General features: G+C 41.7%; 37 protein-coding genes and 3 pseudogenes (1 of these 40 cut by a window edge). 19 read left to right on the forward strand and 21 right to left on the reverse strand.

Going from position 1 to position 57,671, the window contains the following annotated elements; translation table 11 throughout:
• Both V7K35_RS10805 and V7K35_RS10810 read left to right on the forward strand, forming a co-directional pair.
• Positions 1-3,533 (forward strand): annotated as a pseudogene (locus tag V7K35_RS10805) (amino acid adenylation domain-containing protein); its annotated part reaches 2,377 nt to the left of the window's first position; the annotation flags it as partial.
• Between the two features lie 494 nt (positions 3,534-4,027).
• Complete coding sequence (locus V7K35_RS10810) at positions 4,028-5,209, forward strand: aldo/keto reductase (protein WP_335078774.1); 1,182 nt, start codon at positions 4,028-4,030, stop codon at positions 5,207-5,209.
• A gap of 77 nt (positions 5,210-5,286) precedes the next feature.
• On the opposite strand, the gene V7K35_RS10815 is transcribed toward V7K35_RS10810, so the two are convergent.
• Entirely contained in the window at positions 5,287-6,615 is a 1,329-nt protein-coding gene (locus tag V7K35_RS10815) for a hemolysin family protein (protein ID WP_335078776.1), read from the reverse strand.
• Positions 6,616-6,855: 240 nt separating this feature from the next.
• Here V7K35_RS10815 and mfd point away from each other — a divergent pair, with 240 nt between their 5' ends.
• The 7 genes and pseudogenes from mfd (at position 6,856) to V7K35_RS10850 (ending at position 16,002) form a co-directional block, all read left to right on the forward strand.
• On the forward strand, positions 6,856-10,374 hold the full coding sequence (gene mfd, locus V7K35_RS10820; RefSeq protein WP_335078779.1) for a transcription-repair coupling factor: 3,519 nt from the start codon (positions 6,856-6,858) through the stop codon (positions 10,372-10,374).
• A gap of 120 nt (positions 10,375-10,494) precedes the next feature.
• The gene (locus tag V7K35_RS10825) at positions 10,495-11,880 is read left to right on the forward strand and encodes an AAA family ATPase (RefSeq protein WP_335078781.1); all 1,386 of its coding nucleotides are present in this window, start codon (positions 10,495-10,497) and stop codon (positions 11,878-11,880) included.
• Entirely contained in the window at positions 11,880-12,449 is a 570-nt protein-coding gene (locus tag V7K35_RS10830; protein ID WP_335078783.1) for a hypothetical protein, read from the forward strand. Before V7K35_RS10825 ends, V7K35_RS10830 begins: the two co-directional genes overlap by 1 nt.
• 414 nt (positions 12,450-12,863) lie before the next feature.
• Positions 12,864-13,187, forward strand: a pseudogene (locus V7K35_RS10835) (TRCF domain-containing protein); the annotation flags it as partial.
• Positions 13,188-13,334: 147 nt separating this feature from the next.
• A complete protein-coding gene (locus tag V7K35_RS10840; RefSeq protein ID WP_335078785.1) occupies positions 13,335-13,784 on the forward strand; it encodes a hypothetical protein in 450 nt (149 codons plus the stop codon).
• Positions 13,785-13,926: 142 nt separating this feature from the next.
• Positions 13,927-14,604 carry a hypothetical protein gene (locus V7K35_RS10845; RefSeq protein ID WP_335078787.1) on the forward strand — a complete coding sequence of 226 codons (678 nt, stop codon included), beginning with the start codon at positions 13,927-13,929 and terminating at the stop codon, positions 14,602-14,604.
• 408 nt (positions 14,605-15,012) lie between these two features.
• The gene (locus tag V7K35_RS10850; RefSeq protein ID WP_335078789.1) at positions 15,013-16,002 is read left to right on the forward strand and encodes an extracellular catalytic domain type 1 short-chain-length polyhydroxyalkanoate depolymerase; all 990 of its coding nucleotides are present in this window, start codon (positions 15,013-15,015) and stop codon (positions 16,000-16,002) included.
• A gap of 164 nt (positions 16,003-16,166) precedes the next feature.
• On the opposite strand, the pseudogene V7K35_RS10855 reads toward V7K35_RS10850, so the two are convergent.
• Positions 16,167-16,617 (reverse strand): annotated as a pseudogene (locus tag V7K35_RS10855) (Hsp20/alpha crystallin family protein).
• A 732-nt stretch (positions 16,618-17,349) separates the two neighbouring features.
• On the opposite strand from V7K35_RS10855, the gene V7K35_RS10860 reads away from it, so the two are divergent.
• Positions 17,350-18,441, forward strand: a complete 1,092-nt coding sequence (locus V7K35_RS10860) for a hypothetical protein (RefSeq protein WP_335078791.1) — start codon at positions 17,350-17,352, stop codon at positions 18,439-18,441.
• A gap of 67 nt (positions 18,442-18,508) precedes the next feature.
• Here the strand turns inward: V7K35_RS10860 and V7K35_RS10865 are convergent, their stop codons facing one another.
• A complete protein-coding gene (locus V7K35_RS10865) occupies positions 18,509-19,225 on the reverse strand; it encodes a gamma-glutamylcyclotransferase (protein WP_335078793.1) in 717 nt (238 codons plus the stop codon).
• A gap of 143 nt (positions 19,226-19,368) precedes the next feature.
• Here V7K35_RS10865 and V7K35_RS10870 point away from each other — a divergent pair, with 143 nt between their 5' ends.
• On the forward strand, positions 19,369-20,151 hold the full coding sequence (locus tag V7K35_RS10870; protein ID WP_335078796.1) for a hypothetical protein: 783 nt from the start codon (positions 19,369-19,371) through the stop codon (positions 20,149-20,151).
• Between the two features lie 639 nt (positions 20,152-20,790).
• Here V7K35_RS10870 and V7K35_RS10875 read toward each other — a convergent pair.
• The gene (locus tag V7K35_RS10875) at positions 20,791-21,258 is read right to left on the reverse strand and encodes a phospholipid carrier-dependent glycosyltransferase (protein WP_335078799.1); all 468 of its coding nucleotides are present in this window, start codon (positions 21,256-21,258) and stop codon (positions 20,791-20,793) included.
• Between the two features lie 180 nt (positions 21,259-21,438).
• Entirely contained in the window at positions 21,439-21,633 is a 195-nt protein-coding gene (locus V7K35_RS10880; RefSeq protein ID WP_335078801.1) for a hypothetical protein, read from the reverse strand.
• Between V7K35_RS10880 and V7K35_RS10885 the strand changes: the two genes are divergently transcribed.
• A complete protein-coding gene (locus V7K35_RS10885) occupies positions 21,622-21,927 on the forward strand; it encodes a hypothetical protein (RefSeq protein WP_335078803.1) in 306 nt (101 codons plus the stop codon). The genes V7K35_RS10880 and V7K35_RS10885 overlap by 12 nt on opposite strands.
• Before the next feature lie 10 nt (positions 21,928-21,937).
• Here the strand turns inward: V7K35_RS10885 and V7K35_RS10890 are convergent, their stop codons facing one another.
• The 3 genes from V7K35_RS10890 to V7K35_RS10900 all read right to left on the reverse strand — a co-directional run bounded on the left by V7K35_RS10890 (position 21,938) and on the right by V7K35_RS10900 (position 24,655).
• Positions 21,938-22,687 (reverse strand): SDR family NAD(P)-dependent oxidoreductase, encoded by a 750-nt coding sequence (locus V7K35_RS10890; protein ID WP_335078805.1) that lies wholly within the window; start codon positions 22,685-22,687, stop codon positions 21,938-21,940.
• A 99-nt stretch (positions 22,688-22,786) separates the two neighbouring features.
• Positions 22,787-24,247 carry a DHA2 family efflux MFS transporter permease subunit gene (locus V7K35_RS10895; RefSeq protein ID WP_335078807.1) on the reverse strand — a complete coding sequence of 487 codons (1,461 nt, stop codon included), beginning with the start codon at positions 24,245-24,247 and terminating at the stop codon, positions 22,787-22,789.
• Positions 24,248-24,499: 252 nt separating this feature from the next.
• Positions 24,500-24,655 carry a hypothetical protein gene (locus V7K35_RS10900; protein WP_335078810.1) on the reverse strand — a complete coding sequence of 52 codons (156 nt, stop codon included), beginning with the start codon at positions 24,653-24,655 and terminating at the stop codon, positions 24,500-24,502.
• Positions 24,656-25,988: 1,333 nt separating this feature from the next.
• Here V7K35_RS10900 and V7K35_RS10905 point away from each other — a divergent pair.
• Positions 25,989-26,936 carry a glycosyltransferase family 2 protein gene (locus V7K35_RS10905; protein ID WP_335078812.1) on the forward strand — a complete coding sequence of 316 codons (948 nt, stop codon included), beginning with the start codon at positions 25,989-25,991 and terminating at the stop codon, positions 26,934-26,936.
• A gap of 131 nt (positions 26,937-27,067) precedes the next feature.
• Here the strand turns inward: V7K35_RS10905 and V7K35_RS10910 are convergent, their stop codons facing one another.
• Complete coding sequence (locus tag V7K35_RS10910) at positions 27,068-27,784, reverse strand: ParB N-terminal domain-containing protein (RefSeq protein ID WP_335078814.1); 717 nt, start codon at positions 27,782-27,784, stop codon at positions 27,068-27,070.
• Positions 27,784-29,163 carry an AAA family ATPase gene (locus V7K35_RS10915; protein ID WP_335078817.1) on the reverse strand — a complete coding sequence of 460 codons (1,380 nt, stop codon included), beginning with the start codon at positions 29,161-29,163 and terminating at the stop codon, positions 27,784-27,786. The genes V7K35_RS10910 and V7K35_RS10915 overlap by 1 nt, the downstream gene beginning before the upstream one ends.
• A 259-nt stretch (positions 29,164-29,422) precedes the next feature.
• Between V7K35_RS10915 and V7K35_RS10920 the strand changes: the two genes are divergently transcribed.
• On the forward strand, positions 29,423-29,794 hold the full coding sequence (locus V7K35_RS10920) for a zinc ribbon domain-containing protein (RefSeq protein WP_335078819.1): 372 nt from the start codon (positions 29,423-29,425) through the stop codon (positions 29,792-29,794).
• Positions 29,795-30,712: 918 nt separating this feature from the next.
• On the opposite strand, the gene nblS is transcribed toward V7K35_RS10920, so the two are convergent.
• Both nblS and purD read right to left on the reverse strand, forming a co-directional pair.
• Positions 30,713-32,659, reverse strand: coding sequence for a two-component system sensor histidine kinase NblS (nblS, locus tag V7K35_RS10925; RefSeq protein ID WP_335078821.1), 1,947 nt, complete (start codon positions 32,657-32,659; stop codon positions 30,713-30,715).
• Between the two features lie 179 nt (positions 32,660-32,838).
• Entirely contained in the window at positions 32,839-34,116 is a 1,278-nt protein-coding gene (gene purD, locus V7K35_RS10930) for a phosphoribosylamine--glycine ligase (RefSeq protein ID WP_335078823.1), read from the reverse strand.
• Positions 34,117-34,530: 414 nt separating this feature from the next.
• Between purD and V7K35_RS10935 the strand changes: the two genes are divergently transcribed.
• Together V7K35_RS10935 and V7K35_RS10940 are read left to right on the forward strand one after the other, a co-directional pair.
• A complete protein-coding gene (locus tag V7K35_RS10935; RefSeq protein WP_335078825.1) occupies positions 34,531-35,484 on the forward strand; it encodes an NAD-dependent epimerase/dehydratase family protein in 954 nt (317 codons plus the stop codon).
• A gap of 809 nt (positions 35,485-36,293) precedes the next feature.
• Positions 36,294-37,385 (forward strand): glycosyltransferase family 4 protein, encoded by a 1,092-nt coding sequence (locus V7K35_RS10940; RefSeq protein WP_335078827.1) that lies wholly within the window; start codon positions 36,294-36,296, stop codon positions 37,383-37,385.
• Positions 37,386-37,597: 212 nt separating this feature from the next.
• Here V7K35_RS10940 and V7K35_RS10945 read toward each other — a convergent pair whose 3' ends face one another.
• Together V7K35_RS10945 and V7K35_RS10950 are read right to left on the reverse strand one after the other, a co-directional pair.
• A complete protein-coding gene (locus tag V7K35_RS10945) occupies positions 37,598-41,563 on the reverse strand; it encodes a DUF2157 domain-containing protein (RefSeq protein ID WP_335078829.1) in 3,966 nt (1,321 codons plus the stop codon).
• A 201-nt stretch (positions 41,564-41,764) separates the two neighbouring features.
• Positions 41,765-43,345: a glycosyltransferase family 39 protein gene (locus V7K35_RS10950; RefSeq protein ID WP_335078831.1), complete on the reverse strand. Its 1,581-nt coding sequence runs from the start codon at positions 43,343-43,345 to the stop codon at positions 41,765-41,767.
• Between the two features lie 1,541 nt (positions 43,346-44,886).
• On the opposite strand from V7K35_RS10950, the gene argZ reads away from it, so the two are divergent.
• The 3 genes from argZ to V7K35_RS10965 are packed head-to-tail and all read left to right on the forward strand — an operon-like array spanning position 44,887 to position 47,812.
• Positions 44,887-46,998: a bifunctional arginine dihydrolase/ornithine cyclodeaminase gene (gene argZ / locus V7K35_RS10955; protein ID WP_335078833.1), complete on the forward strand. Its 2,112-nt coding sequence runs from the start codon at positions 44,887-44,889 to the stop codon at positions 46,996-46,998.
• Positions 46,999-47,040: 42 nt separating this feature from the next.
• Positions 47,041-47,565, forward strand: coding sequence for a DUF2085 domain-containing protein (locus V7K35_RS10960; protein ID WP_335078835.1), 525 nt, complete (start codon positions 47,041-47,043; stop codon positions 47,563-47,565).
• A gap of 49 nt (positions 47,566-47,614) precedes the next feature.
• Positions 47,615-47,812: a hypothetical protein gene (locus V7K35_RS10965; RefSeq protein WP_335078837.1), complete on the forward strand. Its 198-nt coding sequence runs from the start codon at positions 47,615-47,617 to the stop codon at positions 47,810-47,812.
• 237 nt (positions 47,813-48,049) lie between these two features.
• On the opposite strand, the gene V7K35_RS10970 is transcribed toward V7K35_RS10965, so the two are convergent.
• From V7K35_RS10970 to V7K35_RS11000, 7 genes are all read right to left on the reverse strand, one after another.
• The gene (locus tag V7K35_RS10970) at positions 48,050-49,327 is read right to left on the reverse strand and encodes a glycosyltransferase family 4 protein (RefSeq protein ID WP_335078839.1); all 1,278 of its coding nucleotides are present in this window, start codon (positions 49,325-49,327) and stop codon (positions 48,050-48,052) included.
• 509 nt (positions 49,328-49,836) lie between these two features.
• Entirely contained in the window at positions 49,837-51,096 is a 1,260-nt protein-coding gene (locus tag V7K35_RS10975; protein WP_335078841.1) for a glycosyltransferase, read from the reverse strand.
• A gap of 102 nt (positions 51,097-51,198) precedes the next feature.
• Complete coding sequence (locus V7K35_RS10980) at positions 51,199-51,666, reverse strand: DUF2141 domain-containing protein (RefSeq protein ID WP_335078843.1); 468 nt, start codon at positions 51,664-51,666, stop codon at positions 51,199-51,201.
• 79 nt (positions 51,667-51,745) lie between these two features.
• Entirely contained in the window at positions 51,746-52,729 is a 984-nt protein-coding gene (locus tag V7K35_RS10985) for a glycosyltransferase family 2 protein (RefSeq protein WP_335078845.1), read from the reverse strand.
• Positions 52,730-53,109: 380 nt separating this feature from the next.
• Positions 53,110-54,114, reverse strand: coding sequence for an NAD-dependent epimerase/dehydratase family protein (locus V7K35_RS10990; RefSeq protein ID WP_335078847.1), 1,005 nt, complete (start codon positions 54,112-54,114; stop codon positions 53,110-53,112).
• Between the two features lie 208 nt (positions 54,115-54,322).
• The gene (gene devC / locus V7K35_RS10995; protein WP_335078849.1) at positions 54,323-55,501 is read right to left on the reverse strand and encodes an ABC transporter permease DevC; all 1,179 of its coding nucleotides are present in this window, start codon (positions 55,499-55,501) and stop codon (positions 54,323-54,325) included.
• 53 nt (positions 55,502-55,554) lie between these two features.
• Positions 55,555-56,763, reverse strand: coding sequence for an ABC exporter membrane fusion protein (locus tag V7K35_RS11000; RefSeq protein ID WP_335078851.1), 1,209 nt, complete (start codon positions 56,761-56,763; stop codon positions 55,555-55,557).
• Between the last annotated feature and the right edge of the window lie 908 nt (positions 56,764-57,671).

The raw sequence follows: 57,671 nt of genomic DNA on the forward strand, positions 1-57,671 counted from the left end.
AAGTTTATCAAGCCTTTTTGAGCGGTAAGCCTTCCCCTTTGGCAAAATTGCCCATTCAGTATGCAGATTTTGCTGTGTGGCAGCACCAATGGCTATCAGGTGAAATACTCTCTAGCCAAATTAATTATTGGAAAACTCAGTTAGCAGGTGCTAATACTGTATTAGAATTACCAACCGACCGACCGCGCCCACCAGTCCAAACTTACCAGGGATCAGTGCAATCCCTGATGCTACCCCCGAAGCTGAGTGCATCCCTAAAAGAACTCTCGCATCAGCATGGTGTCACCCTATTCATGACATTGCTCGCGGCTTTTGCGATAGTATTGCACCGCTACACTGGGCAAGAAGACATTCTCATCGGTTCTCCCATTGCTGGTCGCAACCAAGTTGAAACTGAAGGGTTGATTGGATTCTTTGTCAATACCCTAGCTATACGCACTAACCTGTCAGGCAACCCAAGTTTCCGGCAGTTACTTAGTCAAGTTCGAGAAGTAACACTAGGAGCTTATGCCCACCAAGATCTACCCTTTGAAAAGTTAGTAGAAGAACTACAGCCAGAACGAAATCTGAGCCACTCGCCCTTGTTTCAGGTAATGTTTGCCTTCCACAATACCCCAAGCGAACTTTGCGAACTTCCGGGATTGACCATTACCCCTCTAGAAGTCCATAATGATACCGCAAAGTTCGAGCTTACCCTCGATATTAAAGAAACTTCAGAAGGGATCAAAGGTGGAATTGAATACAACACAGACTTATTTGATGCGACAACGATCGCTCGAATGCTGATGCATTTCCAAACTTTACTTGAAGGTATCGTCGCCAATCCAGAACAGCATATTTCAAATTTACCTCTGTTAACAGCAGCCGAACAGCATCAGCTACTAATAGAGTGGAATAATACTCAAACTGACTACCCCAAAAATACCTGCATCCATCAGTTATTTGAAGCTCAAACCGAAAGAACTCCCAACGCCATTGCTGTAATCTTTGAGAACCAGCAACTAACTTACCAGCAACTCAATCACCGTGCTAATCAGCTAGCGCATTACCTGATATCACTGGGGGTAAAACCAGAGATGTCGGTGGGGATTTGTGTGGAGCGATCGCTAAATCTAATAGTTGGAATTTTAGGTATCCTGAAAGCAGGTGCAGCCTACGTACCCCTAGACCCAGCCTATCCCCAAGAGCGCTTGGCGTTCATGTTGCAAGACTCGCAAATTTCCATTTTATTAACCCAGCAGCATTTATTAAAAATTCTTCCATCCCACCAAGCCCAAGTTATCTGTTTAGATTGCGACAGGGATTGCATCGCCGCACATCAGCAAAATTCGCCACAAAGCTACATTGATCCCGATAATTTAATTTACACAATTTATACTTCTGGCTCCACAGGAAAACCCAAAGGTGTACAAATTACCCATCGCAGCGTCCTCAACTTCCTCACGGGGATGCAACAGCAGCTACAATTAACCAACCTTGATAGTCTGTTGTCAGTTACTTCCCTATCTTTTGATATTGCGGTTTTAGAAATTTTTCTTCCCCTAACACTAGGAGCCAAGGTAATTTTAGTCAGTCGGGAAGTTACAACCGACGGTTTACAGTTATTACAACAACTCAATAACTCTGCTGCAACTGTTATGCAAGCCACTCCTGTGACTTGGCAAATGTTACTAGAAGCGGGATGGAAAGGAAATGCCCAACTGAAAATTCTCTGTGGTGGTGAAGCCTTACCTGAAAATTTAGCTAATCACTTACGTCAAAGAGGTGCTGAAGTTTGGAACTTATACGGACCGACAGAAACAACTGTTTGGTCTACAATTCATCGAATTGACCAAGAAGAAGTTTTAGTGAATATTGGCCGTCCTATAGCCAACACCCAGATTTACATTTTAGATAAATATTTGCAACCCGTCCCTGTGGGTGTTGCAGGACAACTATATATTGGTGGTGCAGGGTTATCACGGGGTTATTTCCATCAGCCTAAATTAACAACAGAAAAATTTATTCCTAATCCATTCAGTTGCGACTTTGAAAGCCGCCTTTATAAAACAGGTGATTTAGCCCGTTACCTAAGTGATGGTAATATCGAATATCTCGGTCGCCTCGATAATCAAGTAAAAATTCGTGGTTTCCGCATCGAACTTGGAGAAATTGAAGCTTTATTAGCACAACACCCCAATATACAGCAAACTGTCGTCACATCTAGAGTTGATAATCCAGAAAACCAGCGACTAGTCGCCTATATCGTTCCTCACCCAGAGCAGATACCAACCACAGACGAGCTGCGCCATTTCCTCAAACAGAAACTGCCAGAATATATGGTGCCTAGTGCCTTCGTTTTTCTAGACACCTTACCCCTAACCCCCAACGGCAAAATCGACCGCCGCGCTTTACCAGCACCAGACTTAACAAGGTTTGATTCAGCAAACACCTATCTGGCTCCCCGTGATGAATTAGAATTCCAACTGACCAAAATTTGGGAACAAGTTCTGGGCATTCAGCCTATCGGTGTCAGGGACAACTTCTTTGAGCTAGGAGGACACTCCATATTAGCAGTAAAACTGTTTTGGCAAATTGAAAAGACATTTAATAAAAATCTGCCTCTTGCCATTCTATTCCAGTCAGGTACTGTAGAGGCTCTAGCCAAAATAATTTGCCAAGAAGATATAGCAAGAAACTTGGCTTTAGTAAAGACCTTAGACCAATCAAAATCTAGTTGGTCATCTTTGTTAGAAATTCAACCCAATGGTTCAAAACCACCTTTTTTCTGTATTCACGGACTAGGTGGAGAAGTCTTGTGTTTCCGTGAATTGGCGCTGCATCTGGGATCAGATCAACCATTCTACGCACTACAGCCACAAGGGCTAGATGGAAAACAGCCTTTGCATACGCGGATTGAAGACATGGCAACTCATTACATTCAAGAAATCCAGACGCTTCAGCCCAATGGCCCTTATTTTCTGGGAGGTTATTCTTTTGGGGGTATAGTTGCTTTCGAGATGGCTCAACAACTCCAAGAGCAAGGCGAACAAGTTGGTATTTTAGTTATGGTTGATAGTTGTCGTCCAGGTTATAGCTGGCGGGCGTCATTTCTCAAACGAGTTTTTTTGCATTTAAATAAAATTGTTCAACAAGGCCCTACCTACCTTTGGCAAATGGCTATGAGATGGAGTTATTGGCGTAAGCACCGTCTCAAAAATAGATATAATTATTACTTGCAAGAGGTAGTTCATTTACCTGAAACTGACAAGCACTTAAAAATTATAGATGCTAACACTCAAGCCATCAGTGAATATATCTTTTCACCTTACCTTGGTGAAGCTATCCTCTTGCGAACAGAGGATCAAAGTCGGGACGAAGCTATAGGCATAGAATACGATCCTCAATTCGGGTGGGGCGACGTAGTTGCTGGAGAATTAGATGTCCATTACGTTCCCGGATCTCACCATGACTTACTTAATGAGCCGCAGGTACAGGTGTTAGCCGAAGCATTGAAAAATTGCTTAATCCAAGCGCAGTCTCTAAAGAATTAATTTGATAACCTGCTACCTTCGCAAAAGAAGTCAACCGTCCGATAAACAATTCATAATTATTTGTTGATTCCTGGAAGAGTTGCTCAGTCTATAGGAGTAATTTTAGCGGTGATTAGAACACCCGCTCAAATCCTGTGGAAAATCTCCTGCTAAGTCCTGATACCATTTCTTTGTGAGGCTGCGCCAAATTTTTTTGGCTTGTTCTTTTTTGCTTTGTGTCCAATTCTTAAACAGGTTGCGCCCTAAGCGTAGCTATGCCGCAGGCTTTACGGCAAGCTCAGGGCATTGCGCTGCGCGTAGCTTGCTTCTCCGTAGGAGTATGCGGTTCGTTCCTCATATATGGCGCATCTTCATACAAAATTGGTATGACCGATTTAATAATCTCATAAATCTTGCTAATGTCACAGATTGAACAGAGGTAATTATTATCGCACAGTAGGCTTGAATGACTATCGTTTTTAGATTTTAAGTTGTAAGCAATCCACAATTTCCTGATGCTATATAGACGATTTGGACGCACAGAATTACAGATGCCAGTGTTTTCCTGCGGTGGCATGAGATATCAGTTTAAATGGGAGGATGTTCCCAATAATGAAATTCCTGCTGATAACCAGGCGAATCTGGAAGCGACTATTAGAAGGGCAGTTGAGGTTGGGATTAATCATATTGAAACTGCTCGTGGTTATGGCTCTTCCGAAATGCAATTGGGGAGAATATTGCCCCAGTTTCCCCGCGAAAAGTTGATTGTTCAGACCAAAGTAAACCCAACAGCAGATGCGAAAGAATTCCGTAATAAATTTGAACAATCATTGAAAAATCTCCAACTAGATTATGTTGACCTTTTAGGGTTGCATGGCATCAATCATCCTGAGTCATTCGACTACAGTATCCGTCCTGGTGGCTGTTTGGAAGTAGCGCAGCAATTGCAAGCTGAGGGAAAAGTCAGATTTATTGGCTTTTCTACACATGGCTCAACAGATATGATTGTGCAGACAATTAATACTAATAAATTTGATTACGTGAACCTGCACTGGTACTACATTAATCAATGGAATTGGGAGGCAATTGAAGCAGCTAAACGCCACGATATGGGGGTGTTTATTATTAGCCCATCTGATAAAGGAGGTTTGTTATATAAACCTCCAGAAAAGTTAGTAAATCTTTGCGCCCCTTTGAGTCCAATGGTGTTTAATGATTTGTTTTGTTTGAGTCATCAACAAGTGCATACCCTGAGTTTAGGAGCAGCAAAACCACAAGATTTTGATGAACACCTGAAAACTTTAGAATTAGTAGACCGGGCATGGTCAATTTTGCCACCAATTTTAGCAAGGTTGGAATCAGAAGCGATCGCTACTTTGGGAGAAGATTGGGTAAAATCCTGGGAAACAAATCTACCAACCTTTGACAAAACCCCTGGTGAGGTAAACATTCGGGTGATTTTGTGGCTACAGAATCTAGCGATCGCCTACGATCTGCTAGACTACGCTAAAATGCGTTACAACCTGCTTGGCAATGCCAGCCACTGGTTTCCTGGTAACAAAGCTGATCGGCTAGAAGAATTAGACTTGCGGCAATGTCTTGCCCGCAATCCCCACGCCGATAAAATCCCCCAAGTTTTGGAACAAGCCCATCAGTTGTTAGCGGGTGAAGCAGTTAAACGTCTATCTAAGACTTGACAAATTGCATAAATAGGGCATTGGGCATGGGAAATAGTAAACAATAATTAGCAATGCCCAATGCCCAAGACCCAACACTAATCAGATTTTGTCGTATCCGATGATTTATTTCCTTTTGGTACGACTAGCACCTTATCGACGCGGTTACCATCCATATCCATCACTTCAATTCGCATACTTTGCCATTCAAAATAATCTGCTGCGGCAGGAATACGACCTAAATTGGTGATCACAAAACCGCCTAAAGTTTGATAACTGCCGCGTTCCTCAGATTGCCACTCTTCCATACCGAAAAGTTCCAAAAAATCTTCTACAGGCAACATCCCATCCAAAAGCCAGGAACCATCTTCGCGTTGCACAGCTTGTGGTTGATCCTGCCCATCTGTTGAAGGAACATCACCCACGATTTCGCTCATGATGTCGTTGAGAGTGACTAATCCTTGAATCACACCATATTCATCGACTACTAGCGCCATGTGAGTGATAGTTTGCTTGAACAATTCCAAAACTTTCAAACCACGGGTGCTTTCTGGCACAAATACTGGCTGTCGCAATCCCACCGTCAAGTCTAGCGGTTCTCCTCGGAAACTCCTGGCTAATAAGTCGGTAACTGGGATAACACCCAACACATTGTCAAGTCCCCCCTGACAAACTGGATACCGGGAATAGGCACTATCAACCATTTTTTGACGATTTTCTTCAGCAGAGTCCTCTAAGTCCAGCCAGACAATATCGGGACGGGGTGTCATTAAGTAGCTGACAGGGCGATCGCCTAAACGAAAGACTCGCTCCACCATATCCTGTTCGGCTTCCTCAAAGGTTCCCGCCTCGGTGCCTTGCTCAATTAAGATTTTAATTTCTTCTTCGGTAACTTGCGGCTCGGTAGAAGCTGTAATTCCCAGCACTCGCAGGATCAAATCTGTAGAAGCACTTAAAAGAAATACTACTGGAGAAGCGATCGCCGCCAAAGCTTGCATCGGAATAGCTACAATCGATGCAATCCTTTCTGGGTTATTTAACGCCAGACGCTTCGGTACCAATTCGCCAACAATAAGTGAGAAATAGGTAATGATCAAAACCACTATTCCAAAGGAAAGCGGGTCACTATAAGGTGCTAATAAAGGGACACGTTTTATATAGACTGCCACTCGGTTGGCAATTGTTGCTCCTCCAAAAGCACCAGTCAAGATACCGATTAGGGAAATACCCACTTGAACAGTTGACAGGAAATGATTTGGAGACTCAGCTAGTTTTAATGCAGCCTTTGCCTTGGGATCTCCTTGATTGGCAAGCTGCTGTAGCCTAACTTTCCGGGCTGAGACAATTGCCATCTCAGACATAGAAAATACACCGTTGGCAATAATTAGCACCAAAATGATTAAAATTTCAAAAGTGATGGAGGACATGTTTAAAATTGCTGCTTATCAGAGCGAACGTAGCTCAATTTTTAGTATCTAGTATTAAAGGTGCATCTATAAATGCTTTGACTGTACGCAAAGTAGTAGTTAGAGTTCTTAAGTTTATTAACCGCTGTGCATTATTCTTCCACCGAAGGAATAAGAAGACTGTTAACACTTTTAAAATAGTTGACATAAACTGCTTCAAGATTTTCTGACCCACAAAGACTCCCACCGCAAGTAGTACTTATGTCATTTTCTTCTATTGTGCGTGCCTTAGCGCGATCGCCGCTCACCACTGAATTTATTTCTAAGCTAAACCGACAACAAGAATTGCGGTTAAATGGTATTCCCCGGCTGCCCAAGGCTCTGGTGGCTTCGGCATTAGCGCGGGCTACGGGCAAGGATTTGTTTGTGGTTTGTGCCACTCTGGAAGAAGCTGGACGCGTTTACGCGCAACTTGAGGCAATGGGATGGCAAACAGTACATTTTTACCCCACCTCCGAGGCTTCTCCCTACGAACCTTTTGACCCGGAAACTGAAATGAGTTGGGGACAAATGCAGGTACTGGCAGATTTGAGCATGGGGCATGGGGAAGAAAACCAGATTCCCAATCCCTCACAATTACCCAAGATGGCGATTGTGGCTACCCAAGGAGCTTTGCAACCCCACTTACCACCACCAGCAGTTTTTCAAGAATTCTGTCTTACCCTGAAGCGGGGGATGGAATTAGACTTAAATGCTTTCAGTGAGAAAATAACTATTTTGGGGTACGAAAGAGTGCCTTTGGTGGAAACTGAAGGACAGTGGAGCCGGCGGGGCGATATTGTTGATGTGTTTCCAGTTTCATCTGAGTTTCCAGTCCGGCTGGAATGGTTTGGTGATGAAATCGAGCAAATGCGGGAATTTGACCCCGCAACTCAACGTTCCGCCCTAGACAAAGTTAATCGGTTAATTCTTACCCCCACTAGCTTTACTCCCGTAGTGATGGCGGCACTCAAGAATAGTTCTGAGTTAGGAGTTAGGAGTTATGAGTTAAATTCTGAATCAGAACTTAGCACTCAAAATTCATCACTCTTAGAAGGTAGTCGTCGCTTTTTGGGATTAGCTTTCGAGCAACCAGCTTCCCTGCTAAACTACTTAACAGAAAATACCCTGATTGCCATTGATGAGCCAGAACAATGTCATGCTCATAGCGATCGCTGGGTGGAAAATGCTGAGGAACAGTGGATAATGGCGCATGGGGAAGAATCTACTCCCCTAACATTGCCGAAAATTCATCGGTCTTTTGATCAGTGTTTGGTTGACGTTGCCAAATTTAAAACATTATATTTATCGGAACTGTCAGAGGAAAATGATGGAATTAATCTTGCCTGCCGACCTGTTCCAGTCACGCCGCACCAGTTTGCTAAACTAGCTGAAACAATCCGTCAAGAACGCGATCGCAATTTCTCTATCTGGCTGCTTTCTGCTCAACCTTCGCGTTCTGTCTCGCTGTTGCAAGAACATGACTGTCCGGCTCAGTTTATCCCGAATCCGCGCGACTACCAAGCTATAGATAAGCTCCAAATTAACCATACTCCCATAGCCTTAAAATATTCTGGTCTTGCCGAACTAGAAGGTTTTATCCTGCCTACATACCGATTGGTAATTGTTACAGATCGGGAATTTTTTGGGCAGCATTCTTTGGCAACTCCCGGCTATATTCGCAAGCGCCACAAAGCTACTTCTAAACAAGTTGATCCCAATAAACTGCGTCCAGGCGATTATGTGGTTCACAGAAATCATGGTGTTGGCAAATTTGTCAAGCTGGAAAGTTTGACGATTAATAATGAAACTCGTGATTATTTAGTGGTGCAATATGCTGACGGGTTACTCAGAGTCGCAGCCGATCAAGTAGGTGCTTTATCCCGGTTCCGCGCCGCAGGTGATAAAGCACCGGAACTCAATAGGATGACCGGTAAAGCTTGGGAAAATACCAAGAATAAAGTCCGCAAAGCGATCAAAAAATTGGCAGTGGACTTGTTGAAACTTTATGCAGCGCGATCGCAACAACAAGGTTTTAGCTTCCCAGGCGATATGCCTTGGCAGGAAGAATTAGAAGATTCCTTCCCCTACCAACCCACAACGGATCAACTCAAAGCTGTCCAAGATGTGAAACGAGATATGGAGAGCGATCGCCCAATGGATCGCTTAGTTTGTGGCGATGTCGGTTTCGGAAAAACGGAAGTGGCGATTCGTGCTATTTTCAAAGCAGTCATCGCCGGTAAACAAGTGGCACTCCTTGCGCCAACGACTATTTTAACACAGCAGCATTACCATACACTAAAAGAACGTTTTGCTCCCTATCCGGTAAATGTCGGTTTGCTCAACCGTTTTCGGTCTGCTGAAGAACGCCGCGATATTCAAAAACGATTGGCAACGGGTGAATTAGATGTAGTAATTGGTACGCACCAGCTTTTAGGTAAAGGTGTGGCATTCCGCGATTTAGGACTGTTGGTAGTAGATGAAGAACAGCGGTTTGGGGTGAACCAGAAAGAGAAAATTAAAAGCCTGAAAACTCAGGTGGACGTGCTTACCCTCTCAGCCACTCCCATTCCCCGGACTTTGTATATGTCCTTGTCGGGAATTCGGGAAATGAGTTTGATTACCACGCCACCCCCAACCAGACGCCCGATTAAAACCCATCTGTCACCGATTAATTCCGAAAGTATCCGTACAGCAATTCGTCAAGAATTAGACAGAGGTGGACAGGTATTTTATGTAGTTCCACGTGTAGATGGAATTGAAGAGACAACAGCCAATTTACGAGAAGTGATACCGGGGGGTAGGTTTGCGATCGCTCACGGTCAAATGGATGAAAGCGAGTTAGAATCAACCATGCTCACCTTCAGTAATGGCGATGCAGACATCCTCGTTTGTACGACAATTATTGAATCTGGTTTAGATATTCCGCGAGTAAACACCATTTTGATTGAAGATGCTCATCGCTTTGGATTGGCACAGCTGTATCAATTACGCGGTCGTGTGGGACGGGCTGGTATCCAAGCTCATGCTTGGTTATTTTATCCGAAGCAGCGGACATTATCTGATGCGGCGCGGCAACGATTACGAGCAATTCAGGAATTTACTCAGCTAGGTTCTGGGTATCAACTGGCGATGCGCGATATGGAAATCAGGGGTGTAGGTAACTTGCTAGGTGCAGAACAATCCGGCCAAATGGATGCTATCGGTTTTGATTTGTACATGGAAATGCTGGAAGAAGCAATTCGAGAAATTCGAGGCCAAGAAATTCCGAAAGTGGAGGATACCCAGATTGATCTCAACCTCACAGCATTTATCCCAGCAGATTATATTACCGATTTGGATCAAAAGATGAGTGCATACCGGGCGGTGGCGACAGCGAAATCTAAATCAGAATTAAAGCAGATTGCTGCCGAGTGGAGCGATCGCTATGGTAATTTACCAGTGTCGGCGAATCAACTTTTGCGAGTCATGGAACTTAAACAGCTAGCGAAAAAACTCGGATTTAGCCGGATTAAACCAGAACAAAAGCAGCATGTCGTTTTAGAAACGCCGATGGAGGAACCAGCTTGGAATTTATTGGCGGCGAATTTACCAGAAAATCTTAAGACGCGCTTTGTCTATTCTCCAGGTAAAGTGACGGTGCGGGGGTTAGGAGTTTTTAAAGCCGATCAACAATTGCAGAATTTGATTGATGCTTTCGGGAGAATGCAGGGTGCGATTCCAGAGGCGGCTATTGTTTGAGTGGTGTTTCCGTCTGAATAAATAGTTAGACCTCTAAATCCCAGTGGGGATATGATTTAAAGGTTAATACTAAAGTGTTATCACTCAAGGATAGGGGATAATAGCTAAAAGAATACGGCAATGAAAATTAAAGTCAAAAATCTTGGTGCTTTAAAGCAAGCCGAATTCACACTTGGCGACCTGACAATCATTTGTGGCTACAATAATACGGGCAAAACCTACGCTACTTATGCGTTGTTTGGCTTTTTGTCTACTTGGCGACGAATGTTTGCGATCCAAATCAACGCCAATAAGATCAAGCAGCTCCTTGCGGACGGCGTAATTCGTCTTGATATACAAGAATATATTAAACAGTCTGAGCAGATTGTTACTAAAGGTTGTCAAGCCTATACCCAGGAATTACCGAAGATTTTTGCAGCACGAGCAGAACGATTTAAAACAACAGACTTTCAGGTAAGTCTGGATATCCAAAATATTAGTTTAGCTTTTGATTTTACTCGGGAAAGTACCTCCGGCGAGGCATCACTTTTCTCTATTACCAAAAGTGAAAAAAGCACAGAATTAGTTGTAACTCTGCTTGTTGAGAAAAAGAAGGTAAAAATCCCCACCGACATCCTTAAGCGCACCATTGCGGACGCACTAAAAGATATCATTTTTGAGCAGTTTCTTCCTAACCCTTTCATCGCTAGTGCAGAACGAACCGGTGCTGCCATTTTTCGCAAAGAGTTGAATTTCGCCCGCAATCGCTTGCTCAAAGAAATGGCTCAGGCTGATAAAAACATCAATCCAAGAGAGCTTCTATCTAACGTATACCGGGCTTATGCGCTCCCAGTAGAAAAAAATGTAGATTTTATGGGGGAACTGGAGACAATTTTCCCAGAAAGCAGTTTCATTGCTGAGAACCATCCCGATGTGTTGGCTGATTTCGCCGACATCATTGGTGGTAAATACACAGTCACCCGTAATGATCAACTTTATTATGAGCCGCATAGTAAACGGATCAAGCTTTCTATGGATGAAAGTTCTAGCGCCGTGCGTTCTCTACTAAATATCGGCTTTTACCTGAGACACAAAGCCCAGGTTGGTGATTTACTGATGGTGGATGAACCTGAGATGAACCTACACCCTGAAAACCAGCGCCGCATCGCACGGCTTTTCGCCCAACTGGTGAATCTTGGTATTAAGGTTTTCATTACCACCCAAAGTGATTACATTATCAAAGAACTGAATACGCTGATCATGCTCAACCACGATAAACCCCATCTCAAGCGAATTGCCCAAGTTGAAGATTATCGGCAAGAGGAACTGATCTCTTCTGAAAAAATCAAAGTCTATATCGCAGAAAAAGCATCGATAATAATAGACGGCGAAACAAAAAAAACTAAATGCCAGACCCTGACACCAGCCAACATCGACCCAGAACTGGGTATTGAAGCCCGCAGCTTTGATACAACCATCGAAACGATGAACCGGATTCAGGCAGCGATCGTCTGGAGTGAGGAGTAATGTCTGATGGATTAACTGATATTGCTATTCTCAAAGAGATGATCAATAAAACCGCTACAGTTTTATTGGAAGATGATGGTTACGGCAAAAATAAGGTCATACTTACAGAGCCTCCACCCGCCAATTATGATGTAACTATTTATGGGATGCCTAATGATGATGAGGTTATCATCATTAATGCAGATAAATTTAAGTCACCAGATACAGTTTTTAAAGGAAACCGTGGTGAATGCAAACGTGCGGATTTTGTCATCGTTGCTGATACTGGCAAGAAAAAGGTTATCCTCTGCATTGAGATGAAAGCAAAGGCTAGCACAAGCACAGAATGGGAAATCATTCAGCAACTTAAGGGCGCTCAGTGTTTTGCCGCCTATTGCCAGAAAATTGGCAAAGAGTTTTGGGGACAAAAGAATTTCCTTGATACTTATGTCTATCGCTTTGTCACCATTAGAAATATCAATATTCATAAGAAACCAACACGGCAGAAAATAACTGATGATCATGACAGTCCAGAGCGGATGCTAAAAATCAGTTCTCCACATTATCTTCAATTCAATGGTTTGATCTGAGGGAAAAATAATGGCACTGCATAAAAACTTCCCCAACTAGCCCCACGTTATCCTCGATCCAACAAATCGCTGGTTTTCGGCAGTGCGATCGCGCTTTGCTCTCACCCCAAGCGATCGCACCCTAATAACCCCAACAAAGTGCAAGCAGGGATAATTTATAGTATGACTTTCGTATAACAGCTATGACTGAGCTACTTGAACAAGCGATCGCCAAACTAAAAAACTTGCCTGCCAATGAACAAGATGCGGCGGGCTTGTTTCTGTGTCCAAGCGTAAAAATCAGTTTCGTAGAGGCTTGGTGAAGGCATTGGTATCTTTGGGTTTGTTTCAGGTACACGTATTAGGTTAGTTCAACCTCAACATCTTTGCCTTTATTGTATAACTGTCTCAAATTCTACTAATTCTACTATTGAGAGCGATCGCTATGGTAATTTACCAATGTCTGCAAATCAACTTTTGCGAGTCATGGAACTCAAACAGCTAGCGAAAAAACTTGGATTTAGCCGGATTAAACCATAAAACAAGCAGCACGTCGTTTTAGAAACGCCGATGGAGGAACCAGCTTGGAATTTATTGGCGGCGAATTTACCAGACAATCTCAAAACGCGCTTTGTGTATTCTCTTAATAAAGTTACAGTGCGTGGGTTAGGAGTTTTTAAGACAGATCAACAATTGCAGAATTTGATTGATGCTTTCGGGAGAATGCAGGGTGCGATTCCAGAGGCAGCTATTGTTTGATCAGTTTTGCTCAAGTTTCTATAATAGTACCCTTGAGGGTACTATTAGATACATTTTTTAGTTGATATCGTAGCTTTTAAGTACAGCGATGGAGGCAATCTTTCCTCTAGCTGGCATTAAAAATTACAGGTTCAACAAAAAATGATTATGAATTCACTCAAAAAGTCCATGCGCTTGACCAAGATTTTAGCATTTGCTCTATCATTTCTGGTTTTCTGTTTCTCTACAGAGGCGATCGCAGCGCCAAGCACCCTTGCTACCTTAATTATCACGGAAAAAGCGCCAATTACTGAAGGAAAGTTCAGTATCGACACAACAACAACTCCTTTGCCAGATAAAACAGTTATTCGCTCTGCTAAACTTTTTTTATCGGCTGGTGAAACTGGAACAATTAATAAGATTAAAATTACTGGACCAAATGGACTTGAATTTGGTTGTCAAGATATTAAAGTTAAGAACGGTGTTGATTTAATTAAAGCCTGTGGTGGGCCTGCTGTTTTAGAAGCTGGAGGAGCGATTACTTATGTAGCTGAAGGAAGTGGTTTTGCACCAAAACTTAACACCAAGTTAAAAGTGGTTTTATCAGATGATTTTTAGACACCAGTTTTAACCGGAATTACAACCACAAGTTTAGTGAATAAGTCGCTCTAACTTTTATTCCAAGCACAAATTAGCCTTATCGGCTTATGCAGTCAGTATTTGTGCTTGGAATATATTCTGCTATGTGAATACATTACTTATGTCAATAATTTATCCAGTAATACATTTCAGTCTTGCCTTGCTCGAATGGGTGTTAATAAGCTGGGCAATTCGTTTGTGGCAGCAATCAACCAGCCTTGCAATGATTGTATTGCCTATAGTGTTAGTGAGCATTAGCTATGACAATCTCATTCTTTCAATAGGAAGTCTAATTGGTGAAGGAGAGCTTTTGAAAACTCTCAGTATGCTACGCTTTCTATTACATTATTTGGTTGTACCGCTATTCATTGTGATTGGTGTTGAACTTGCTCATCGCGCCGGAGCTAGTTGGGCTAATAGAGTAGTGCGGGTTTTATCTTGGCTAATTGCATTGGGACTTACAGCGATAGATGTTGCCACCCACTATATAGGGCTGGAATTAGTTTCAATAGAGTTTGCGGGAATCCTGCGCTATCATGTTGCCAACTTGAGCGGGCCGCCAATTATCACGATTGTAGTTAATCTATTTCTTCTACTAATTGGCATTGGTATTTGGTTCCGACTTAAATGGCCGTGGTTATTTTTGGGAACATTGGTTTCCCTTCTTGGTAATGCTTTGCCCTCCTTAGCAGTAGGTACACTTGCTGGTAGTGCATCTGAATTTGTCATGGCTGTAAGTTTGCTCTTAACTGAGGAGTTTTCCCAAAGAACGAGACAAAGTATAAGCATTTATTCGTGAAATAGATGCGATCGCCCCACCCATTCAAGCGAACGTATTGAGTGTTTAGTAGAGAGGAAACCAAGCGTAGGCGTAGCCCGTCGCAGACATCGCCCCTATTCCCCCCGACACCCCAGATGATAGACTAAAGACAAACCACCGGAATGTACCGTCCTTCATTCAAGCAAACGCGTTGAGCGTCTCGGAGAGAGGAAAATGGGAGAGCGTCGCACCCACCCCAACCACCCATGAATACTAGATTATATCTGTAGTTAGAGTTTTACTATCTGTAGTTAGAGTTTTACTAGTTGTAATTGAGCGATTATTCAACCATTTGTATGAGGTAAACAGTAAGTGAATAGATGTACTCTGTTCTTTATAACAGCATAAAAAACAAAATACTTATACTTTTACCAAATTTTATTTACCGTGAATATTAATCTAAGTTTTCAATTGTTGAAGCGAGTATTTATTTTTTTTACGTTAATTGGTTTAGTAACAGCTTGCGAATCAATTGAAGCACAGCAAATAACTGCTCGGCAATCCAAAGTTATTTTTGGTGCTAGTGATGGTGAATTAACTGAGCAAGGTTCTGTGCGTACTTACTATATTTATACACCCAAGTCTTATTCTTATAGTCGTCCTATGCCATTAGTTTTAGTATTTCATGGGGACGATGGTAGCGGGCGCTCAATTAGTAATGTCTCAGGGTTTAATGAGTTAGCAGAACAAAAAGGGTTTATTGTAGTTTATCCTGATGGAATTGACCATAAATGGAGCCTGAGAAAGAATGGCAAAAGGAACATTGATGATATCTCTTTTGTGAATAATTTACTTAATCACCTACAGCAAGTTAGAAATATTGATAACCGTAGAATCTACGCTACTGGCTTTTCCAAGGGTGGAATATTAACTCAGGCTTTGACTTGTCAACTATCTGATAAAATAGCAGCTTTTGCTTCTGTTGCTGGTTCTTTGCCAATGCGACTTGAACAAACATGCCAACCGCTTCTTCCTGTATCAATGTTAATGATTAACGGTACAAACGACCAATCTGTACATTATCAGGGCGATGAAAAAACTCAAAAAGGAGCGCTCGTTTCGATTCCGAAAGTAGTAAATTTTTGGCGCGATCATAACCAATGTCCCACGTATGCTGCAAACGATGTAGCATTTGCCCTTGACAATGCTCGCAGTAGCGATAAAGTTAAAACCTATTCTTACTCCGGTTGTAGTGGTGGTTCTGAGGTTTTAGAATTGGCTGTAGTTAATGGAGGACATCTTTGGTACGGTGGTACTTCCAATGATAAAAATATTAACAAGTTCAATAAAAACCTGGGTTTGGACTCAACTCAGATAATTTGGAATTTCTTTGAGCGTCATACTCTACCTCCAGTTCCAAGCAAAAGCATCTCGTAGAGAGGAAAACCCTATTATTCCAACTTCCTCTAAGAGTTGGCGGGCAGGTACGCCATCGCTCCCTCACAGACAATTACTACAAAAAAGGAGCTTGGTTATCTCATAACCAAGCTCTTAGCTATCTCAATCAATTATTGTCGGTAGAATAGTCTCATCAGAAGCCATTAGGCAACAGGTTGCTCTAGATTAACCTTGACAACTTTGTTCTTTTCTTGCTCAGATTTTGGCAGTTTCAAATTCAAGATCCCGTCTTTATAATCTGCGGTGACATTGGCATTTTAAATCCGAGCAGATAGAGGAATTACACGTTGGAATTTACCATAGTAGAATTCGCTCTTGGTAGTGCCATTGTTTTCGATTTTAGTTTCAGACTTGCGCTCACCGCTAATGTGAACAGCATCTTCTGTGACTTGAATATCTAAGTCTTTAGCTTCTAGTCCAGGCAGTTCTAACTTGAGATGAATCGCATCAGCAGTTTCGTGCAACTCAGCAGCCGGAACTTTGATAAAGCCTTTTTTAACCCGTGCAAAGGGGACTCTGGTATCTCCAAATAAGCCGTTGATGTGACGTTCTAAAGTGTTCAATTCTTGCCAGGGGGTTGTAACGAATTAGCATATTAATTTATCCCTTGTAACAGTAGTAGTTTTTTGCTCAAAAACTTTGGATTGAATTCCTTGCTTTGATTACCATAATATTCAAAAGTAACAAGCTGATTAATTCGGTTTTTTCACCTAATAAATGATGATTGCCGCACCAAATTAGGCATTAATCAAGATTACGGTTTACTCGAATTTATCGGTTCGGTAAACCCGAATCATAACTATGAATATCAATTTAGGAGTTTAGATTAAGCCATGACAAAATGACTCAGTAGGACTGAATTAGTAAGCTACACAGCTAAAAATATAAAAACTAAAAGTTCAAGCTGGCAGTTGACAGCATTTAATTGACTTCATGCTTAAGGACTCACTACTCTCTCCAGCGACTGACTCCTCTTAAACTTTTAAATTTAGAATTGCTATATCATACAAGAGATAAAAATTAGCCTAAACCCCGAAAGCCATGCTTTGTCGACTCTGCCGTTATGATCACATTTTGTGCCTCATTAAGATGCGTTTGTCTTACCTTTCGTTTTGCGTATTGGGTGCAGGACTTCTGGGCATTCCCAATTCTCAAATAAGCGCTCAAAACCAGATCGCTGTGCCAGCTTTCGACTTCCAAGGTCGATACCTCGTTATCGCTTCGGACACGGACATGCTCCCTTCTGCATATATCGACGGGAAACTCGGTCCCATGGCCGGCCCCGATGAACTCTCGGTAATACGGCTTGATCGGTCCCCTGCTGCTATGAAACCCATTCCGGTGGAGGTCACAAATTCAGTGATCGGTCCCCCTTCTTCGATCGGCCTCACACCGGATGGCAGGTACGCCATCGTGATCGAAACGCAAGGTCCACGTCCCAGCAAACAAAAGGATGCCAAGCTGAGTGACCTTCCTCTTGGCCGCACAATCACGGTCGTCGATCTTTCCGACCCGGATCACCCGAAAGTGGTTCAGAAGATCAAAGGGTTCGATAGTCCCCTCTCTGTGTCAGTCAACGCAGACGGTACACTCGTAGCCGTCGTCTTCAAGAAAACGCCTCAACGGAAGCAGCCGCTTCTGGCCATGTATCGTCTTCAACAAGGGAAACTCTCTAAGCCTTTCCTTCCAAGCATTCCTGGTTCTGAGGCTGGTGATGCCCTTGTGAGTGCGGAGTTCCATCCAAAGAAAAATGTCCTTGGGTTGGTCTACAGCGAGCATCCGAGGCTGTCTTTAGTTCAGGTAAACACGACCTCAAAGACCGTAGCGCTCTCAAGCTGGGGCGATCCCGTCAACCTCGACATCGCTCCTTTCCTTGTGCGTTTTACCCCTGATGGTCGGTTTGCCATCGTAAACGCAATGCTGCTCGGTACTGATATTCGTGGAACCGTTTCCAGTATTCGGCTTGAACAAAGCACAGCTGCGGATGGTACCCCGCATCATCTTCTCGTTTCGAGGGCAGACACTGGCGTGATGCCAGAGGGTTTAGCCATAAGCCCCAATCAGCGCTGGATCGCTACGACGAATCTGGAACGCAGCGCGCAACCATTGGATGACCCCAAGCAAGGCTTCTTCTCCTCCGTCTCTCTGCTCCGGCTGAACCCGCAGACCGGGAGCATTGATCGCGTGGGAGAGTTTCCCTTCGACGGCATGTTACCTGAGTCCGCTGTCTTTGACAACACGAGTCGCTTTCTGGCTGTGGTGTGTTTTGCACATTTTGACCGCTCAAAGCCGAACGGATCAGTCGATTTCTGGAGACTGACAGGTGATTTCGCTGACCCCAAGCGTACAGAACTGGTAAAGACTGACTTCTCGATCACGGTTGCACGAGGCCCACAGTCGATGGTGATAGCGCGGTAATTTAAAGGATTCGTTATAGTTTGCTAACCTTCCTTCTGTTCTATTAGGCTGTAGCAAAGCTGAAATGTCACCCCTTTGCATAGGGCGAACGAGTAGAGCCGTCATTAACTAAAAGCGTTTGTTGTTTTGCCAGCACTTGTTTGCGTAATAAAAGTAATTGTCTATCTTTAATGCCTTCTGCGATTAATCCATCGACAGTTCTGATGAGATAATCAGCGCAGTCACCTAATTTTCCCGATGCGGTGGCAATACTATCAACAGTGGTTATGAATGGTATATGATCAGCGTACCTGGGATGTTGACGATTGGCAACGAAGGCGATCGCTTTGAATTCCTGCGTACCATCAAACATCCTTACCCAACGAGCAACGTAGACACCAGCTAACATCTCGCGTCGCCAAATCAGCAGTAATTCGGATGGTGCATCGGCAGCAGCAATTCGATAAACAATACCCCGACAACTACCGCCCCGATCAAGTCCTAAGAGTAATCCGGGATTCTCTGGAGTCCCGTAACCGAGGATCATCCATGTACAGAAGCGCCGATGCCAACCATAAATGATCCCAGCACGGCGCTCGACATATGTAATTAGGGGATTCCAAATCAGCGAACCGTAGGCAAATATCCAGATATCAGAATTTGGTGGTTGTTGTTGTAGTGTTTCATCGAGCGATCGCTGTAACTCATCTTCACTCAGGGTAGTTAGCTTTATTCCAGAGTGTGATGCTTCTAATAGTCTTGTCTGTCCATTTCCGGCTTCAAGGTCGCTACGACTGAGTGACATAATGTAAATTTTCAGTAATTTCACTATAACTTTAAGATAAATTAATTATCATATAATTGCCTTTTCCGTAGGATTAAGAGTAAGCCTAACTACAGATAGCAATATCTTGATGATACCAATCCACGATATAAGGAGTAAGCTTTGTGGCATTTGCAGCAAATCAATTATTAAAGTTATCAATCAAATATTTACCAGCAATTGCCACCAAACTAGCAATTACAACTCTAATAGCAGTTCTCCCGTTACCAGTTAAAGCAGTTACATTAGTAACTAGTCGTGCTACTTTCGGAAGCAATGACGGAATTGATTGGTCAAGTTTAGGTAAAGTCTTCAATCCCTTTGCTCCCGATCCTTCGGCTTTTTTGCCTAACTCCTTTTCAGCAGTATCCGAAGGGGGTTTAGCTCTAGGTGTAACTGTACCTCAAGTTAATGATTCTGGTATTACGCCACCTTTTGTTTTTCAAACCTCTTTTATACCCAAAGGTATTCCGACTAACTTCGCTGATGGCGATTTTCTTTTATTGACAGGCTTCAACCCAAGAAGTGGTTTTCCTGCCGTTGGCAACCCAGGTCCTTTGACCATTAGCTTTGATCAGCCTGTTTTTGGTGCTGGTACTCAAATAGCTGTGGACGATATTTTAGAATTCAACACATTTGTCTCAGCTTTTGATAGTGCCAACAACCTATTGGGTACTTTCTCAGTACCGGGAACTTCTTCAGTAACATTGGACAATTCGGCATTGTTCCTTGGGATTCGCAGTGAAACTGCTAACATCTCGCGACTCGTTTTCAGCACTTCTGAGTCAAATAGGGCTTTCGCCATCAACAGAGTGAGCATTATTGCAGTTCCTGAACCAAATTATCCCGTGGCTATATTAGCTTTCGGTGTTTCAGGTGCTATTTTGAGAGTCCGCCAACGTAGGTAAGAATTATTGCTTCAAAAAGCAAGGAATCAGAATATAAAACTCTTATTTAATTGCGTGAAAAGCAAAAGTGATTGAAAGCTTTCCACAGAAAAGTTTCTTTCTTAGTATACTTAGCAAAATTCAAGTATGAGCTAACTTTCTGAGTCGAATAATTGCTGTAAGCTGTGGAAATTAACATCTGAGTAAGCATTCACAATTAAATCTGCCCTTGATAAATTCTGCTTACTATGAGATAAATTAAATTCTCTGCTGAGATAGATATGTCCAGAATGTCCGACCATCAGAACCCCTAAATTTGTCTAGGATGTTTTCTGTTAACTCGAAGCCAATTTCATTACAAAACTTTATTAGAAAAATATCACTTAGCAGTTCGTTATCCAGCAAAGTACTATTCATATCAAATAGTACAGCGTCCATAATTTTGAAAATTCATCACTTGTTTGGAATTAGGTTAAAGATTTTACCCTCCAATACAGTTCAGTTAAAGCAGATTGCAAGTTAATGAAGTACAAAAATACCCCTCCCTAACCCAATACGGTTCAGTTAAGGCTAAAACTCTGCTGTTAAAGTCAATTTTTTAACGAACCGCCAAGGCGCAGAGGACGCAGAGACAAGAAAGAGATGCTTAACTGAACCGTATTAGATGTGGATGGTGAGATAGCCGCATAATGTCCAAAGCAATGGCTCAAAGGCATTCATTGTCAGGACGGTCTGGAGAAACAGGTATCCCGGTGCCAGGATAACGGCGATCGCGGCGATGACTTGGGCGAAGCTGCCTCCACCCAGATCACGGGCGATCAGTCCAGTGAGGATAACGGTGCAAGCTCCGGCGATGGCAGGAAAGAGACGAATGGCAAAGAGGGAGTCTCCCAGCATCCACCGACTGAAATTAGCGATCGCAGGGGTGAGGGGAGGGCCTTCGGCAAAGCCCCAGTCGAGGTGTTCGCCAGCAGCCATGTAGTAGAGTTCGTCTCCAAAGTAGCCGTATTGCTGATTGGTGCAGAAATGGAGCAAGAGTTTGAACAGACCAAAGTAGCAAAGGATGGCGATGTCGTTACTAAACCATTGTTGCTTTGCCGATTGGGGTGTTGAGGGGGCTGAAACCATATTCGTAAAACTCTAGATGGGGTAAAGATAGCGAAGCTACAACAAAGTGCGACGCGACAGCTAGAATCTTTGTAGGTAGTGTAATGGTTTTAGATACAACAAACAAGCATTTAACTAACTAATAGAGTGCAAGGACTTAATGCTTGCTGTGCGATAAAAAGTCTGCTTCGACATTTTATCTTAGTTTTCTGTGCCTATACTTTTATTCTTTGGCGATAGTCCATGCTCCAGAACAAAAGCCTGTGCTGCGTCTGCACCATCGACTTCAAATCGCTGTTCCCCATCAAAGCGATCGCTTAGTCCCAAGTCGTGTAGCACCGCACCGAGATACAGCAGTTCGCGATCGCACTTCAGTCCATCCCGTTGACCAAGCAAATTGCCAAAGAGAAATGTGCGAATGAAGCCATCAATCAGGTGAAAGATGAACCAGATCAGCGATCGCACTTAGCACCAAAGTTGAGTGAATATTTTGCCACTAAGCGATCAGGAATCTTCTTCTTCCACCAGCTTTTCGGCGATCGCAAGCTGCAAGCTATCCTGAATGTTGCATTGTCGCTCGAACATAACCCTGTAGCTCGTTACATCACCGATCGTCATACTCCGGTTCACGAAGGATTAGTCACCTCCCCGAAAGCTTGGGCAATCCATTGTCCCCGCCCCGATCATTAGCTGATTAGCTTTAATGTTCTTGTCCCGTTGGTCGGATGAGGATTTCGTTGACATTAACGCGCGATGGCTGGGTGAGGGCGTAAACGATCGCAGCAGCAATGTCTTCGCTTTGCAGAGGTGTAATTGCCTTGCGTCGTTCTTCAATGCCTTGTTTGGCAATGGGATCGGTAATTTGGTTATCAATTTCCGTATCCACCAAACCTGGTTCGATGATGGTGACGCGGATATTGTCCTTGTGGACTTCTTGGCGCAATGCTTCGGAGAGGGCATTCACACCCCATTTAGTAGCATTATAAACACCGACGCCCGCCCGCGCTGTCCGACCAGCCACTGAGGAAATATTGACTATATGCCCCGATTTTTGCGCCTTCAACAGAGGCAAAACAGCATGAGTAGCATATAGCAGTCCTAGTACATTGAGGTCGAACGATCGCCGCCAGTCTGAGCTATTTCCAGCTTCAATGGTGCCGAGTAAGGCAATCCCTGCATTGTTGACGAGAATATCAACCCTTCCCAATTCTGCATTTGCCTTTGCCACCAAATTATTTACCTGGGTTTCATCAGTCACATCGGTGACAATAGGCAATGCCTTGCCACCACTAGCTTCGATGCGTTTTGCTAATGCCTGAATGCGATCGCCACGCCTAGCAGCGAGTACTACTGTTGCTCCAACTGAAGCCAAGGCGATCGCAGTTGCTTCTCCAATTCCCGCTGAAGCTCCAGTGATAATTGCTACTTTTCCTTCTAATTTACCTGTCATTTATTTAACTCCTTAGTAATTGATAATTCAATATTGGACATTGGACATCGGGCGCTTGTACTCAGAGGTTTTGAAGTATTGGGTATTGGGCATTGGGCATTAATTATTCCTCCCCTGCTCTTCTGCCCCCATGCTCCCCTGCCTCTTACTGCTCCTCAAAACGGATGCAACTGCTGCCCCACAAAGTATTAGGGCTGCGAAGCGAAAAGTTCCTTGGAACCCCGCAACGATCGCCTCAGGAGGGGCAACAGAGACATCTGCACCCGCAGACATACTAGCAATTAGCGCTCCAAATACTGCCCCGATTAGAGAAACTCCTACTGTGTTCCCTAAGGTACGTGACAAAGACAGCAGCCCAGAAGCAATCCCTAGCCGCTCCCTCGGTACTGCTCCCATGACAGTGCTGTTGTTGGGCGATAGGAATAAACCCAGTCCAATGCCGTAAATAAAATAACGCGATACATAGTCTAACTCAGTAATTTTAGCATCAAAGGTGCTGATCCCCAGACAGCCGCCAATCATCAACCCCAGCCCAATGGAACTGATCACTCGACCGCCAAAGCGATCTGAAAGTGTTCCAGCTAGCGGGGCAATTAACCCACTAAGTACAGGCGACACGGCTAATAGCAGCCCCACTTTTATCGTCGGATAATGCTTGACACCTTCTAAAAAGAAAGGGACGATCAGCAGTGAACCGCCAATAACAGTGAATGCTAGCCAGCCACTTAGCAAACCCATACTCAACTGAAGATTGCGAAACAGGTTTAGCTCTAGTAGTGGCTGCTCTACGATCGCTTCAACTACCAAAAAAGTCATAAAACTCACGGCGGCGATCGCTAATAATATCAATGCATTGCTACTACTAAAGCCCTGGCTTTGCCCTAACGTCATACCCAGCCCAAAACTACCTAGAGTCAATAAAGCCAATATGGCTCCAAAAAAGTCAAATTTCTGTTTGCCCTGAATGCGTACAGAAGGTGGCACTACCCTAGCTATTAAAAAACTAGCTATGATCCCCAGCGGTACATTGATGAAGAATATACTATGCCAGCCTGACAAGCTTAGAAGCAATCCGCCAGCAGAAGGGCCAAAAGCAATTCCCAGTGACACTACACTACCGATGATGCCAACAGCCCGCCCTCGTTCGGAAGAGGGAAAAACTTCTGTGATGATTGCCAAACCAAGCCCAGAAATGAACACAGCACCTAGTCCTTGAAGGGCCCGAAAGCTGATCAACCACTCAATACCAGGTGCAAAACCACACAATAGCGAACTGAAAGTAAACAGAACAAGTCCCCCCTGATATAAGGACTTCTTGCCCCACATATCTCCCAGGCGCGTTGCCCCCAAAACTAAACTGGAACTAACCAACTGGTAACTCAATACAGCCCATTGGGTTGTTGGGAAACTGGTATCAAAGGCTTGCACCAATGTGGGCAAAGCAACATTGATGATGCCGAGATCTAGGGTAGACATGAATACCCCAAGTCCGACACCGAGTAAGACCCAATTTTTTTGAGAGCCTGACAAAGCCAAAGGTTGTGTTTGCAATTGTGCCAACGTTTAGCCTCCACCTTTGACTTTACGGTTGTGAATAGTTTGCATACGTATATTCATTGTAGGGTGCTATCCTCACTACCAAGTTCATGAAATTAAAGATCAGCTGCCTAAGCTTTATGAAAGTATCAAGTCAATAGCTAGGATGCCTGCTATAGATTTATTTTGAATTTTGAATTGCTTAGGCTGCCTGTGGTTGTTTTGATAACTGCACCTTAGGGGCAACCTCTTGGGCGAATAGCTCCATTGTTTGCCTTACATGCTCATTCGCCTAAAATGATGTTCTCCAAAAGAGCAGGATTCAAAACCCAGTGTTTCAGCCAATTGCACATCGGCGATCGTCTGAGCAAAAAATTCCCGATCTTCAATATTAGGAGTAGCCCACATTTGGTGGAACAGTCCAATCTGCATATGATTACCCTCTGCAAATACTTGGCTTTAGCGTACTTTTGTGCTTAATACCAGACGTGCAATACAGTTTTACAAGAGACAACGCCTGTTGAGCATTTGTAGTGCTAAATTAGCGGCTTCCATCCCAGACTATCTATGTATTTCATCCCTAGCGTTGGCGATTTTGTTTACAGCGATCGCACCAGGCATTTCGTTGATCACAAATACTCTGGATGAATTGAAAAATTTAGGTTTATCCCAGGCATCGACTTCTCAATCGCTGGGAATCTCTTTCCTGCTTGTCATATATTTAATAGAGTACCTAGATACTCTTAACTCCAGACTCCTTTAACTAGATGAACAATAGTGTTCAATAAAATCCGGTAACTGGATGGGCTTACTGTATTTTATACTAGTTAGCAAACTATCATAGACAACTCTAAGAAGCAAGCTCTGAGTCGTTAAAAACTCAACTACCCCTCTCCCTCACTTGCTTGGAACAAGCATTAATTAAGGGGCGTTTCGTTTTTAGCCCTCAATTCATCAGGCAGCATTGTATCCCTACGGGGAAGCAAGCTACGCGTAGCGTCTCCCTTAGGAGAAGAGAGGTTTCCGTTTCCTTTATCTAGTGACTGGCGTCTGGTGCCGACTTGTTCGCGCAGCGTCTCCCTTAGGAGAAGCGACTGCCGTCTCGCCGCCAAATCAAAGATTATGAGGATAGTCTTCTCTGGGAACCAGGTAAAGTTATTGCCCAGACGTTTCTGGCTCAATCCGCGCCCCAAGCTGAAGAACTCGGACGAGATCATCAGCGTTTCGCTAGGTTTCAATTATCTTGCCGTCAACAATTTATACTTAAATTAAAAATATTGTTTATTTATCAGTGAATAACTGTGGGCTGATGTAAGTTAAGAAATAAATTTTTGCTCTGTGCATTATTGCTAATTGGTTGAGAGACAACCACTACTGCTTTATGCAAACCCAAATCGCATTCTAGACAGCATCTAAGACATTCTCATTACTGGTACACTACCATGTACTTTAATCGAATGCCCAAGGGCATAGGGCATTTTGCAGAGAAGTGATACCACAACAAGGGTTTTGCCAATGCAGACAAACAACAGGTAATGTTTAGTATCATCATCACTTCCTCCTTACCCTCAGCAAAAAGTCTAAAGATGTGTAGATTATTAATTATTTGGGAATAATAGCTTAGAAAGTAACGGTAATATTATTTGCGTTACTCAGTAACTTGAAGATAAAAAGGATTTTTAAAAATGGATATAGCTTTATTGGAGATGCATTAAATTAGCAATTTATCTAAAGTTTCTAGCTTGTCCAGTTATTAGTATATAATATGCCTAAAATTACTGTTTGCATTCCTACTTTTAATCGTGTTCATCTCCTTCCTTATGCCATTGACAGTGTACTGAATCAGTCTGAGCAAGACTTTGAGCTAATTGTTTGTGATGACGGTTCTAGCGATCGCACACCTGAGTTGATGTCACAGTACACAGACCACCGGATTAAATATATCCGTCATCCGCAAAATATTGGTAAAAGTAATAATATGCGCTCTGGCTTTGATGCTGCCAGCGGTGAATATTTTATTAAATTTGATGATGATGATCGCCTAACACCCGATTTTCTTGCAAGTACCGCAGCGATTCTCACTCAAGACTCTAGCATTGATTTTGTTGGTACAGACCATTGGATAATTGATATTAACAATGTGCGGGATGAGGCAAAAACTCAAGAAAATTCTCAACGCTGGGGTAGGAAGAATTTACCAGCAGGTATTGTAGAGAATTTGTTAGAAGTTGTATTTATTCACCAAAGCTTTCAAATTGGGGCAACATTATTCCGCCGTAAAACATTGCAAGAATTAGGATATATGCAGCCAAATCTGCAAAATTGTGAGGATAATGATTTATTTGTGCGTCTGGCGGTGGCTGGAAAAAAAGGTTATTATTTACCAGAATTATTGATGGAATATCGCTCTCATGCAGAGCAGCAAGGTATCAATAGAGCCATTCCTTATTTATTTGATAAAATCCGGTATTTAGAAAGTTATAAGTTTGAGTCTGAAAAAATAGAGACAATCAGGAAAAATCGTTTAACTGAAACGCAATTATTATTAGGTTTGCGTTTAATTGAAAAAGGTGAAACGCAAAAAGGCAGAGAGCTAGTTTTGGCGGGACAGTCTTTTTCAACTCCTAAAGCTTGGACTGGTTTAGGATTATCGTTGTTACCAGTTGGGTTGCGAGGTAAGGCGTTTAATGCATTGCGACAGGTGCGGGGTTAGGCTATGGGAATGCTTTGGCACAGCCCGCGTACCCCTTTTTATATCAAGTACCTGGTGGTTAATGGCTCACCCAAAGGCGCAGAGAAAGGTATACAGAGTTTTACACCGCGAAGAACTTATTTAACTAACTACTAGCTTCTTGACCACTGATCAATAATAGTCAAAATTGTTTTATCACCCAAGTTTTTAACAGATTTTACTACATCGCGGTAATCTTCAAACTCTTGCTTTGATTTTTTGCGTCGAGCATCAAATATGTCTTTTGCAAGTTTTTCAGCCCCACGAATTCTAGCGCGTTGTAACTTTATAGATAACTCGTCTTTGTCCAAAGAGTTCAATAAACTGAGTGGATTAATCTGTTCACCCTTTTGAGGGATAAGGTTTTCAAGTTGCTTGAACTGACTATCTATTCTCTGTCTTTCTTGTAAAAATTCTGACTTAAATTCATTAAATTGCTTTTCAAGACGTAATTCTAGATTTGCCAAACGTGGTTCTAATTTTTTGGTTTCAGGCTGTGATGTTACTGTTTTATCAGAAGAATCAATTCCTTTGAAAGATGCAACTTGCTTTACTACTAAATCCTCTACTTTTGGGGCAATGACACAAGCATTAACCATTTCACCTTGCCGAGGATTTTTTTCTCTTGCTCTGACAGCAGCATAATATTCAAAATGTCCATCAACTACCGTATAGCTTTCTACCCCTGTTACTTTCAGAACTAATGGTCTGATAATTCCTCCTGTTTCTATAATTATATCTGCAAGGTTCTCTAAATCAGCTTCTGCAAAATTTGAACGAGGTTCATTAGAAGCAATACTTTTCACATCCACCAAAGAAAAATTAATCATTAATAAACTCCCATTTTTCGGATAACTTCATCTGCTAATACATTAAATTCTTCAGCAGAAATTTGAGCAGAAGTTTTTAATTCGGCAAATTTAATAATAGACTTAGGGTCAGGATATTCTAAATCTCCAACTGGGATAGTCTGATTCATACACTCTGATAATGCTGTTCTGTCATAAATTACAGCTTCCATGAGTGGCAGTTGATAGCGCTCTGAAATTACTTCTCTCTGTTTAGGAAAATTGTATTGTAAAAATTTAGTATTTGTTGAGATTTTAGAAGCAAGAACGCCCATTATACTAATGGGCGGTTTACCCATAATTTCTCTGGATTCATTAATTTGATTAATAAAATTTTTGACCGTTGGTAAACCTTGGTTAGCAAATGGTTTCAAATCGGATGGGATTATCAGGTAATCAGTAGCAATCAGTGCAACTTCAGCATATAAATCTCTAGATGGAGGAGTATCAATAATTACAATATCATAATTATTTTCTACCTTTTTTAGTTTTGTTACTAGCCTGCTCCTACTAGCCAATATTTTATTCAGGATGTCCTGATATTGAATCAATGTGATATGTGAAGGAATAACATCAATTTCTGGATTATTGAAATAATCAGATGTACGTACTACTTCTGGAATAAAGTTAAAATCTCCTGATTCTAATAAATGGTATACGTTTCGCTCTCTTAAATTATCATCTTCTTCAAATTGAAATTTGATTAATCCTGTAGCAAAAGTAGTATTTGCCTGGGAATCTATGTCAATTAAAAGTACCCTTTTACCTTTTTTACTCAATGCTGCTGCAAGGTTTACTGCAACAGTAGTCTTACCAACGCCGCCTTTATTATGGTAGATTGCAATCGTTTTCATTGAATGTTTCCTCTTTCTTTCAAAATTTGAATTAATTTCATTTATTTCAACTTCTGGTTTATCTACTAGCTGTCCTTCTTTAAGACTCTCTCTACCAATTAAACTTTTAATTTTATCTAACTTGATCTCAACTTCTTTCCCAGAGCATTGAAATACTAATTGAATATCATATTGTAATTTTTGATAAATTCTAATCTCTTTGCCATTAGTCAGCAATCCATACCTGACATTCAAGCTGGTTAAATAATGCCTAAGTCGGAGGATATGATTATTTAAGTTTTGTTTGGGATGCTTTGCTTCCATGACGACACTCAGCGGTGAGTTGGCATCTAATGCAAAGGGAATCACTTGTGCGGCAAATGCTAAGAAATCTAAGCGGATGCTACCAAGGGCAACTTCTTGATGCCAGGTGTCAGGAGTATAACCTAGCTGCGGTAGCAAATATTGCACTATAAGTTTGCTTTCAACTTCGCTTTCGTTACGGCACAGCTCAGGATTAAAAGGCAATATTTTTATACCTCTAAATAATTATTGAACGTGGGACAAAAGCTCATATTTGCTCGATTATGGCATAGCCCTAATTATTTGTAGTGATGGAAATCACTTAGAAAAATCTAAAAAATCATCATAAAATTAGTACTTTTACTGTTAAAATAACCACTTTTGAGAGTTAGCCATACTTAAAATTAACAGGCTACGTATCTATTTCCCCATTACCTTTGTAAATGGCTAGAATCAAAGTGTTTACCTATTTGTGCTAAAGGTTTTGGCTACTGTATCTTGTCCCCACTGCCATCAACTCGTTGATAATCAAGCTATTAGTTGTCCCTATTGCCGGACAACACTCAAAGCTTACGGTCATCCCGGTATTCCATTGCACCGCACCACTGGGGACGGGTATCTGTGCGACACCTGCACCTATGACGCTGATGACACTTGCAATTTTCCTCAGCGTCCTTACGCTAAAGAGTGTACCCTCTACCAAAATATTGAAGAGACAAAGTTAGAGTTGGAACAGCAGCGTTATACTAACAGTTTTGCAGTAACTGTGAAAATTTGGGTAAAACGCAATCAGGGTTTGCTGTTGCTATTAGGTTTATTATTGGTCTGTTTGTTGTTCGTTATATTAAGGTCTTAATTTGTGTTTCGTGGGGAGTGGGGAACATGACGCTTCTGGGTTGAGTTTTATACAGACCTAACCCCCAGCCCCTTCCCTGCAAAGGAAGGGGAGTAAGATTCCATTCTTCTCTCCTTTTAGAAGCTAGGGTGTACACACAAGTATGACCAGCATAGGTTTCAACTCTTCTAGTCGTTTCGTAGGGTGCATTATGGACACGCTAAAATAACAAATGCGTAGGCGTAGCCCGCCGTAGGCATCACCGAAATAACAAATGCGAACGCCGAAATAACAAATGCGAACGCCGAAATAACAAATGAGTACGCCGAAATAACAAATGCATACCCCGAAATAGCAAATGAGTACGCCGAAATAACAAATGAGTACGCCGAAATAACAAATGCGTACGCCGAAATAACAAATGAGTACGCCGAAATAACAAATGCGTACGCCGAAATAACAAATGCGTACGCCGAAATAACAAATGCGTACGCCGAAATAACAAATGAGTACGCCGAAATAACAAATGCGTTGGCTAGCAAGAACCGCAGGCATCGCCATGATTGCAACAATTTAACATTGACGCGGGAGCGTAATGCACTGCAAATCTTTGGTAAATGAAGTTTTTCCGACTTGTGTGTACACCGTAGCCTTTTAGAAGAGAGGTCACAGTCTATTAGACATATCCGCAAATGAGTATCAAACCCTTGTACAGCAAGAGTCAAAACCTAATTTTCGGATAAGTCTATTGCATCCAAACGATAACCGCTATAGTAGACCTCTTGCAAAAATCCTTGAATCACCCCTCCCCAACCCTCCCCTTCATAAGGGGAGGGGGCAAGATTTAAAGTTTCCCCCCTTTATAAGGGGGGTCTATTCGACTTATGCAAGAGGTCTAGTGAATCGTCAAAATAACAAACAATCCCCAATCCCTAGCCTTCAGACTGTAGTAATTTTGGATGCTTCAGCAATAGGTTCAACTTGTATCGGTGGTGCTTTTTCCTCAAAGGCGGCTAAATCGAACCAAAAAGTTGTGCCAATGCTGACTTCACTCACTAGATGGACTTTACTACGATGTCTATCGATGATATTTCTGACAATCGATAAACCTAAACCCGTTCCTTCTAAGGTGTGAACTCGGTTTTCGACGCGGAAAAAGCGCTCAAAAATTGAGTGTTGGTCTTCTGTGGCAATCCCAATTCCAGTATCGGAAATTTCAATCCGCACTGGAGAAGATTGGGTGTGAATGGGTTTGAAATCTAGTTGGTAGGCGCGGATTGCCACTTTACCACCGACTTTTGTGAATTTAAGGGCATTACCAATCAGATTGCCAAACACTTGTACTAACAGATCATAATTACCCATTACCAGGGGCAAATTAGGAGCAACTTCCTGAACAAGTTCAACACCTTTATCTTTTGCATTGAGTTGGTAAGTACGCAGGGTTTGCTCGATCGCTTGCGCTAAATCTACCCCATCGAAGTTATACTGGCGACCAGATTCGAGTTTTGACAAATCCAATACATCGTTAACTAGGCGGGTTAAGCGATCGGTTTCATGGTTGACAGTTTGCAGAAACTCTTGCCGTTCTTGTAAAGCTAATTCTTCGCCGTAGTCGTGCAGGGTTTCAATATAAGTTTTGATGTTAAATAGAGGCGTTCGCAGTTCGTGAGAAACGTTGCTGATAAATTGGCTTTTTGCATCGTTTAGCTCCACCTCACGGGTAATATCTTGGATAGTAATCGCAATACCTTTGATGCTTTCTCTTTGGACGTTGAGTACTGTAGTCAAGAGAATGCGAACCGTCCGTGGGATGGGTTGGTTAATAAAAATTCGGAATTCGGCGCTTTCGCATTCGCCTGCTGCCATTTCATACAAAGGACTGGTGATTTCCATTTGTACCGCTGGCGGCAAGTGATGTAACACATTGCAGCCTACCACTTCAGCGGTTTCCCAGCCAAAAATTCGCTTTGCCGTGGGATTGACTAAAATCACCTGCATGTTGTTATCAATTAACACAGCACCATCTGCGATCGTTGAAACTAGGGTTTCTAGCTTCGCTTTTTCTGCGGTCAGTTCCTCAATATTCTGTTCTTCATAGCGCTCTAATCGCTCTGCCATTTCATTAAAGCTTAAAATTAACTCCCCTAGTTCGCCCCCTAAAGGTAAATTAATCCGCTGCTTGAAATTCCCAGTAGTAATTTGCTTCACCCCCACCAGCAGTTCTTTTATTGGCTTAGTGATGGTCAAGGCGTTAATCACTCCTGCCAAAATCACCATTACCCAAATCGTGATAAAAACAGCAATGGTGACATCACGGGTAAAATTGGTGGAGATGACAGCGGTCTGATTGGGGTTGATCCCGATCGCTAATACACCTAAATATTTTTTATTAACGATCAGGGGAATAAACACATCGGTGACTGTCCCATCTGGGGTCATGTGTTGCCGCACCATTGGCTTTTCCCCATCACCAGGGTAATCTTCGGGCAGTTGTATGCGCCGTTTAATCGTCAGGGAGTTTTCTACCTCCGCATCCCAAAAAGGAATGCCAAAAAAGATTTCCCCAGTTTCATCAGCGTAGAGCATATAACGCACACTAGAGGTGCTGCTGTAGAAGCGTTGAGAAAATTGGGCAACCTCAGTCAGATTATTATCAGCGACTAGGGGAGCAACGTTGGCAGCAAGCAGCAGCCCCAAGTCACGACCGAAGCGGGTATCATTCATCCGCGCATCCTGCTGAATTGTATTCACAGCCCAGAAGGTCAGACCACTCATTACCAACGAAACCACCAATGTCGCCACAGCCAGCAGTTTGGTCTGGAGTGTGAACTCAGCCCACCAACTAGCGATCGCATCTCGAATTGTTTTAAACAGACTTAGCATCTTAAATAAAGTTGTTAATAGTCTTTGTAATAAAGCCCAACAACTAAAAAATTAACAGTTAATTTGACAAAAATGTTAAAGGCATTGGAAATGAGGCATTGGGCATGGGGCATTCGTTATTTCCTCACATTTAGTTACTCCTAACTCCTCTACAGACGCGATTAATCGCGTCTCTACTCCTAACTCCTAACTCTATAACCAATATCTCTCCGGTAATATATCCCCTCAAACTGAATATGTTTGATACCCGCGTAGGCTTGGGCGATCGCTTGCTCAAAATTTTCTCCGATTCCAGTCACATTTAATACTCGACCCCCATTTGTCACTACTTGTTGTTGCTGGTTCAACTTCGTACCTGCATGAAATACAGTTGCTCCTGTTGCCTCTGCCTCACCAATGCCAGTAATGACGTGGCCTTTCTCATATTCTCCTGGATAACCCCCTGAAGCTGCAACGACAGTCGCAGATGCTCCCCCTTTCCAAGCAATAGGTGGCAATTCACTTAATCGCTGCTGTACACAGGCTAGAAGCAACTCTTCCAAGGGTGTTGCTAACAGTGGTAAAATCACCTGGGTTTCCGGATCGCCAAAGCGACAGTTAAATTCCAAAACCTTGAAGTCGCCATCGGGTGCAATCATTAATCCAGCATACAGTACACCTCGGTAGTCAATGCCTTTAGCTCGTAAGGTTGCGATCGCTCTTTCTAACACTTCTGTTTGAATGCGTGCCATCAACTCTGGCGTAGCAATGGGTGCTGGGCTGTATGCTCCCATTCCCCCAGTATTTTCCCCGGTATCGCCGTCACCAATCCGCTTATGGTCTTGAGCGGGCAGTAAGGGTCGAATTGTTAACCCATCCGTTAACGCTAAAACTGACACCTCTTGCCCAATTAAACATTCTTCAATGACGACAAATTCACCAGCACTGCCAAACTGTCCCTGAAAAATCGCATCAACGGCACTTTCTGCCTGTGCAACTGTAAGAGCTACCGTTACACCTTTACCAGCCGCCAAGCCATCAGCTTTGACGACAATTGGCACTCCTGTTGCTCTTACATAGGATTTTGCTGCTGCTGCCTCCGTAAATACCGCAGCCCGGGCCGTCGGAATACCAGCTTCTTGCATCAGGGCTTTTGCCCAAGCTTTACTCGCCTCAATTTGCGCTCCCGCTCTGACTGGCCCAAATACCATCAATCCTTTGTCTTGAAGGTAATCTGTGATTCCCTTTGCTAAAGGTACTTCTGGTCCAACTATCACCAGAGTTATGCCATGTTCTAGAGCATATCGACTCATGCCCTCAAAATCATCTACTGCTAAAGGCAAGTTCTGGCAACGTTCCATACTTGCTGTGCCTCCATTCCCTGGTACACAGATAACTTGCTCGATTTGCTTAGATTGCAACAGTTTCCATGCTAGAGCGTGTTCACGCCCCCCATTACCTACGACTAAAACTTTCACTGATTTCCTCATGCGTCCCTTACAAAACGAGAATGCCCGATTCGGCTCTCGCGGATCAATTTTTTCACCAATCCTCACACTTGTGCAAGCCCCCTGATGACTCGAAAAGGCAGGGGGAGGAGAGAAAGAATTATCTTGCCATATCAGTTTCAAGACCCATTCGCTTCTTTGAATTTCAACTGCATTGATTCTTAAGATTCAATTTTGTCAATTAGTGCGTTTATTACTGTTATTAATAATAGGAATAAATGTCCTAGAATAAATTAATATATAAATATATTTGTTTAAGTAATGCTGATGTTTCAAACAGTACAATAATTGATTAAAAAATCAAGTTCAAGTAATGATAATTATTAATTACAATTACTAACCTGTGAATATAGAAATTCATGAAAATAGCATAAAATAGGGAACATGGCTAAAATTATTGTTACTGGAGCTGCTGGCTTTGTTGGTTCTCACCTCGTAGACATCTTGCTACAACAAGGGGAAGAAGTGATCGCGATTGATGAATTCAATGATTACTATGATCCTATGTTAAAGCGTAAAAATGTTGCACACTTACATCACTCACCTGGTTTTAGATTAATTGAAGGAGATATTCAGTTTTTAGATTGGCAGAAACTCTTAAAAGATGTTGATGTAGTTTACCATCAAGCGGCACAAGCAGGGGTGAGAGCAAGTTGGGGTAAAGCTTTTCGAGGTTACACAGAACGAAATATTAACGCTACACAAGTTTTGCTGGAAGCAGCCAAAGATGCAAAACACCTGAAAAGGTTAGTATTTGCCTCTTCATCGAGTGTATATGGTGATGCAGAAACATTACCTACCCACGAGGGAATTTGTCCTCAACCGGTTTCTCCTTACGGCATTACCAAGCTAGCAGCGGAGTTTTTGTGTGAACTGTATCACAAAAACTTTGGCGTGCCCTGTGTGACATTGCGCTATTTTACAGTTTATGGCCCCAAACAGCGCCCAGATATGGCATTTCATAAGTTCTTTAAATCCATTTTGCAGGATGAAGCGATTCCTATTTACGGTGATGGCCAGCAAACACGGGAGTTTACGTTTGTTAGTGATGTCATCGCCGCCAATTTAGCCGCCGCCTCCGCACCCCAAGCAGTGGGAGAAATTTTTAATATCGGTGGCGGTAGCAGGGTTGTGTTAGCAGAAGTCTTAGATACGATTGAAGAAATCGTTGGGAAACCAATCAAAAGAAATTACATCGAAAAGGCAATGGGAGACGCCCGTCACACCGCTGCTGATGTATCTAAAGCGCAGAAAATTCTGGGATATCAGCCACAAGTCTTCCTGAGAGAGGGTTTGACACAGGAATGGGAGTGGGTTAAGTCTTTGTATTCACTCTAGTAATTTTCGTCGTGATGAGCATTTGAGTAGCGCTTAAGCTTGTCAGCGTGTAGCAGTCTCATCTGATTTTTGAAAATTCGCGGTATCCAGATCCCCGACTTCTCATAGAAGTCGGGGATCTAACTTTTCACGAATGATTTAGAATGCTTCCAATGATTAAGGATTACTATAGATTTACAGCAAGTTTCATTGGGATAAAATTGTTTATTGTTTAGGCGAGACTCAAATTAATTTGAAAAATAAATTATCCAAAATTATTTGTACATTTGTAGGGGCGCAAGGCCTTGCGTCCCTACGTTCGCGGAGCGTCCCGCAGGGATGGGATATTTTTTTAACTAGAAGTTCCTTAGGACTGTTATATCCTTAGCTGGTAGTCAAAACAACACCTTGGCGGATAGTACGTTTGCGTAGGCGTAGCCCGTCGTAGACATCGCTTTTACGAGTACCCCCAGCCATCTGATACTCGTGGCTATTTTTACCAAACTTCTAAGCAACACCAAGCAAAATTTTTTCGGAATAGTCAATCCTACTTAGGCAGTTAGGTTTAAATAACATTATCATAGCTATTACACAGAAGCCACATATAGGCTAGTTATATTTCTGTTAACTAGCTTATATCGGTATCTTAATTCCCTCTTCTTTAAAAATGATTAAAACATAGCTTTGCAGAGAATTGGTATTAATAGATAAAGCTAATTATTCATTAGCTTTATTACTGCTTGTCTGATGATTTTAAAATTTTTATTCCCTCCTAGTAAATAAAACTTTCTAATTTTATTATTGGTCAAATTAAACTTGTGAATATGAACATGAAGCTTTTAATTCAACAACATCATTATGACAATGAAATTGCTGGTGTTTTAACTTATATTTATTCTCTTATTCCAGAGCTTGAAGTTAAGGGCATTGAAGTAAAATCTCTTTCCACTAAACAGGACTCGTTCATAAAGTGGTTAAATTATATTGTTTGGTCAGATATAGTTCATATGAACTCTAATCACTTAGCTTTTGCAATCTTGTGTAAGATTTTAGGAAAAAAAATCATAATAAAATATCATTATACTTTTTATCAATCTGCCCATACTAGTTATCAAAAAATGTCTTTTAAAGAACGCCTAAAATTAGAATTATCTCACTCCTTACCTAAAGCCAACTATCCCTTAAAATGGAAATTGTATACTGCTATAAAATGGCTGCGGCTAGCAACTCGTTTGATGACTGCAACACTAGCTGATTCTCATACAGCTTGTAGTAATTTTTTAGCGGAATCTTGTGCTTTTCCTACATTAGTTAAAACTTTATATAACCCCATTAAGATTATTAATAATAGCTTTCACACTTCTTCAAAAGTTATATCTCAGCCATACCAATTTGTTTTTGTTGGCAGATTAGATCCTTGTAAAGGAGTTGACATTTTATTAAAAGCAACACAAATTCTCCAAGCTGAAAATCAGGATTTTAGAGTTTTAATTATAGGTGATGGTACTGAAGCTAGTCAATTAACACAGCTAACCTCTGATTTAAAAATTACAAATTGCGTGAGTTTCTTGGGTAAACTTTCTCATCAAGAGGTATTAGCAATCGTTCAAGATGCATTGGCTTTGGTTGTACCTTCTCGTTGGCAAGAGCCAGCAGGTTATGTAGTCTTAGAAGCATCTAGTGTTCAAACTTGCTCTATCGTTTCCAAAATGGGCGGATTACCAGAAATCGCTGGGCCGCACAGTCTATTTTTTAAAAATGAAGATGCGGTAGAATTAGCTAGCTCTATGAGATACTGTCTCAACTATCCAGATGAGGCTATTCACAGGGGCTTCCAGTCTAATCAATATGTGGGTGAGACTTTTTCTCCTGCTCGTACTGTTAATCAGTTGCTAGATATTTGTCACAAGCTCTATCCCTAAGCATCAGTATTGACCATTAATCGCGACCTATTTGCTTCTTATTAAGCCCGTTTAAGCTACATTTGGGCTTAATTTTTGTTCAAGTCTCGTTAGAAATTTTTAATACCTAGTACGCCACGGCGGAAATAGAGCAACTATTCAAAAACCCTGAAAAGGCCATTCTGTAATACTTTTGACTTTTGACTTTTGACTTCCGCCTTGCGGTACTAGCCCTATTCCCATGATTGAAATTCATCAATGGCGCTACGAATTAAAGAAGTTATTTGAGCGCGACGGGTTTCAAAGTTGGCGGCGATATAAATCAGGAGGATACCAACTAGCAAGCCAACAACCCATTTTAAAAAGGAGTAATGTAAGCTGAAAATTACTGATTGATAGATTGTAGTGATTAAAAAAGTGGCTGTACCAATGTAGAGAAAAGCCCGGACTCGCAAACCTAATCCGGCAAAAATGGCAATGAGGCTGAAAATTCCAGGTATCCAGGCTGTGTTTTGATTAAATAAAATTGCCCACCCACAAATTAAACCACTACCTAGCACTCTCAGAATATGGCGAGAGGCTTTATAGTCTGGTAGTTTTAGTTGCGTATCTACTTGAGCAATATACAGCAGTGACAACCCAATGGGTGTTACATACCATAAAACATCAGTAAAATGTAAGGAATTAAACCAACGGTAAAGTGCCCAATCAATGAGCGCCACACTAATATAGGTAAAACGGATGTTTTCACCCACCTTTGCGAGGAAGATGTAGAATCCAGCTGCGAGTAGCAAGGTAATCGGGTAAGTTTGCAGTCTGGTTTCCCACAAAATTATCAGTGGTATAATGTAGGCAGCCTGCTGCCAAGGTCTTTTAGACCAACCCCAACTTTCCCAAGGCAGGATGTACAGAAAATAGGCTACCACACAAGCGATCGCACCGTTCCAAGGAACTAACGGCCCAGCCCAAAATCGTCCTACTGCTGTCTCGCGCCAATAAATCCTCATGCCGGCTACCTCTAATAAGCCAAGGTAAACCCACATCTCGGCTATTGTAATTCCTCCCAAGATGCGGGGGGAAGTACGCGAATTTCGGCCTTGAAAGATGGCATAACGAATCAAAAATACCCCAGTTGCCAATCCCACCAAACGGTTAACTCCAATGGGAAGAGGAATGGCAGCCATTAATAAACAGCTACTCCAAGCCCAATGAATATGAGCAATTCCTTTGAGTTCTTGGGGAGTCAAGCGTAAGTAGCTGATAAGCCTTGACGACAGAATGCGGTAAGCATACATGATACTAGTACCAAGGGCAGACATGGCTATCAATCCATCACCTAATGCTCCTCCTGAAGCTTGTAACATTTGATAGAACAAAAGTTCATAGGCAGAAATGGATACGCCAATGATTCCTAAGTACAGCAGGGGTTTAAAGTTCTCGCGCCGTCGCCCCACGCCAATGATAATTAAAGCTACACCCAAAGAATACAACCCTGTCCACTCGGTGAAAGTGTCCAAACGTAGCAATACACTGAATGCAGCATAAATTAATGGCAAAATGTGAAAGCTGCTAGGAAGCCTTTCTAATTGATGTCGTCGTCGCCACCACTCTCCGACAAGTTGAGCAATTAAACCTAAGGCGATATTTGCGATCGCTATCCTAACAGTTGATCGTTCTCCAAATCCCAGCGCTTGGTCCGTCACCAATTCCAAACCCCAACCGATGCCATAAAATGCCCAATTTGTCGGTTGTCGCCAACTGCGATAAACAATGGCTGCCAAGGTGATAGCAGTGGCAGCTAAATACAAAAATCTTGAATTAATAAACCCTGAGTAAATCAGTATTGAGTGTAGCGTCAAACTAAACAACTCAAAACCACACAATGCGATCGCCCACTTATCATTAGCGGCTGCATAGATAATCGCTAATTCGTTAGTGCGTTGCCTCAAAACTGTCCGCGTTAACCATAAAGTTAGGGTTGCGATCGCGCTGGCGACAAACCAACCTGCTACTGTGAGACGAGGTAAACCAGGTACACCTATCCACAGCAGCGCCCCAATAAAACTTAAAGCAAATCCTTCTGTAATTACCGCAGATACTTGGTTTCGGAAATAGCGCGTATTTGCAAACATCAATCCGATACCTACAGCCAAACCGATTAATCTGGTTCCTGGTAACTGTAAAGTCAGTAGCTGGGCAATTATCACAGCCAAGACACTCAAGTAACGGCTAGTAGTGCGACGCTCGATAATTGTGGAATTGGCAACACCCATGAGAGCTATAGGCGTAACTAGCCAAATGACTCCCCAATAAGCTCGGCTATCAGCTACACCATACCAAGATGATTCTGTATTTATCCACAATAGGAAAAAACTAGCGGCGGCTAATCCTAAACCGATATCCCATGCACTATGTTGCCATAAACCTTGGTTGAGGCTAAATCGCCATTCTGCAACCATCAGAGCTAATAAAATACTTGCCCAGGCTTGTTGACTCAGGGTTGGTAATAACCAATTAATCGTAGAGCAAAATGTCAGCACCCCGATGATGTGAGTTAAATATACCAGGGGAAAGGAGGAGGGGGAGCGGCGTTGAGTGACAAATGTAAGAGTGATTGTGGAAAATAGCAGATTTAGCGATCGCAATGTAGGATTTACTATAGCGATCGTTGTTAAAAAAGTTCCAAGTAAGAGGGTGAGCAGTTCGCCAAATTTAGCCAATTCTCGCTTTTGGCTGCGATATAGGCTATCTGTAAGCGCCACCATCAAAATTACGTAGGGAAATAAAGCTACACCCAGCAACGCCCAAGGTTGATTTTGAGAATTGGTGAGTTGGGTGGCAGTTGCGATCGCCCATTGCTGTAAGTTATTAGGTATTAACCGCCAAAAGAGCCAAATCGTCTGTAAGCCGATCACAAAAACTGCTGCTAAGTCAGCCTTTAAACTGTATCGCCGCAAGCAACTTCCCACAAACCACAAACTCAAACCACTCACAGCTATTGCTTGCCAGGGATAATTTACTACCGAAACCAGCCAACCCAGGAAGAGTAAAATGCCACCGAGTTTTTCCCAGAGTAAGAGGGATGAGGGAAACGGGGAGAATATTACTGTTACTTCCTCTGCTCCCCCTGCTCCCCTGCTCCCCTGCTCTCCTGCTTCCCCGACTCGTGCTAACCAAGTCACCAACCAGCCGCAAATACCAATAGCTAATCCCAACTGAGTGACATTTACCCCAGCAACAAAAATCGCCCGCACTAGCAGCACTATCAAAGCATAAATAATTACAGCCGCAGTCAAACTAATATTTAAGCCGCGGCGTAGGTGTAGCCCGTCGTAGACATCGCGCCGATGTTCGTCGCTGATCGGATTAGGCTGTTGGTAAAGATTATGATAGAGGGTAATAATAGTTGTGCCGATCATTGCCAGATAAACAGCAATTAAGGGAAATCCTCTTAATTGCCAACCCCAATGCAGATAACTCAGCCCCAGAATATTTGCTAGAGGTAATTTGTCGGTATATAAATTGGCAAAAATAGTCCGATTTTTGGAGAGTAAAACAGTTATAGCAGTAAGAGTTGGGCAGGCGATCGCAACTACAATCCAATCTACAGGATTTTGCCACAACCGAAAGCTATCCATTGCCCAAAAGTTCACTGGGATTAACAGAAGGGTGACAATCAGCAATGTCTGAGCCGTCAATCTGAGATTACTTTGCCTAATCGCCCAAAAGCTTAACCCCCAAAAACTCAAAGTATAAGCAAATAAAACTCCATACTGTCCAGAAGCCGGAAACTTCTCCCATTGACTGGCAGCCAGTACCCCAGAGGATACCACTACCAAGAATACCCCTAGAAAAAGCAGCCAACGGACACTCAGTTCTGCCCCCAAGGACTGCAACATTGTGCTGATAAAGTTGGGTTTAACTGATTTTTGTTGCGGTTGGCTACGGTTACTAGATTGTAAAGCTGCTACGGGCAACTCCCGCACTGGGTCAGAAGTTACAAATGCTACCTTTGTTTCCGCTTCAGGCTGGGGTTGCAACACCACCACACACACCAGAAACTCTTGGCATAGTTGCTTGACTTGGGTATCAGATATCAAACCTAAGCGCAGCCATATATCTAGTCCTTCTAATAACTGAGGATGGGAGGATGGCAGTCTGATTTCAAATTTTAACGGGCGCTCAACGGGTGATGACATAAGCGGGAGCAGTATAACTATATACTTAAATCATGATTTAATTAAAGTATATTTTCGCTCCAGTTGTGCCACTTATGAGGCTAATTGATATTAATTTTTAACCTACAAGCGATATTCAAATGCCAACTCTTTGCTTTGAGGTTGCACCTTATTTAGAGGCAGTGGGAAAAAAAGACCGCCCACAAGAAGGCAGGGAGTATGTCAAGTGGATTTTGTGATTTTCCAGAGAATGTCGTTTATTTGCTGTAACTTTGAGTTATAAATTTTCTCAATTCCAGCTTTTAAGAAGTTAGATGGATTAAACAAAAATATATCAGTAAAACCATTAGTAATTTCTGGTAAATGATTTTGAGTGACGATTTGAAATTGCACTTTTTGCTCAAGTAAGTGAGCAAGTATTTGGATTGGAATTATGTCAGCGTCACTAATTAAAAGCGGTTTATTAGCTTGATTAACAATATTAGCAGTTTGAGGATATTCGTGGTTTCTTTCCGGTAATTTGTTCCACCACATCTGGGCTTGAGAACTGATTGTACAAGATATGACTCCGCTGATAATTACTATAGACGCTACCAATGACCAGAGCTTCTTTCGCCAAATTTTAGGAGAAATAGACGTAATTTTAGTGGTAAATAGATAAGCGACAGCTAACTCTATACCTAAAACTGAGGGAAGTGTATATCGAGTAGTAGCGTATCGTTTCTGAAAGACAAAATCCATTATTAGTAGGGGAACCCCTACAGACCCAATCAAGGTTAAGACAAATAACCAAACTTCTTTAGTGCTTCTTCGACAAATAACATAAATTGAGTAAATAATTATAGTTAAAATAATTAAAATAAAAGGAATTAAGGCAATCTTAAGTTTTCCTGGGTCGCTAGGGCTAATACCTAAATCGAGAAACGTCCGACTAAAAATACCAGCCCACCTGATAGCTGACGGAAAGAATGTTTGTTTCGTACTTGCCCAACTTACTGATTCTGGCTGAGGATGGGTAATAATAATCCAAATCCAAGGTACAAAAGTCAGAACCCCCGCAAGCGATGAAAGCAGGTAAGATATTAAGATTTTACTGAATCGGAAACGTTCGATTACAATTACATAGATTCCGTGTGCCAGAGCAACAAGAAAAACAAATAAATGGCTATAAAACCCTAGTGACAATGTTGCTGCATAAATGCACCAACTAACTTTTGTTTTAACGCGCATGGCTCGCAGTAGTGCTGCACTCGACATTAAGACGGCTACTATTGCTAAACTGTAGGCTCGTGCTTCTTGTGCATACAAAACGTGAACAGGTGAAACGGCCACCAACGCCATCGCCATCCACGCTACTAATGAAGACTCAAATAATTCTCGACATAGCCAATAAATACAAGGAAAGGTGAGCAAACTAATGACTGCTGAAAAACTTCTTGTCACTGCTACAGAATTGCCAAACAACTCTACCCAAAACCGAGTCAGCAAAATGTATAGCGGCAAAATCTGTGAGTCTTCTAAAATAACTCCTTTAATTGTATCAACTGCGTTTCTTTCAGGATTGGGATACTGGTATTTTTGCAAATCTTTCATGGTGAGCAAACGACCATTACTTAACTGCTCTCTCGTTTCTGATGCCAGATAGCCAGATATGCGTATTGATGAGTAAACTTCATCACCCCAATAAATTTTTTTATCAAGATTTACAAATCGAAAAAATACACCTATTACTAATAGGATGATGATTAAAAAACGTAACCAAGATCTAGAAATAAGCCAGTTTTGTGATAATTGCTTTTTCATCCAGTTTTCAATCTCCTCAAAGCCTTAATAAACGGTGGTAAAATTTATTGTCAGAATCGGTTGTTAGCATACATTTTGGTTTTAATGCTACTCTAAAACGTATTGCAAGCCGTTACAAATATTTTATGCTGGTCAATTCCCAAATTCAGTTTCTGATTAAACCAGAAAGCGCAAATTGGGGAGCATCTCAAATGTGTAAAAACATAATTTGTCATTGCGTAGGCAAACCCTTCGGAAACGCCAAGGGCGAACGCTTCATTCGCAATGACTTGTAACGATTTTGGTAAATTTGCTTGCATTGGAATGCTCCCGCAAATTGTAGATTTTATCACCCACTGTGATAAATATGAATCATGAGAATAAAATATTTGTATCCACATTTGTGAGAGGTAATTTAGAAGTTTTTAATAACTCATTGGTAATAGCAAAGTAAATTATGATCTTTGAAAAGCTGTTTTAAAAGTCCTATTGTTGGTATCAACAAGTGCCTAAAATCACAGCAAAACATTTTCAAAATATCTTCTCAATATATTAAAAGACAAAAATTAGAATTTATATAATTTGCAAATTAAACACAAGGGAGTTTGGATTGATTATTAATATATAAATTTTCCTAAGTTGAATTTGAATAATTACTTGGAATTTTAACCATAAGATTAAATTATCAGAATAATAGCAAAAATTAATAATATTTTTATTGGCGTTTTTATAACTATTTGTATTTAACATAATGATCCAATTTAGTAAGTAAACATCTGAATTTTATCTCCCAAATCAATATTTAATCATCAGCAAATCGTCTATAAATATTTGAGATAAAAGTATCCTATGTTTACAAAGTCTCAAAAATTTTCTAGCTTTTGGCAACAAGATACCATACTAAATGCAATTATTTATCTGTAATTGCATAGTATAAATTAATCTAAATATTAAATCTTTTTGTGAAAAATAAAAAGATTTGATAAATTTATATAGAAAACGCTATAAATACGCCTTCGAGTAGGATTGAAACCAAAAGTACCTTAACATTTGTTTAAACCCCAACCTTGCAACAACGGAAGATCCTGAGTGTGGTATATCGAGTAGACTAAGCTAGCGATCGCTCCCTAGCGCAGGTATTTATTATTCATGGCTTACCTGGCTGATTCGCCCCTACGATAGTATTGCTTTTATAGTTGCGATCGCGCCTACCAACCAGGAAAAGAAAATTTTTGTTGCGGGAAAAGTGCATCAGACATAATATATGCATATTTCAGAGCAAGTACTTTTAAGTATGTGTTTTCCCCCCGCGCCTCCACCCCTTTGCTAAGATCAGCCTAATTCAGCACTACTGAAACAGTCAGAACCGCCAGTTCAAGCCTATTTTGTCAGCTTCTCTACTTATTACCATCTTCCAGTAATAGAATTAAGGACGAAGCCTTTGTAAAGCCTTCAACTATCAAAAGATAGAAGCTCTAGTTGCAGATTTTACCAAATGTGAGTAAATCGAAAATCTGTATCCAAAATAGGCTTGTAGCATATAAAACGCTTGTAAGATTTTTATGACTTCCCGTATTCGCTTTTTGATGTGCCCTCCTGATCACTATGATGTGGACTATGTGATAAATCCCTGGATGGAAGGGAATATTCACAAATCATCGCGCGATCGCGCCGTGGAACAGTGGCAGGGATTACACCAGATCCTCAAACAACACGCCATTGTAGACTTAGTACCACCTGAAAAAGGTTGGCCTGATTTGGTTTTTACCGCCAACGCTGGCTTAGTACTTGGGGATAACGTCGTCCTCAGTCGCTTTTTGCACAAAGAACGTCAGGGAGAGGAGCCTTTCTTTAAACAATGGTTTGAGGCAAATGGTTATACAGTCAATGAACTTCCCAAAGATTTGCCTTTTGAGGGAGCAGGAGACGCACTGCTGGATCGGGAAGGACTCTGGTTATGGGCGGGATACGGTTTCCGCTCGGAATTAGATTCTCACCCTTATCTAGCGAAATGGCTAGATATTGAGGTGCTTTCCCTGCGACTCATAGATGAACGTTTCTATCACCTGGATACCTGTTTTTGTCCCTTAGCAAATGGCTATTTGCTATATTATCCCGGCGCTTTTGATTCTTACTCCAACCGCTTAATTGAAATGCGAGTCGCACCTGAAAAGCGAATCGCACTTGAAGAGGCTGATGCAGTCAACTTCGCTTGTAATGCAGTGAATGTAGATAGCATCGTCATCATGAACAAGACGAGTGATGCTTTGAAAACCCGTCTTGCGGATGCAGGTTTCCAAGTGCTGGAAACGCCACTTACGGAATTTCTCAAAGCTGGTGGCGCAGCTAAATGCTTAACTCTGCGGGTGACAGAACCAGTTAGAGACGAAATTCATGCGAATGTCTCGGTAGAAAGCCGCGTCATTCGTATGGAAGGACACTTGCTCGACGCAGGCTTAATTAATCGCGCATTGGATTTGATTATAGATGCCGGGGGAAGCTTCAAAGTCCTGAATTTCAACTTGGGAGAACAACGGCAAAGTACCTCAGCGGCTGATGTGAGGGTATCAGCACCATCCCATGAGGTGATGGAAGAAATCATCTCAATGTTGATTGATTTGGGTGCAGTAGATTTACCGCATGATGAACGAGACGCCAAACTGGAGCCTGTAATCCAAGATGGTGTAGCACCTGATGATTTCTACGTTAGTACAATTTATCCCACCGAAGTGCGGATTAATGGACAGTGGGTGAAGGTAGAAAATCAGCGGATGGATGGCGCGATCGCAATTACCCAAACTGCCAATGGCTTACTCGCTCAGTGTAAAATACTCCGTGATTTAAAAGTTGGTGAACAGGTAATTGTAGACGTGCTAGGTATCCGCACCATCCGCAAAACAGAATCGCGGGAACTACGCAGCACTCAAGAATTCACCTTTATGTCGGCGGGAGTTTCCAGCGAACGACGTGTGGAATTGGTCGTTGAGCAAGTGGCTTGGGAATTACGGAAAATCCGCGATGCTGGTGGTAAAGTTGTGGTCACAGCTGGACCTGTAGTGATTCACACTGGTGGCGGTGAACACTTGGCGCAACTGATTCGGGAAGGATACGTGCAAGCGTTATTGGCTGGTAATGCGATCGCAGTTCACGACATTGAGCAAAATATCATGGGCACTTCCTTAGGTGTAGACATGAAGCGAGGTATCGCCGTGCATGGTGGACACCGCCATCACCTGAAGGTAATTAATAGTATCCGTCGTTATGGCAGTATTCCCAAAGCTGTGGAAGCGGGGGCAATTAAGAGTGGCGTGATGTATGAGTGTGTCCACAATAATGTGCCTTTTGTGCTTGCTGGATCGATTCGGGATGACGGGCCTTTGCCTGATACCGAAATGAATTTGATTAAAGCACAGGAGGAATATGCCAAACACTTAGAAGGTACGGAGATGATTTTGATGCTGTCATCGATGCTGCACTCGATTGGGGTGGGGAATATGACTCCGGCAGGGGTGAAGATGGTGTGTGTGGATATTAATCCAGCTGTGGTAACTAAGTTAAGCGATCGCGGTTCTGTGGAATCGGTGGGTGTGGTGACGGATGTGGGATTGTTCCTCAGTCTGTTGATTCAACAGTTGGATAAGTTGACAAGTCCCTATGTTAATAAGATAGGTTAAGGAGACGAACCACAGAGGCGCAGAGGACGCAGAGAAAGGGAGATGACAAGAGTAGCTTTTAGTGAAGAGTTGCAGGTTAATTGGGTCAGTTTGATTGCTGATTTTATGCTGGTAGGGATGGTTTTTGGCCCGCCAGTGGCTCCCTTTCTAGCTGCGTCTGGGGTGTGGTTACTTGGAGAGATTGCGGACATCATTTATTTCATGGGTAATCATGTCTGTCCGCAACCAGCTATGGGGTTAGATTTGGCACCACCGTTTATTATGGCTGTGTGTATGCGCTGCTACGGCACTGTAACGGGTTTGCTGATTACTCGTCTGCTGTATTGGATAACTGGTGGTAAGGGATTTTACTGGTTGAGTCAGTATGGCTTAAGTGGTGCGGCGATCGCAAGTGTGCTGATGATGGCTTATCCTTTAGAATTGGCAGCACAGGTTTTCGGTTTTTGGAATTTTAATAACTATCTGGTTACGCCTTTTGGGTTGATTACGGGTTTGGCATGGGGATTGTTTACTATGCCTATTTTGCACGGGTGCCGGGGTGCTAAAACCAGCTTAACCCAATCGTAGATTTTATATAACAACTTGTAGAGGGGATTAATTTTTGCAAGTCGATGCAATGGCATTGTCAATCGATGCAATGGCATTGCAAGTCGAAACAATGGCATTGCAAGTCGAAACAATGGCATTGTCAGTCGATACAATTGCATTGTCAGTTGAAACAATTGCATTGCAAGTCGAAACAATGGCATTGTCACTCGAAACAATTGCATTGTCAGTCGAAACAATTGCATTGCAGCAGGTTGCATTTAGATAGCACAGCGATGCAAATACAAAAATGTAAGTTGAAAAACTTCCATTCTTATCCCAGCTATTAAACTCTGGTCTAATTTTAATGCGATGTCTACGACGGGCTATTTGGCGTCGCACCATTGGACTAACAGCCTTGGACAAACTCAAAGTTACTAATCGCACAAGCAAAAGAATAGGGCAATAATTAGCGATCGCTAGTATTTATAGTACTAGCGATCGCTATAGGATAAGTTTGTTATCGTTATGGTCTTATATTGCTTGTACCTACCTTCACCTTCTGCGATCCTTCAACAATTTGGTAGAGTTTATCTTCTAATTTTTGCATACATGCCGACCAATCAAAGTCAAGTATGGAAGGGCGAGCTTGCCGAGTCAAATCTGCTTTAAAGCTGGGATTTTCCAAAATCGTAATCACCTTGTGGGCCAAATCCGTTGGGTTGTTGGGTTCGGCTAAAAAACCGTTAATCGCATGAAAAACCTGTTCGGGATTTCCTCCAGCGTTGGCTGCTACAACAGGGGTTCCAGATGCTAAAGCTTCCATATTGGTTGTACAGAAGTTTTCGGTGACAGAGGGGTTGACAAATACATCTGCCCGTGCATATAAACCTAGAAGTTCTGTTCCGTGGGACTCACCCCAGACAGTAATACCGGACTCAAACTTTTGGACGCGCCGACGGATCTCCTCATCCAAGGGGCCACTACCGACAATGACTAAATGGACATCAGGAATTTTGGCAGCAATGATTGGAAATGCATCTATAAGTTGGGTGACATTTTTTTCTGGGGTAATGCGTCCGACAAAAAGGATAGTTGGTCGATAGTCGTTAACAATGGGATTGTAGTCTATATTTTGAGGTTGAAATTTTTCGCAATCAATCCCTTGATATGGCACGTATTCACTGCGTTGGCATTTCAGTCGGTTGTACTTAGCAAGCAGTTCTTGAGACGGAAATAAGTTGAGATCATAAGCATCACTGAACTGCTTGACTAAAAGGGGAACAATCGGACGTAGCAAGCTGAAGAACAGATTTCCTAAGTAATATCGAATATAGGCAACGATATCGGTATGGAAAATTGAGATGATTGGGGTATGAGTTTGTTTAGCGTACTCAACTCCTATGGGGCGACCATAACCTTGTAAGAAAAGTGAGTATAATCCTCTCATTTGCGCCGCTTCTTCAACCAGTATAATATCAGGCTGGAAGTTCTCAAGTAACTTAGTATCACTCCAATAGCGAGAGTTTAATGGTTGAGGAAGAGATTTGTAAAAGATTAGCGGTTTGGTGGGGAATGCATAAGCAGAAAAGTTGGGGAAGGGCTGTAGTTCATCCAATCCTGACATTGGACGATTTCCAACCTTTCTGGGGTACTGGCTATTAATTTCTGGGTGGATAAGAAAGACCTCATGCCCTTGTTGCAGTAACCATTTAACCCGTTGGTGGACTGCAACGGAAACTCCAGTCAAGAAAGGAGGGTACAATGCTGTAAACAGTGCAATGCGAAGTGGTTGCTTAGTCATAAAAAGGGGAATATTACACTAAAATGCTGGTTTTGAATTTAGGATTTACGTAGCAAATGCTTCATGAACATCCTGATTCTTTGGTTCAGAAATTACCACTAATACAGCTAGGCTAAGGATTTACACATTTACAAATTGTCTAAATTGTCGATTCTGAAGAGGATGTTTCTCCTTAGTTAGAAACTATCAAAATATTCAAAATACTCAGTCAAAATTCCCCTTAATATAGTTCTCTAAACCCTTGCCATAAATCTAAATAAATTTTGGAAATTAACAAACAAAAGCGTGTATTTTGACAAGGGTTCTAGCTAATTTAATTCGACTAAATATAAGATTATATAATTTGAAGACTAGGGAATGTTTAGTGTAATAACTTTCATACCCTAGTTTATATAGCAGTCCTAAATGATTTATGAACTTTTCTGTTTCTCCTCTTGGCGCTCTCGGCGGCTTGGCGGTTCAAATAATTTTCATGACTCAAATAGCATTGCTATATCTAGCTATTTAGTTCAAAGAGAAACCTTGCTATCAATAGGCTGATCCAACCATTGATAAGGGCGATATTCGACTAGCCGGACATTCCAGGGCCCTTGAACCCGATAGCTGACACCGCGCCAAGAGACTGTTGAAATCCACAGTGACGATAGCATCGCTAACCCATAAACCCACTGTGTCAGCGGAATCCCAATTAACATTTTGATGATTGTAGCAGCTGATAATTTTGCGATCGCCTGGTCATTAGAGCGAACCACTCGCTGTATCTCTAATTCCAACACCAGCATTATCAAAAGTAATCCGACAGTATAAACTCCATAGCAGCCTAACAAGAGAGCCGCAGCTTCCCATTTTGTCTCTAACAACGACTCTAGAATTAACAGGATGACTATAGTCGGAAACAAAATGCTAGAAACAGCTTCACTAACTATAGCTAACCAACGTGGGTGATACAGTCGAGAATAAAGGATGAGGCGCTTAAGATAATCTATTAAGTTGAATAAATCAGTCTCTTCACGATTTACTATCAGCAGCGAAGGCACAAACTTTACTTGCAACCCATGTTTTTTGAGGATGTTGTGCATCATAAAATCTTCGCCTAAAGCTTGTCCCCACTTATCTAGCAGTTCTGTTTGGCGAAGCACTTCTGTTTTCACAGCCAAAGTCCCACCCCAAGGAATCTGGAAGAGAAACATTTGCACTACTGTGGATACATTGCCTGTATATCGCACTAAAGATCCCCAATACTTACCTGTAGGTACGTACCAACGATTACCTGTTGTCGCCCCCACTTTGGCATCACCTAAAGGACTGACTAATTCTCGCAGCCAATTCACATGGACTATAGTATCAGCATCTACTAAGGCAACCACCTTGTAAGAATCGTCCAACTCATGGATAGCTTGCACTAAAGAACTACATTTGAGACTACAATTGTTGCGTACTATTCTCAAAGGGCTAATTTGAACGTTAGTTGCTTCCTGCTCTGTGATCGTTTCACTGGCAATTTTCCAAGCGGGATCTTCGTGACTATCAACGATTAACTTTAAATCATACTGTGGATAATTCTGATTTAAGAGCGATCGCAAACATCTAGGCAAAAACGGATCGGCTCCGCGTAGGCAAAGAATTACTGCTGTTTTGGGCAACTGGTCATCTGGCAATAAGTTTTTTTTGGATGAGCGCAGATACCATATAAAGGCAAGCGTTAAACATACCTGAATAACTAGCCAACTCATCAAAGACTTAGAGAAAAATATCGCCAAATCTTCCATTAAATTTTTAATCTCCGATAGGATTAAGGATTGGGGACTGGGGATTAGGGTTTGGAAATCAGAAGTATCTTTTAGAGAAACAGTACCCAGTCCCCAGGCCCTTTAGGAATCAAGCGAATATTTCATGATGATGTTGACTGTTGTATTTTTGTTTACAACAAAACTGGCGTCACGAAACTTTGGCGCACCTGTTTGTATGGACACAGTTGGATTTTTAGAAATCCCAAAACCTTCTTTGGGAATACCGAAAAAGTCTTTATTAAGTTTGCGATCGCCATTCTGATCATCAACTACAGCAACAGCATAAGTTCCAGGCTTCAAACCGGAAAATTCTTTTTTTACAGAACTTCCAGTAATCTTAACGCAGCCACTTTGATCTCCACTAGAATTACTCATCGGAAATCCTCGTTCACTTGGGTAAACTCTCAAGCAAATCTCACCTTTTTGATGATGTATTCCATTTACCACAACAGTTAGTGTTTCAGTTGGTTCAGCATTCACTGTTTTAGCAAAGCTGATGCTCAGTAAAGTAGCAAGCAAAACATGACAAACATGAGATAGTTTCAGCATAGTTTTGGAGTGAAAAATAGGTGATTGTGTGCCTCAGAAAAAGCTGCATTTGTCAGCTTTTATTTTTAAACCGATTTATTCAAAGCGTGACTTGTGGTTTTTTAATTGATGCTTTATACCAACCTTTCCAAAGTACTTGCAGCACTTTTAGCAAATCTTTCAGCAAAAGATATTGTGTCCCTTTTAAATGCTGATATAGACTTATATGACAACATAGCCGCTCATACAAACTCAGGGGACTACGCCATATGGAGAGTACATATTCCCAGAATATTCTCCAATGTGGCAATAAAATTTTTCCTTTCTTTGCTGAATCAAACCATACTGTATATGCATAAAAATCAGGCAGCATACTCAATGAGGGTTTTTTACTGTTGTTAGTAAACAACAAATAATTAGGGAAATACATACTCATTGATTGTTGCGGATGGCTTCTGGCAAAAAACAGGTTTTCAGGGATTTCATAAAACCTACCGAGAATACCAAGTCTTAACAAGAGAATTCCGTCTGCATTACCGTAACCACCCATAGGCGGTATCTTTCTCAAGGCACTGGTACGAATTACTCCATAACATTGATAACATAAATGCTTGGTCAGCAATTCGTTAAAACGTTGCTGTGGTTTTAGTGCATCTGCCTTGAGTTCGATATCGTAATTTTGGAGAAAATTCCCTTGTTCATCAATGAAATATGTCTGGGAGTGACACAAGATGATGGTAGGATCTTGGTCAAGCACCTCAATACACTTTTTGATAAAATCTGGAGCATGTAAATCATCATAGGCTGCCCACTTAAAGTACTCACCTGAAGACAATTTAAAGACGCGATCAAAGTTACGGGCACAACCAATATTATTGTCATTACGGTAGTAACAGATACGTTGGTCTTGCTCGGCGTATGCTCTACAAATTTCTTCAGTTTTATCTGTAGATGCATTATCTGAAATAATTATTTCAAAATCTTCAAAGGTCTGAGCCAAGAGTGAATCTATGGCTTCTTTGAGAAATTTCTCACCATTGTATACAGGTAATCCGATGCTCAATCGTGGCTGATTCCCAATCATAGAAAACAAGTATTCGGAAAATAGGTGGATTATTTTATGCTTAATTGCAGCTAATTTCAGGTAGATGCAACGTAAGAATCCAGAAATCAGAATTAAGAATACTTTGATATCTCACATCTTGTACCAAATTCTAAACTCCTGTACAGACGTGATTAATGAGCCAGCGCGTTGCGGTGAATCCAGCGCTGTAGGCGGGTTTCCCGCCGTAGGCGACTGGTGAACCCGAAGGGGGGTTCCCCCCGTTGTAGCGACTGGCGTCGCGTCTCTACTCCTAATTCCTGTACAGACGTGATTAATCGCGTCTATACTCCTAATTCCTAACCCCTAATCCCTAACTCCCAACTCCTTACAATCCAACAATGATTACGAAAATCTGTGGACTATTTCATCAGCTTTTGAATATCTGTTTTTTGCAGCCATTTATGTGTTTGCTGCATTCCTGATTCTAAGTCAATTGTTGGTTTATAATTTAACAGGCTTTGTGCTTTGACAATGGAACAAGCATAGGGACGAGTCATAAAATCTATGGACTCAGGTAAAATATCAACTTTTTGGCGAAAAAGTTTTTGTCCTTGAACACGTAGTTTTACAAACAACTTGATTTCATCTTTTGATAATGAGAGGGGTGCTGATAAACCTTCCATTGCTGCTAAACGCATAAAATACTCTTTCCAGGAAGTTTCTTGTCCATCGGTGATATTAAATATTTCACCATAGGTTTCTTTTTCTATCGCTAGAAAGATGCCATCAATCAGGTTATCTATATATACATGATTGATTACTCCGTTACTATCGTTGGCACAGGCAAATAATTTTTGACGCATCATCAGAATTGGTCTGACTATCCAAGGAATACTTCCTGGTCCGTAAACATCTCCGGCCCGAATAACGATGATGCCAAAATCTGACGGATTATTCAGTTCTAATACTGCTGTTTCGGCTTCTATTTTCGTTTGACAATATGGATTATTTTCGCCAGAGAGTGGCCCGGATTCTGTAACACCATTCGGATAGTTGAAACCGTAAACCATCACACTGGATAGATGCACAAATGTTTTGACACCAGCCTGTTTAGCAGCTTTAGCTATGTTGATAGTACCGCCAACATTGATATCACGAAAATGGTTAATTGCGCCAGCTTCTTCGGCAATTTGATATGTATGTAAAACAATGTCTACTCCCTGACAAGCCTTTTGGGCAGTGGTAGAATCAGTGATACTACCAATAATTACCTCAACACCTAAATTCTGTAATTGTTTGTTCTGTTCTTTAGAACTTTGCAGTCCACGAACCTTCATTCCTTGCGCTATGGCTAACTCAGCTGCACGCAAACCGACAAGTTCATCAATCCCAGTAATTAGGAGGGTTTGGTTTTTGAGGTTCATAAAGTTGGGATTATTGTTAAATAGGTGAATTGGAGTTGTTAGATAAAAGACTTCAAAATATGCCAAATTTAAATTTTAGTAAAGACTTTTAATCTAAAATCTAAAATTTATCCCAGGAGTAATTTTTCTGTGGAGAGGCTGCACTAATGCTTAGTTATGAGTCTATATCAGGGCAAAATAATTTGATTATTTTGCTACTAAGAATCAGCTAAAAAATATCTCCTGGATCTGCGGAGCGGAGTTTATTGATAGCAAGTGCACCTGAGGTTATACACATTAATACTGTTGAAGTTAAGATGAGCAATGCATTATTAATGGTCATAACTATTGGTAATTTAGTTGCTTCTGCTGCAAAACTATATAACAACACAGAACTAATCAATCCGGGAATATAACCTAAAATTGCCAGAATTAAAGCTTGCTGAAATACCACATTTAATAAATATCTATTGGCATAACCTATAGCTTTTAAAGTGGCGTAAGCAACGAACTGCGTAGCAATATTGCTGTAAAGAATTTGATAAACAATAACCACACCAACAACCGCAGCCATTGTCAACATCAAGTTAAGTATAAAACCAATTGGTGTTCTGATTGCCCAATATTTTTTTTCAAAATCAATAAAGCCTTGGCGTGTAAAAACTTGGACATCATTAGGCAAACTTGCTTGCAAATTTTTCAGTACTGTTTCTGCATTACTACCAGGTTTGAGGGTAATCAAACCGATATCTATCATATCTGCCGGACGACTATTGGGATTTATCCTGAGGAAAGTTGAGTCACTGACAATTAAATTTCCATCTACCCCAAAGGAAGGTCCTAAGCTGAATAAACCACCAATTCTCACTCTATAGCCAATTAATGAATTGAAGGGAAATATTTCAATTGTCTGTGCAGTATCTCCGGCATTAAATTTTTCAGCTATTGGGCCAAACTCTGGGCGAGAACCCCGGTCAAAAAACACGACATCAGGAATTTTGAGTTTATCTAAATTTTTCTCAACTTCTGGGATATTCATCACAGGGTTACCTGGATCAAAACCAATAACATATATTGAATATTTTTCACTAGTTGCCGGATTTTTCAGTTTAGCAAACTGTAAATACATGGGGCTAACTGACTCTACGCCATCAAACCCCAAAGATTGATACAAACTAGTCCGCGAAAAGCTTTGATTTGAAGTCAAAGATTTATATTGGGAACTAACTAAAAATAAATCTCCCTTGAGATTCTGATGCAGTGCGGTTGCACTTGAATAGAGAGCATCTTGAAAACCAAGTTGCACAAACATTAGCAGCACAATAAAACCAATCCCGGCTACAGCTACTAATAAACGAACTTTTTGCTGGGCTAACTGTAGCCATCCCAAAGGAATTTTGAAAATCATGGATTTATTTGTTAATTATTATTTGTCATTAGTTATTTTTGAATGACTAATGACTAAATATGAATGGCAACATCCACTTGTAAGTTAGTTAAACGAGCTACCCGTTGACTATCTGCGGGATTATCGATAGAGATTTTCACCTCAACTATTCTGCGGTCTGTATCTGAATTAGGGTTGAGGCTAAAGATGCCTTGCTTGTCAACTTGCCAACCAATCTCTTTCACAGTTCCCTTTAATGTTCCAGTAAATGCAGTGCTGGTAATTGTGGCTTTTTGTCCTACACGCACTTTGCGAACATCGGTTTGATACACCTCTGCAATCACATACATTTGAGATGTCTTACCTATCTCAGCAAATCCTTTGTTGGCGCTGATGACTTCTCCGGTTTTGGCGTGAATTTTTAATATTTTGCCATTTATGGGAGATTTGATGTAACTTAAATCCAAATCGGCTTTTGCTTGTTGAACAGAAGTTGTTGCACTGTTGACTTCGGTTTGTGCGACTTGAACATCTACCCCACGCACTTCACTAATACTGGTGAGTTGCGCTTGTGATTGCTTTTTCTGTTCTTGGAATGTGTCTTGAGTTCGCTTGAGAGTGGCTTGGGCTTCTGTTAGCTGCTGTTGTGTAGTCTTTAGTTGCAAAGCCTTAGTATCTGCTATAGAAGCTGCGATCGCACCTTGTTTGTATAATTGTTGATAGCGATCGTTCTCGGCTTGAGCATTGTCTACCTCAGCCTGGGTGCGGGCGATTGTCGCCTGTTGTGTGGCAATGTCTCCTTTATATTGTGGCTCTAAACGGGCGATCGCTGCCTTTTGAGCATCAATATCTCCGGTTTTAGCTCCAGATTTCACCTGCGCTAGTTTAGCTTTGGAAACTTGCAGTTGGTCTAAAGCCTGTTGCAATGCGGTTTTAGAACGACCATAATTTTCTAGATATGCCAATAATTGCCCTGCTTTAACCGTGTCTCCTTCTTTCACCAACAGTCTTTCTACCCGCACCCCATTATTGGAAGCCGGAGCAGTCAAAGAAGTAACTTCGCCTTCTGGCTCCAAACGACCCAAGGCAGTCACAGCAAGTTTCACAGGAGTGGCAGCTTTGGGAGGAAGCGCTTGCGGTGTCTGAACTTTAGCCCTTGACCAAAACGGGGTTAAACTATAAAGAGCTATTAATCCGGCCGCTAAAGTCAGAGAAGCTGCTAAAATTGCTTGCGATCGGCCTACGGGTTTTGTGAAGAATCGGCTTTCTTTATTTACTGCCATATTTTCATTCCAATTGTGCTTTATAAAGGGATAGCCTGGTTATATTTAGTCCATTAGGATAGACTCATCTGCAAATTACCAAGAAGGCTTTTCCTCTAGAGTTTCTACCTTAATAAAGTGGATGCGTCTAAATTGCTTTTATATGAATTGTTGTATGTATTTGCCGCTCAAACTGACTATTGTGGCGTGAAAATTAATGGCGTGTTACTTCAAAGCTTCCTAAGTTATATCCTAATTTGACATCTAATCCAGTAGCGTAAAATACAATAGTGCTAACCAGAAAACTTAACTCTCAATCACAACGAAGCACTAATAAAAACAAACTAAAAACTTGGATGAACTTGTCATTAAGTATGGCGTAAAAATGGATCTTTGTCAATTAATTGAATTTTTCTAAGTCCTGATTCTCTCACTATAATATTTCATCCCAGTCAGATTAGAGACTGAAGAAATTTACTCGTCACTAATCCCTAATTTGCTAATTGAATACCAACAGATGGTTAATTGTTAAGCAGATTTGATATTACTAACAGATTATTGTTAGCTAGGTTGTGTACTATCAGACATTCTTACCAGTTTTGCTCTTACTAATTAAAGGCATGAAGTGATACCTTTGGTGCATTACGCCAGCGGACATCTAAAAATACACTAGTACACTGTGGCGGAAGCTTGTTTACCTTTGATAAGGGATTTTGTTCCTTGTTATTACCAACATCCTTAGAAATCCTCTGCTTCGTTACCATCCCGCCTTGGAATAAATTATGAGGCTAATAACTTGCATTTTTCTCAAGAAGACTATAGCAGTTCTCCTTCGGATGCAGGGCACAGCAATGCTGTGTCCCTACGAATGGTCTGTATTCCATGCAATTGAGAATCGCTATAAATACAGAATTTGAAGCGATGTACAT

The sequence above is a fragment of the Nostoc sp. genome (assembly GCF_036917275.1).
In the GTDB taxonomy this organism is placed as follows: Bacteria; Cyanobacteriota; Cyanobacteriia; order Cyanobacteriales; family Nostocaceae; genus Nostoc.

Coding starts and splice junctions, on each gene's coding strand:
- V7K35_RS10810 (WP_335078774.1), top strand. CDS start 4,028: ATGCTATATAGACGATTTGGACGCACAGAATTACAGATGCCAGTGTTT.
- V7K35_RS10815 (WP_335078776.1), bottom strand. CDS start 6,615: ATGTCCTCCATCACTTTTGAAATTTTAATCATTTTGGTGCTAATTATT.
- mfd (WP_335078779.1), top strand. CDS start 6,856: ATGTCATTTTCTTCTATTGTGCGTGCCTTAGCGCGATCGCCGCTCACC.
- V7K35_RS10825 (WP_335078781.1), top strand. CDS start 10,495: ATGAAAATTAAAGTCAAAAATCTTGGTGCTTTAAAGCAAGCCGAATTC.
- V7K35_RS10830 (WP_335078783.1), top strand. CDS start 11,880: ATGTCTGATGGATTAACTGATATTGCTATTCTCAAAGAGATGATCAAT.
- V7K35_RS10840 (WP_335078785.1), top strand. CDS start 13,335: ATGAATTCACTCAAAAAGTCCATGCGCTTGACCAAGATTTTAGCATTT.
- V7K35_RS10845 (WP_335078787.1), top strand. CDS start 13,927: ATGTCAATAATTTATCCAGTAATACATTTCAGTCTTGCCTTGCTCGAA.
- V7K35_RS10860 (WP_335078791.1), top strand. CDS start 17,350: ATGAAACCCATTCCGGTGGAGGTCACAAATTCAGTGATCGGTCCCCCT.
- V7K35_RS10865 (WP_335078793.1), bottom strand. CDS start 19,225: ATGTCACTCAGTCGTAGCGACCTTGAAGCCGGAAATGGACAGACAAGA.
- V7K35_RS10875 (WP_335078799.1), bottom strand. CDS start 21,258: ATGGTTTCAGCCCCCTCAACACCCCAATCGGCAAAGCAACAATGGTTT.
- V7K35_RS10890 (WP_335078805.1), bottom strand. CDS start 22,687: ATGACAGGTAAATTAGAAGGAAAAGTAGCAATTATCACTGGAGCTTCA.
- V7K35_RS10900 (WP_335078810.1), bottom strand. CDS start 24,655: ATGCAGATTGGACTGTTCCACCAAATGTGGGCTACTCCTAATATTGAA.
- V7K35_RS10905 (WP_335078812.1), top strand. CDS start 25,989: ATGCCTAAAATTACTGTTTGCATTCCTACTTTTAATCGTGTTCATCTC.
- V7K35_RS10910 (WP_335078814.1), bottom strand. CDS start 27,784: ATGATTAATTTTTCTTTGGTGGATGTGAAAAGTATTGCTTCTAATGAA.
- nblS (WP_335078821.1), bottom strand. CDS start 32,659: ATGCTAAGTCTGTTTAAAACAATTCGAGATGCGATCGCTAGTTGGTGG.
- V7K35_RS10935 (WP_335078825.1), top strand. CDS start 34,531: ATGGCTAAAATTATTGTTACTGGAGCTGCTGGCTTTGTTGGTTCTCAC.
- V7K35_RS10940 (WP_335078827.1), top strand. CDS start 36,294: ATGAAGCTTTTAATTCAACAACATCATTATGACAATGAAATTGCTGGT.
- V7K35_RS10945 (WP_335078829.1), bottom strand. CDS start 41,563: ATGTCATCACCCGTTGAGCGCCCGTTAAAATTTGAAATCAGACTGCCA.
- V7K35_RS10950 (WP_335078831.1), bottom strand. CDS start 43,345: ATGAAAAAGCAATTATCACAAAACTGGCTTATTTCTAGATCTTGGTTA.
- argZ (WP_335078833.1), top strand. CDS start 44,887: ATGACTTCCCGTATTCGCTTTTTGATGTGCCCTCCTGATCACTATGAT.
- V7K35_RS10960 (WP_335078835.1), top strand. CDS start 47,041: ATGACAAGAGTAGCTTTTAGTGAAGAGTTGCAGGTTAATTGGGTCAGT.
- V7K35_RS10965 (WP_335078837.1), top strand. CDS start 47,615: ATGGCATTGTCAATCGATGCAATGGCATTGCAAGTCGAAACAATGGCA.
- V7K35_RS10970 (WP_335078839.1), bottom strand. CDS start 49,327: ATGACTAAGCAACCACTTCGCATTGCACTGTTTACAGCATTGTACCCT.
- V7K35_RS10975 (WP_335078841.1), bottom strand. CDS start 51,096: ATGGAAGATTTGGCGATATTTTTCTCTAAGTCTTTGATGAGTTGGCTA.
- V7K35_RS10980 (WP_335078843.1), bottom strand. CDS start 51,666: ATGCTGAAACTATCTCATGTTTGTCATGTTTTGCTTGCTACTTTACTG.
- V7K35_RS10985 (WP_335078845.1), bottom strand. CDS start 52,729: ATGATTGGGAATCAGCCACGATTGAGCATCGGATTACCTGTATACAAT.
- V7K35_RS10990 (WP_335078847.1), bottom strand. CDS start 54,114: ATGAACCTCAAAAACCAAACCCTCCTAATTACTGGGATTGATGAACTT.
- devC (WP_335078849.1), bottom strand. CDS start 55,501: ATGATTTTCAAAATTCCTTTGGGATGGCTACAGTTAGCCCAGCAAAAA.
- V7K35_RS11000 (WP_335078851.1), bottom strand. CDS start 56,763: ATGGCAGTAAATAAAGAAAGCCGATTCTTCACAAAACCCGTAGGCCGA.